This window comes from Acinetobacter sp. YQ_14, assembly GCF_043102985.1.
Lineage (GTDB): Bacteria > Pseudomonadota > Gammaproteobacteria > Pseudomonadales > Moraxellaceae > Acinetobacter > Acinetobacter venetianus.
In genome coordinates this window covers 1-57,671 of the sequence record NZ_JBICJJ010000022.1, presented here as the reverse complement: position 1 = coordinate 57,671, position 57,671 = coordinate 1, and the positions used below count along the sequence as shown (strand labels likewise).

Sequence of the window (57,671 nt, the reverse complement as noted above, 5' to 3'; positions counted from 1 at the left end):
AAGTATGATGCAAACATTATTGCTATCCTCACTTTCGGTAGCACGAGAAAGAGAACAAGGAACTTTTGACCAGCTATTAGTAACGCCTTATACACCGATTCATATCATGGTCGGTAAGGCTTTGCCGCCTATTTTTGTTGGGTTGATGCAATCAACTATTATTCTTTGCATCATTTTATTTTGGTTTCAAATTCCAATGAATGGCTCCTTAACTCTGCTTTATTTTGGCTTATTGTTTTTTAATATTGCTGTTGTTGGAGTTGGACTGTCCATTTCAGCAATTTCTCTCAATATGCAACAAGCAATGTTATTTACATTCTTTATTATCATGCCATTAATGTTGTTATCTGGTTTGTTGACACCAGTTCAGAATATGCCACATGCGCTAGAGATTGCGACTTATGCGAACCCACTCCGTTTTGGAATTGATCTTGTACAGCGAGTGTATTTAGAGGGGGCAACGTTTTCACAAGTGAAGTGGGATTTTGTACCGATGTTTGTACTCGCGATAATCACATTACCTTTAGCTGCATGGCTGTTTAGAAATCGATTGTCTTAGGTCTTTTGAAAAATGATTGGCTGTCTGTTATAGCTTTTTAATCAGATTCTGTACCTACAGGTTGGAGATTGAAATGGGCACAATAAACATAAGCTAGTTTTATGTTGAGGTGTGAAGGTGAGCTTTTTAAGAAAGAAAAATAATGCGAGCTTTGTTTTTATTATTATTACACTCTATGCCTTTTTGGGTTTTGGTGTGGGTTATATCATTTGGGAGTTTTTTCTCTGATTTATAATGGTTAGTTTCTCATTGAAAAATCGTAGGCGGCTTTAAAAAGCGTAAGATATTAAACGTGTCGTTAAGAAATGTGTGCGAAAAGACAGTGAGCTTGAGTGCTAAAAATATCGTATCGATATTCTGAACATTGGATAAATTGAGTATAGATTCCAATACACAGATTGACTAAAGTATCACTCGAAAATATCTTTATCGAGTGATTTATGCGCGGTCTTTATCTCATTACCAATGATGATCCAATACAATTATTATTAGAAAAATTAGATGTTGCGTTATCGACTGGGCAGGTTGCCATTTTACAGTATCGCCGTAAAAAAATAGCAAAACTAGATCAGTCATTAGAAGTGCAACAGATCAAAGCACTTTGTGAAAAGCATCAAGTCCCGTTTGTCATTAATGATGATTTAGACTTGGCTGAACAGTTTGGTTTAGGTGTACATCTTGGACAATCTGATGGTGAAATAAGTGATGCTGCTGCGCGTTTACCGAAAGGTGTGATTATTGGTCGTACCTGCTTAAACTCACTGGAATTGGCTGAAAAGGCGATTGCTGATGGTGCAACTTATGTAGCCTTTGGTGCGGTTTATGCCACCTCAACCAAACCAGAGGCGGGTAATGTCGGCGTCGAAGTCATTAAACAAGCTAAACAAAAATTCGCTGTACCAATTTGTGCGATTGGTGGTTTGACCGTTGAAAATTCTCAAGTGGTGATTGAGGCAGGTGCAAGCCTTTGTGCGGTAATTAGTGATATATTAGGGCGATCAACAGCCGAAATTCCTGCTCGTGTAAATGCATGGGCAACGTTATTTGACTAATTATATGTATCCGTTTTGCGGAACTTTTATTGTTTCTCGGAACGGCAACGTTCCTCGTCCTCGATTTTAGGTTGAGTCTTTTATGAGCTTATCTCCAAAGCAAGAACAGCTATTTAAACAAGCAAATAAACATATTCCAGGTGGTGTAAATTCACCTGTACGTGCATTTAACGGTGTTGGTGGTACGCCTGTCTTTATTGAAAAGGCAAAAGGTGCGTATTTATGGGATGTTGATGGTAAGCGCTATGTGGACTATGTCGGTTCATGGGGGCCAATGATTTTGGGTCACGCGCATCCAGATATTATTCAAGCAGTACAAATTGCTGCGGAAGATGGCTTAAGCTTTGGTGCGCCAACGGTATACGAAACCACTTTAGCAGATACCATCTGCGAGATCATGCCTTCAATCGAATTGGTGCGTATGACCAGTTCGGGTACAGAAGCGACCATGACGGCGATTCGTCTGGCACGTGGTTATACGGGTCGTGACAAGATTGTAAAGTTTGAAGGCTGCTACCACGGTCATTCGGATTCATTATTAGTGAAAGCAGGTTCAGGCTTATTGACTTTAGGGGAAGGAGAACCAACCTCAAAAGGTGTGCCAGCTGATTTTGCAAAACATACCTTAACGCTGCCGTATAATAATATCGAAGCATTGAAAGAATGCTTTAGTAAATTTGGTCATGAAATTGCAGGCGTGATCATTGAGCCTGTTGCAGGCAACATGAACTTGGTAACGCCAATCGATGGTTTCTTGCAAGCGATCCGTGATGTCTGTGATGAATACAAATCAGTCTTTATCATTGATGAAGTGATGACCGGTTTCCGTGTCGCTTTAGGTGGTGCTCAATCGGTCTATAACGTTAAACCTGACTTGACCACGTTGGGTAAAATCATTGGTGCAGGCTTACCTGTCGGTGCTTTTGGTGGTAAACGTGAAATTATGGAATGCATCGCACCTTTAGGTGGTGTTTATCAAGCAGGTACATTGTCAGGCAACCCATTGGCTATGCGCGCGGGTATTGCAATGTTTAAACATTTACGTGAACCAGAGTTTTATGACAAGCTCGCTGCTCAGTTAGCAAAATTACTTGCAGGTTTGCAGACGGCCGCAGACGAAGCAGGGATTCCATTCAAGACCCAGCAAGTGGGTGGCATGTTTGGTTTGTATTTTACAGATCAAGATGACATTACTAGCTTTGATTCAATGTTGGCTTGTGATGTTGAAGCCTTTAAGAAATTCTTCCATGGCATGTTAAAGCGTGGTGTCTATCTCGCACCATCTGCATTTGAAGCTGGATTTATTTCATCAATGCATTCAGATCAAGATATTGCAGACACTATTCAGGCAGCAAAAGAAACTTTTGCGGAAATGAAATAATGCTATGATGCATACAGAAGCCCGATTCATTCGGGCTTTTTTTATGGATGTATTTTAATTGAGCTGAATAGAGAGCTTAACAGGTTTAAAAATAATGCTTGATCGCAACGGAATCTTACTGAAGTCTCATTTATTTGTACGATAAAACTAAGCTAAGAATAGCAATAAATATAAAGAATCTTTACTGTACCATTGAGTAAAATATGCTTGAATAATCCACTATATTGTGTTTGCCCTTGGCTACTCCTAAGCGTGGATATATGGGCTTAGGCAGGCTGTAAGATAGTGCTGATAATATAATTTTAAACAAACTTTTTATAAGAAACTCATAGGAATGGAGTAACGGATGAAAACTAAACATTATTTAACTGCTGCGGATGTAGAAATTCTGGTTGATGCAGCATCACAATATGCAACAGAACATAGCTTTAATGTCAGTATTGCAGTGGTTGATGAAGGTGGAACGCTGCTGATGATGAAGCGTATGGATGGTGCATCCGTATTATCGACCGAAATTTGTCAAGAAAAAGCAAAATCAGCTGCTGTTAGCCGTAGAGCAACCAAAGTATCAGAAGATATGATCCGTGATGGTAAAATTGGCTTTTTAACCATAAATGCTGCAAACGGCATGTTAGAAGGTGGTGAGCCGATTGTTTATCAAGGGCAGGTGGTAGGGGCTGTTGGTATTTCAGGTGTACAATCTTTTCAAGATGCAGAAATTGCTCAGCATGCGATTCAACAATTCCTAGAGCAACAGACCTAAATCATCATTTAAATTCAATTCTGGATGAAATATCGAGAGAAACACGAAAAAAAAGAGTAAAAATACGTGTCATGCATTGTAATTCAGCGCCAAGCTTTTTATGATTGCCCGCTTGTTTTCATCCAGTCGTTGGAAGGCTACCTTGAGTGATTTTCTAAGTGAACATTTGATTCATCGTGATGAAGATTTTATGGTCATCCATAAACCAGCAGGCTTACTGACCGTGCCAGGGAAAACACCTGATTTACAAGATTGTTTGATCAATCGCTTATTAGAACTAGAACAAAAAACTTTACTGATTCATCGTTTAGATCGTGATACCTCTGGCATCTTAGTGTTTGGTTTGTCTAAATTTGGACAGAGTAATATTTCACGCCAATTCCAAGATCGTCAAACCTCAAAAATTTATCAAGCTTTGGTTGCAGGACATTTAGAAGGTCAGGACACTGTAGATATGCCTGTGATTTATGACCCAAGTCGCCCGCCATTACATATCGTTGATGCATCTCATCACAAACCTGCATTAACCGAATGGCAAGTGATCGAACATCTAGAAATTCAAGGACAAGCTGTAACTCGAGTCAAATTGATTCCGATTACAGGACGTTCACATCAGCTTCGTGTGCATATGCAGTATCTAGGTCATCCGATTCTTGGTGATACCCTATATGCCACATCTGAACAGCAGCAGCTTTACGATCGATTGTGTTTACATGCAACACAATTGAGTTTCGCTCATCCTAAAACTAGTGCACAACTTAGCTTTGATTGTGCAGTGCCGTTTTAGTCTAAAACTTTTTTATGAAACACGATGTGATGCACGCTATTTGATCGTGCTTTGTGTCAAAATACATTGTTGAAAACTACATAAAATGCCTTAAATTTAATCTGATTTAAGGAATACAATATGTGGGCTAACTTGAGATAAAGGTGGAAAAATTGCAGCAGTTTGCTATTGGTCAACGTTGGTTATCAGATACAGAAACTGAACTTGGTTTAGGTGTTCTTATTGATGTCGATGAACGTTCTATCAGCATTTTATTCCCTAAAAGTGATGAAACTCGTGTCTATGCACGAAACAATGCGCCTTTATCTCGCATCATCTTTAACGTTAATGATGAAGTACAAGACCAAGAAGGCATCAAGTGGACTGTTGAGTCGATTGAAGACCGTCATGGTGTCCTCCGTTATGATGTAGTTCGTACACTGGAAAATGGCGAACAAGAACGCAAGTCACTGAACGAAACCCGTATCGGTGCGCAAATCCAGCTGTCAAAACCTTTAGAGCGTTTGTTAGCTAGCCAAGTCGATTATAAAGAGTGGTATGACCTCCGCATTGAAGCAATGTTGTTGCAAGCGCAAATGCATACGAGTCCTTTACGTGGATTCCTTGGTGCACGTGTCGGTTTAATTCCGCATCAGCTTTATATTGCACATGAAGTCGGTAAGCGTTTTGCTCCGCGTGTTTTACTGGCTGATGAAGTTGGCTTGGGTAAAACCATTGAAGCGGGTTTAATTATCCACCAGCAACTCAAAACAGGCCGTTCAGAACGTATTCTAATTTTAGTGCCTGATTCACTGCAATATCAGTGGATGATTGAAATGCGTCGCCGTTTCAATTTGCAATTCTCTCTATTTGATTTAACCCGTACTGCTTCGATCAAAGAACATGATCCTGATTTGAATCCGTTCTTGACTGAACAATGCATTATTGCCAGCGTCGACCTGATGGTTGACCATGATGACTTGCGTGAGCAGGCGATGGAAGCTGGTTTTGATCTATTAGTTGTCGATGAAGCACATCATTTGATGTGGAGTGAAGAAGAAGGCGGCAATGATCGTTATGATCTAGTCGAAGAACTTGCAGAGCAAACTGCGGGTGTTTTATTACTCACTGCAACACCTGAACAGTTAGGTGTAGAAAGTCATTTTGCACGTTTACGTTTACTCGATCCGCAACGTTTTAGTAGCTTAGATCGTTTCCTCGACGAAGAAGAACAATATCAACAAACAGCAAAAGTTGCTGAAGTGTTGATGTCTGATGATCCATTAACAGAAGAGCATCTTACTGCATTGGATGGCTTATTGGGTCATCGTATTGAAGATCAGCCTGAACAGCGTATGCGTGCGATTCACGAATTATTGGATCGTCATGGTACAGGTCGTATTTTGTTCCGTAATACCCGTGAAGCGATTCAAGGCTTCCCAGGTCGTGATTGCCAACCTGCACCTTTGCCTGCACCAGATGACTGGTCGTTTGATGGCAAAATGCGTGAGCAAATGTGGCCAGAAGAAGGTCAACTTGATGGCGCGTGGATGGAAAATGATCCGCGTGTGCCTTGGTTGATGGAGGTTTTGCGTAAAGATTTAAAACATAAAAAAGTGTTGTTGATTGCGCGTAGTGGGCCAGTGGTTGAAGCATTAGAAAATGTTTTGCGTTTACATGCGGGCATTCGTACCGCGATGTTCCACGAAGGCATGAGCTTATTAGAGCGTGACCAAGCTGCAGCATATTTTGCAGAAGACAGCTATGGCGCACAGATTCTTCTTTGTTCGGAAATTGGTTCTGAAGGACGTAACTTCCAGTTTGCCAGTGATTTGATTTTATTTGATTTGCCTGCAAACCCTGATGTACTTGAACAGCGTATTGGTCGTTTAGATCGTATCGGTCAAGAAAACCGTATTCAAATTCACGTGCCTTATCTCATGGGTACAGCGCAAGAGCGTATGTTCCGTTGGTATAACGAAGCACTTAATATTTTCAGCAATATTTCTCCTACGGCACAAACGCTACAAGAAAACTTTATTGTTGAACTGAAAGACTGCTTATTGGCGGATCAAGGTCAGACTTTTGAAGATTTACTTGAAGAAGTGAATGTACAACGTCAAGCATTGGAAGCTGAATTACAAGCAGGTCGTGACCGTTTGCTTGAGTACAACTCTTGCCGTCCTGTTGTAGCGCAGGGCATTGTTCAAGCGCTTGAAGATTATGATGACAACACCACTTTGCCGATGTTTGTGAAGCGTTTTATGTCATCAACCAATATCGATTTTGATGAGCAAAGTAACGGTACAGTGATCATTAAACCAACGGATCAAATGCAAGTTCAAGGTTTGACTTTGGATGAAGAAGGCATGACGGCGACCTTCTATCGTGATCAGGCACAGATTCGTGAAGATGCTCAGTATTTGACTTTGGAACACCCATTTATTGAAAGTGTGATGGAAATGATCCGTACACAGTCATTTGGTAGTACCAATGTTGCGTTGCTGAAATCAAATGCATTGAAGCAGGGTTCAGTCTTACTTGAGGTTTGGTTTAAGGTTGATGTAGTTGCACCAAAAGCTTTGAATTTACCAGCAAGTTTGCCAAAGCAATTGATCCGTGTATTACTTAGTGAAAATGGTCAAGACTTGTCTGCGAAGATTGATCCAAGCATTTTGCGTCCATATTTACATCATTTAGATGGTAATAGCTGTCGTCAAGTGGTGAAAGCACGCCGTGAAGTGATTGAATCACGTTATGCACAGGCGCTGGATATTGCCAAAGAATCATTACCAGAGTTGATGCAACAAGCGAAAGAGCATTACAGCTGTAAATGGCAATATGAAATTGACCGTTTAGCTTACCTAAAGCAATTTAACCCAAGTATTCGCCAAGATGAAATCGAGCGTTTACAGAAGTTCCAAAAAGAAGGGTTAGGCTTACTTGATAGTTTGTCTGTGGCACCAGAAGCAATTCAAGTCTTAGTTGTAGTTAAACCTTAACTGAGATAGAAACAAAAAAAGAGGACAATTGAGTCCTCTTTTTTATTTGCTAAAAAATAATTAGCTTTGCTCAATATTGGCTTCCAAGAACCATAAATATTGATCAAGGTCTTCTAAAGCTGCATGAATAATATCTTCCGAAATTGGATCTTTAATTTCATCAATCGTATCGCGTAAATGATTCGCAACGACACCATAACGATCAGCAAGCTCTTTCAGATGATCTTGAACTGCATGAATTGCCACAGGATATGGCTTTAAATGCGACGTTTCAGATACTGTCTGGGTTGTACCCAAAGCTGTACCACCGATTTGTACTGCACGTTCAGCGACATTATCTAAGTGGGTAATAATTGAAGTACGGAACATATCTAACATTTCATGCACTGCGATGAAATTACTACCACGCATGTTCCAATGCGCTTGCTTGGTTAATAATGATAAATCGATAAGATTGGCAAGAATTTGATTTAATATTTTTACAGTCGCTTCTTTAATCGAATCATCTAAATTATTACGTGTATAAACTTTTAAATTTTTCGCTGCTGAAGAATTCATAGTTACCTCATTCAGTTATCGTTTGTGAAACACAGTGAATAAAAACTATTTATTTCATATTTAGAGTAAGCCGTGAGCGGCCAGATGAGTGTTCGAATTGTTAAGCCTTTTGTAAATTATAGTGAGTTTAAATACCTTTTTTGAAGTGATTACAGCATCTTAGGTTAAAGTAGACTGATCTAAGATAAATGTTAAATAGCACCGATAAAATCGGTAGCCAATTTGACTTTCAAATGAAGAGATAGAACAAATGGAAAATGAAAAAGATAAAGCAACCATTGTTATTAATGATCATCCAGAACAAGAGAAGATTGAGGTTTTAAAAGAAAAGTTACGCTATAAGCAAGCGTTACGTGAAAATTCTAAAAAGATAGATCATAAGCTCGTTCGTCTCAATATTCAGGCAGATGCATTACCCACCAAAACATTTTTTATTATGAATGCTTTGGCTGCTGTAATCGCAGGTTATGGTCTACTCGCTGATTCTTCTGCTGTGGTGATTGGTGCGATGCTTGTGGCAATGATGCTTGGTCCGATTTCAGGGATTGCGCTATCTTTTATTGATAATCGTTGGATCTTATTCGTCACGGCATTAAAGACCTTAGCACTTGGCGTGGCAATGATTTTTGGAATAGGGGTAATATTGGGGCTTATTAATTTTAATATGCCGCTAACACATGAAATTCTATCCCGTACTCAACCGAATGTGATCGATCTAATGATTGCACTGGCAGGGGGAGCTGCTGGGGCATTTGCATCAGTTTCGCCACGATTATCGGTTGCTGTTGTTGGGGTTGCCGTTGCTACAGCACTTGTTCCACCTTTGGTTGCAAGTGGTATTCTACTTGCACATTGGGATTTACGTCTCTCTGCGAATGCTTTGTTATTGGCGTTTACCAATATTATCGCAATTCAAATTAGTTCTTCTTTGGTGTTATGGATCGCAGGTTTTAGACGCGGATCAGACGAGGAGGTACAAAGTAATGTAATAGAATTTATTAAACGAAACTTTGTGAGCTTACTGTTTTTACTGGTTCTCGGTGTGTATTTAACTGCAAACTTTTTGCATATGATTCAAAAGCAAATTTACGAAACCAAAGCACGTACCGCAATCATTTCGACGTTAAATAAGAATAATAATATTATCGATAAAATACAGTTCGATGCTCAAAGTGAATATACCTTAGCCCGTGTGGTGGTCGAGGGCGATACAGTACCAAGTTCGATGGAAATTCAAAAATTAAATGAGGTTTTGCCGAAAGACACCAAAAAGAAACCCACTATTGTTCAGGTTCGATTTGTACCTGTGCAAATTATTCAGGCAGGGGATAAGCAAACATTGAATTTGAGTGATCGAGCTGCTAAGCGCTTAATCACTCAATAATGAATGAAAGAATATTGAGAAGACTTAACGAATACTTGCTTCATCTAAATGACGAGCGCCTTCTAAGATCATGCGAATCATAATCATGGTTTGTTCCGCAACTTCCATGCGTTGCTCAGAAGGAATATCAATAACGCGTGCGCCCATGTTGAATACGAGTTGCGTAATTGCTTTGGCTACAAGGTCAGCATGGCTGATTTTGCTATCATTCATTTGTTCTAAACGAATTAAATCTTCTTGGAGTTCTTGTTGAAAGAAATTAAGCTGACGATCAACCGCAGCTTTGTACGAGGTTGAACCTGTGTAGCCTTCACGAAGCAATAAACTTAAATTTCCTTCATCCGCATCAAGTTGTTGAATAAATACTTCAACTGAGCTGCGGATAATACTGTGCTGCATTGATGCCTGTAAGCGTGCTTCACGAATAATTTTACGTAGCACTAAACCAGAACGATCAATCAAAGCAATGGCTAGTTCATCAATATCTTTGAAATGACGATAAAAGCTATTTGGAGCAATACCAGCTTCACGCGCTATTTCACGTAAGCTCAATGAAGCAATGCTTTTTTGCGGGCCAATTAGATTCAAAGTTGCTTGGAATAACTCTTCTTTCGTAATTGTTGCTTTTCTGCCAACTGAACGTACTGGTGTTTTCATCGCGATGACATCTTGTTCATTTAATGTGTCTGAGCCGAGCGGTAAAAAAGAAGAATGAACCATTGTTTTCAAAATATAAGTAAGCTAGTCGGGATTATAGCTGTAGTCGATGAACTTGTGAAATGTAAATTTTTATACGAGTGTATATACAAATATATATACATATGTATAATAATTAAAAAACGATCAGAGTTATCGCTCATGCAAGCAGTCGAAAAGAGAATTTCTCTATTCAATTCATTAGCTCAAAGCGTAATGAATAGTCATGACACCAATTTTTGGTTACAGAAAATTAATCCTTTATGGTCTGTAAATCAGCCACTTGCCAAAATCGTAAAAAAACAAATTGTGGCAAAAGATACGGTTAGTCTTATTTTGCAATGCAATCAGCATGTTAAACATGGCGTAGCAGGGCAACATCATCCTGTCACTGTAGAGATTGCTGGTCGCCATTATGAGCGCACCTATAGCATGATGCAATTAGATCATGATCATCTGTGTTTAACTGTGAAAAAAGTAGACCAAGGTGTAGTCAGTTCATGGTTGGTCGAGCAGAGTCAAGTTGGAAATATTTTACGTTTGGGTCAACCTTACGGGGATATGCAACAACATATTCAAACCCCTCATTTGTTATTGCTTGCAGCGGGAAGTGGTATTACACCGATGTTGAGTTTAGTTGAAGGTTTGAGCCAGTCAAAGCAACTTAAAACAACAACGGTCAAACTCATGTACTGGGTTAAAACCAATGAAGATGCTGCTTATGTTGATTATTTGACTGAAATTAAAGAAAATTTTCCTAATTTTAGCTATCAGGTTTTCTATACCCAAGCTCAAGATCAACGTTTGAATCAATCGCATGTAGATCAACTTGAAAACTTAGATAACACAACTGTTTATGCATGTGGCCCATCAGGGTTTGCGGCAACAGCTGAAGCATTATTGAGCCATGCTGCTGCGATTCAAACAGAAGCCTTTAGTTTGAGCCAGTTCGATGCTGATTTAACTGATACAGGTTTTATTAACGTCACATTGACGAAATCGAATAAAACAGTTGCGATTCCGAAAGGACAGTCGATTTTATCAAGTTTAGAACAGCAAGGTATCAAGCCAAATCATGGTTGCCGTATGGGTATTTGTAATAAATGTGCATGTAATAAAGCTCAAGGTGCGACACGAAATTTATTGAATGGTGCTGCCAATCAAGAACCTACTCAGTTATTAAAAATTTGTGTGAATTCAGCTCAATCAGATCTTGTGATTGATCTATAAGAGAGAAATTAACAATGAATATGCCTGTTAAAATTGAATTTTTTAAAAATCCAAAAAATCGTGATTTAACTGCCGCAGAGTTAGATGCTTTCGCTCGTGAATTAGATCAGATCAAGCAAGATGTTTTAGATGACTTGGGTGAAAAAGATGCAAAATACATCCGCCGTGTCTACTCTACGATCCGTTATAGCAGCTTTTTAGGCCGTGCTTTGCTATTTGCTGGATGGTTCCCACCAGCATGGTTATTAGGTACGGGGTTATTAGGTTTCGCCAAAATTATGGAAAACATGGAGTTAGGTCATAATGTCATGCACGGTCAGTATGATTGGATGAATGATCCAAAGTTTAATGGTCAAACCTATGAATGGGATACCGTTGGAACTTCTGACAACTGGAGACAAACGCATAACTTTAAGCATCATACTTATACCAATGTAAAGGGTATGGATGATGATGTGGGTTATGGGGTATTTCGTCTATTTCCAGAACAGCGTTGGAACAAATTTACTTTAATCCAACCGATGTATATCGTACCGTTCAGTTTGCTCTTCCAATGGGGTGTTGCCATTCAAAATCTTGAATTGGGTAAAGTGCTGTATAAACGCAAAACGATGGCGCAATTTAAGCGTGAATGGCAGCCAGCCCAAAAGAAAATAGCGAAGCAACTTTTTAAAGATTATGTATTTTTCCCATTGATCGCTGGACCTTCGGCGCTTCCTGTATTGACAGGTAATTTAGTGGCGAATGGCATTCGTAATGTATGGACTTTCAGCATCATTTTCTGTGGTCACTTTACCAAAGAAGTTGAAGTATTCCCGAAATCGGTCATACAAGATGAAAGCCGTGGACATTGGTATATGCGTCAAATTCGAGGTTCATCGAATTTGACGGGTTCGGAAGCGTTTCATATTTTGACAGGGCATTTAAGCCATCAAATAGAACATCATTTATTTCCTGATATTCCTGCGCGTCGCTATCGCCAAGTCGCGCCTAAAGTGCAAGCTGTCTGTGAAAAATATGGTTTGCATTATAATAATGCTAGTTTTGTAAAACAGTTCGGTGAAGTTGTCGGGCGTATTTTTAAATATGCATTACCATTTAAAAAGTAAAAACAGAATAATAAAAAGCCCTGACTTAATGTTCGGGGCTTTTTATTATTTTTTCTTAGAAATCCACATTGTGATTGTCGCGTGGAAAACCTTTTCATTGTGTTGATCAAGTACATCGACATTCACCAGATATTCTCCAGCCTTATCCCAGTCATAATGACTTTCAACAGGTGTTGCTACTGCAATTAAGTCTGTTTCTGCTTTCTTTAAATATTCAACGGTCATCCCTTTCGGAATCCAGCGATGAGTTGCAGGCACAGTCACTTCTGTCATTGTTCCACCTGCGAGTTCTGCCATATTGCACATTGCAATCGCATGAATTGTGCCGATGTGATTGAGCACTGAGCGCTTTTTCTTAATCGATATTTTACAAGAGTTTGGTTTTAGCTCTTCAAATAATGGGGAAATGCTACTGAAATAAGGTGCTTTTAAGCAGAGCATTCGAGTGAACGTCCACTTTCCAGCAGGTAATGCTGATACTTTATTCCATAATTCTAAAGTTGAAGCCATTGAATTTCTCACTAACAGAATTAAATTCTAATACAGAATATAATTCTGTTTACAAATAATGGTCAAGTCATACACAATAGTTCCGACGGTTGGCTATTTAAAATTTACTATGCATATGGCTCAGCAATTATTAGAACGTTTATATCCTCAACGCAGATCATTGCTCAAAAGGAAAATTTTGTCAGATGCATTGTCATGTTTTCTTGAGTTCGGTTTGGATACCACCAGTATTGAGATGATTCGGGACAAATCGGAAAGTAGTGTAGGTGCGATTTATCATCATTTTAAAAATAAAGAAGGCATCATTGCAGCATTGGTATTCGCTGCTTTAGATGATCAAGCTTGTTTACGCGAGCAATATTTAGAGGAGGCGCAATCATTACAAGATGTGATTTCTGCATTGATTTATAGCTATGTTGATTGGGTATCTGATCAACCGCAATTCGCAAAGTTTTTATTATTAGCTCATTTCAGTGTCATGCAAAGTGAGTATAAACAGGTATTAAGCGAAAAAAACAAAACAAGAAATCAAAATATTATGGCTCATGTTTCACGCTATTCAGATTTTGAATCATTTAAAAATATACCGATTGAACTTATGATGTCTTTGGTGATTGGGGCAACTGAAAGTTATTGTCGTGCTTGGTTGTCTAAAAAAGTGGTTGCTGATCCGAAAGCGTATCGGGAGATGTTGGCACAAGCAGCGTGGGATTCTTTGCAGGGTTTAAGCAATCAATATAAAACGATTGAGAAACATCATTCGGGTGAAACGTTATGACAGCATTAGAGCAAAAGCAACTATTTAATGGCGTTTGTCTATGTGGGGCAATCAAATTTCAATTTCATATCCCTAAAATTAAAACGATTTGTCGTTGTTATTGTAGTTTATGCCGTAAGCAGAGTGGAGCAGCCTCGAACACGGCGACCTTCATCTTGTCAGAACAGTTTGGTTGGCAACAAGGTCAGCAATTCATTCGGACGTATGTCAAAGCAACAGGCTTTACCAGTTCGTTTTGTACAGAATGTGGTTCGCCTGTACCTAATGCATTAGGCTGTAATCCAAAAATTATGTGGATTCCTTTAGGTTTGATTGAACAAGATTTTATCCCCGAGAAAGAATTGAATTTTTGTATGAACTCACAAGCGAATTGGAGTAAAAATCATACCGTATCGTTTGAATTTGATGAACTGCCAATGGGTGCGGAGTTCCAAGGTTACTTTGAGTTGAATAAATAAAAAGCAGAAGACAACAGTCTTCTGCTTTTTAGATAAATTATTGTATTTATTTGAATTGAATAGAACCATTCGCATTCACAGTGATTTTTGATTCACCAGCTGCCATATCTTGTGCAGGTGCTGCCTCAGCCATTGCAAATTTAGCGACACCACCACGCATCATGGGTTGTGGGAAATAATTACTCGTATTTAAATTAAGGCTGACCAAATTGTATTGTGCTTTATTCCAAGCCTGAGTAATGGCTTGCGCGCGTTGTTGAAAGTTTTTTGAAGCTTCAATCATCAATTCATTTTCAACTTTCTTTCGCTGTTCGTCAGATACAGTAAAGTTGATGGATTGGGTCTGGAAGTTCTGTTGCAATTCGCTGACCAATTGGCTTGCAGCTTTGAAATCTTTACTTTCAAGTTGAATTTCTGCACGAGCACGCCATTCTTTTAGCTTTCTACTGTCATTGTCATAAATTGGATATGTGCTTTGAGCACCTGTTTCCACCTTAACTTGAGGATATTTACGAGCAATCGCTTGTGCTTGGTTCATCAGCTGATTGATCTGATTTGAAAGTTCAGCAGGTTGTTTATTACTTTTCTCAATATATAAAACAGCTTGCATTTCATCGTTGGCAACTTGGCGCGAAGCATCTGCCTGAATATTTACAACGTTATAGTTCAAATCGTTGGTCTCTTGAGCAAAAAGTTGTGGGCTAAGGGTCGCGCCAATCATCAACGTCGCGAGTGCTAAATTACGCATAAAATTTTCCTTAGAATTTCTATTAAAAAAATTATTTTTACAGCTTTGATCCTAAAATGAACTGATGGGGAACTTCTGCATATTTTGTGGTTTCTTTGTAAGAGATTATCTATGTTTTGCAACATAAAATTAAAATAAAAAACATTAATAATTATATGGTTATATTTATTTATTTGACCATTTATCTAAAAACCAAGACCCAGATAAAAAAAGCTTACTTTCTTAAGCTTGTCACATAGTATGATGATAATTCATCATAGTTCATTGAAAGAAACATTTTTTCAATAATATTAGATGAATGTGGGGCATAAAAAGTGTTTATTTTCTTTAAAAATTAGGTATCATCTCGCACCTAGTTAAAAGATATAAAACATTGTGTCTGTACTAGAATCTAAAAAGCACCGAGTCAAACGACCACAAGTCACCAGACTTATTTCTTTTACCCATATCAGAGATGGTAATTCGATATGAGCGTTACTTCCGTAAACCCTGCCGCAAATGCAACTAACGAATATTATTTGACTCGCCAAAGTCAGATGGAATCAAATGTTCGTAGTTATCCACGTAAATTACCGTTAGCGATAGCGAAAGCACAAGGCTGCTGGGTTACTGATGTTGAAGGTACACAGTACCTTGATTGTTTAGCTGGGGCAGGGACATTGGCTTTAGGTCATAATCATCCTGCGGTGATTCAAAGTATTCAAGATACATTGGCAAGTGGTTTGCCTCTACATACTTTAGACTTAACGACACCTTTAAAAGATGCGTTTACTGAAGCGCTTTTGGCTTATTTGCCAGGCGGTAAAGAAGAGTATTGCTTACAATTCTGTGGCCCAACAGGTGCAGATGGTACAGAAGCAGCAATTAAACTTGCAAAAACATATACTGGCCGTAGTTCAGTAATCAGTTTTTCTGGTGGTTACCATGGTATGACCCATGGCGCTTTGTCTATGACAGGCAACCTTAACGCAAAAAATGCGGTAAATGGCTTAATGCCAGGCGTACAGTTTATGCCTTACCCGCATGAATACCGTTGCCCACTTGGTTTAGGTGGTGAAGCTGGTGTTGATGCTTTAACTTACTTCTTTGAAAACTTCATCGAAGATGTTGAAAGCGGTGTAACAAAACCTGCTGCTGTAATCCTTGAGGCAATTCAAGGTGAAGGTGGTGTTGTTACTGCGCCTGTTAAATGGTTGAAGAAAATCCGTGAAGTGACTGAAAAGCACAACATCGTTTTAATTTTGGACGAAGTTCAAGCTGGTTTCGCGCGTTCAGGTAAAATGTTTGCCTTTGAACATGCAGGGATCGAGCCTGATGTTGTAGTGATGTCAAAAGCGGTTGGCGGTAGCTTACCATTGGCAGTATTAGGTATTAAACGTAAGTTTGATGCATGGCAGCCAGGTACACATTCAGGTACATTCCGCGGTAACCAATTAGCAATGGGTACAGGCTTAGCTTCATTGCAAGTGATCAAAGAACAAAACCTTGCTCAAAATGCACAAGAGCGTGGTGATTTCTTACAAGCTGAGTTGAAAAAACTTGCTCAAGAATTCCCATGTATTGGTAATGTTCGTGGTCGCGGTTTAATGATCGGTATTGAGATCATTGATGAGCGTAAACCTGCTGATCATATGGGGTCTCATCCTGCTGATGCTCAGTTAGCAGCAGCAATTCAGGCAGCATGTTTCAACAATAAATTATTGCTTGAGAAAGGTGGTCGTAACGGTACAGTAATTCGTTTACTTTGCCCGTTAATCATCAATCAAGACGAATGTGTTGAAGTCATTGCTCGCTTTAAGAAAGCGATTGCTGAAGCATTAAAAGCAGTACGAGGCTAAACCATGGTTGATTTTGCAGAACATCGTAAAGCGTTACTCTGCAATGATGCTCAATCTATTGCTGACTATCAGTCAGCAATGGGCGAGGCGGTGAATGCCGTTTCAGCATGGTTGCAAAATGACAAAATGTACACGGGCGGAAGCATTAAAGATTTGCGAGCAGCAATTTCTTTTAATCCTTCAAAAGAAGGTCTGGGCGTACAGCAATCATTACAACGTATGGTTGAGCTTTTTCTCAACAAAAGCTTAAAAGTACATCATCCACATTCACTCGCACATTTACACTGCCCAACTATGGTGATGAGCCAAATCGCGGAAGTGTTAATCAATGCGACTAACCAATCAATGGATTCTTGGGACCAAAGTCCTGCTGGATCATTGATGGAAGTTCAACTCATCGATTGGCTTCGTCAAAAAGTGGGTTATGGTGCAGGTCAAGCAGGTGTATTCACCTCTGGCGGTACGCAGTCGAACTTAATGGGTGTGTTACTTGCTCGTGACTGGTGCATCTCGAAAAACTGGAAAGACGAAAATGGTAAACCATGGTCTGTTCAGCGTGATGGTGTTCCAGCTGAAGCAATGAGAAACGTCAAAGTCATTTGTTCTGAAAATGCACATTTCTCTGTGCAAAAGAACATGGCGATGATGGGCATGGGCTTCCAGTCAGTAGTTACAGTACCTGTAAACGAAAATGCTCAAATGGATGTTGATGCGCTAGAAAAAACCATGGCTCATCTTCAATCTGAAGGCAAAATTGTTGCTTGTGTCGTTGCGACCGCAGGTACAACAGATGCTGGCGCGATTGATCCACTCAAGAAAATCCGTGAAATTACCAATAAATATGGTTCATGGATGCACATTGATGCAGCTTGGGGCGGTGCACTGATTCTTTCAAATGATCATCGTGCAATGCTAGATGGTATTGAGTTATCTGATTCGATTACACTGGATTTCCATAAGCATTATTTCCAAAGCATTAGCTGTGGCGCTTTCTTATTGAAAGATGAGGCAAACTATCGCTTTATGCATTATGAAGCAGAATATCTTAACTCTGCTTATGATGAAGAACACGGGGTTCCAAACCTAGTTTCTAAATCATTGCAAACGACTCGTCGTTTTGATGCATTGAAATTGTGGATGACTGTAGAAGCATTAGGCGAAGAGCTTTATGGTTCAATGATCGATCACGGTGTGAAGTTAACGCGTGAAGTTGCTGATTATATCAAAGCAACTGCCGGTCTTGAGTTGTTGATCGAACCACAATTCGCTTCAGTGTTGTTCCGTGTGGTGCCAGAAGGTTATCCTACAGAGTTTATTGATAGCTTGAACCAAAACGTTGCAGATGAATTATTTGCACGTGGTGAAGCAAATATCGGTGTAACAAAAGTGGGTAATGTTCAATCATTGAAGATGACCACTTTAAGCCCAGTTGCGACACTTGAAAATGTACAAAATCTGCTTGCGCTTGTGCTTGCAGAAGCAGATCGTATTAAAGATGCAATTGTTGCTGGTACTTATGTTCCTGCGATTGATTAATTGCAATTTAATTTGATATGCCAATAAAAAAAGAGGTCTTTGAAAGACCTCTTTTTTTATTTATAAATTTTTAGAAAATCATATTAGGCTGCAAAAATGGGACTGAATCCCATTTTTCGCAATAGTTTTCGATACATGCTTGAACTGCGATCTGCTGGAAAATGAGCTTCCATGGATAAGTCTAATGGTAAATATTCAGGTTTTTGTGTTTCAACAATCAGTCGGTCTTCTTCAAAAATTTCTAGATTAAATTTATAAACATCCTCAATTGGTAAATCCTTATCATAATTACGACAGATCGGCGCAAACAGACGTGTTTGTCGGGCAGATACTGGAGACGCGGCATTCATAATTACTTGTTTAGTCTCGTTAGGAAAATGAATTGTCAGCGTGGCTGTAAAAGGTAGGCTGATCTCGAAATGTCTCAACCATTGAAAGCCGTCTTTGCCACGTTGATCTGTACCTATTGGATAACGCCCGACGCTACTAATGTAATCAGCTTCAAAACCATATGTTGTTTCAGTTGTCGTGTAATCAGGTACTTCGACGTTCTCTGGATCCCCAAAAGTATCAGGATGTACCCATGCAAAATGTGCGACATCAATGAATCCTTCAAGTTGTCGACCTGCAAAACAATTTAGATCAACAGATGGACAGACCAATTGTTGAAAATCAGCATGTTCCCAGTAAGGCATTTCGGGAATATTTGCTAAAGCATTATATGCGGCTGTGAGATTGCACCAGATCAGCCCATATTTTTCTAGCGCAGCATAAGTTTTTAAATGAAAGCGTTCAGAGATCTTGTGTTGAGGGTGGGCTGGAATACGGTTGCATTTTCCATTTTCACCAAAGCGTAAACCATGATAGCGACAAACAATACCATTACCATCATTATGGCCTAAACTCAGAGGAACTCCACGATGCGGACAAGCATCTTTGGCGACAACCAGTTGATCGGCCATTTTATAGATGACCAGCGGCATATCGAGCAACATTGCGGCAGTAGGTTGTTCTGAAATATCACGGGCTAATGCAATTGGATACCAGTGTTGAGCGAGCAAGTGCCAATCATGCTCTGAAAATGTCATGTGAACGGGCAAATCTGGATTAAATGTTGCGATGGTTTTTGTGTTCATGATCTGATCTTTCTATCTATTTAAATCAAATATAGATCAATCATCTGTTCTAAGAAATTTCAATAAACTGAATGAAGTATCGATATTTTTAGAACACAATTCAAAAAACTTAAATGATATATCTTTGATAAAAAGCTAGTTTTTCATACTCTTGTATTCTTCTTTTAAATACCCAAATCATCTAAAAAAAGATGTTACGTGAGGATGGATGTTCATTTTAATAAATATGTCATACTATGTGTTGATGGAAAAATCATCAGTATTCCACTCACTATAATTTTTTATCATCAAAGATGAGTTTTTCTGTAAAAAATCAAATGTAAGCTGTAATAATTCTAATAAATATTGCAATTTCAATAGTGATTGCAGGATTTTGAAGAATATTTTCATTCATCTTACATATTGATATTTATTAATATTTAATTAAATTTGATGCAGTATATCAATTATCATCAAAGCGTCACAAAGTTGTAACTTATTTGTCATATTATCTAATCAAAATGCAGTTAACCAAAGTACAACACTTGAATTTAAAAGAGTTGTAAATCAAATTGTATAAATGAGAGAAAACAGAATGCGCTTAAATCCACGTAATCTCGCAATTGCATTAGCTGTAACTGGGGCAACTGTAGCTACGACTGCAAACGCAGCTCGTGATACGATCCAAATTGCTGGTTCTTCAACTGTATTACCATACGCAAGTATTGTTGCAGAAGAGTTTGGTAATACTTTCCCACAATTCAAAGCACCAGTTGTTGGTTCTGGCGGTTCTTCAGGTGGTTTGAAGCAATTCTGTCAAGGTGTTGGCGATAACACAATCGATATCGCAAACGCATCTCGTCCAATTAAATCAACAGAAATTGATGCTTGTAAAAAAGCTGGCGTAAACCAAATCCAAGAAATCAAAATAGGTTACGACGGTATCGTTTTCGCATCTAACGTGAAAAAAGCTGCTTATAAATTAAAGCCATATCACGTATTTACAGCTTTAGCTGCTGAATTACCATCAAACGGTAAAATGGTTCCAAACCCATATACAACTTGGAACCAAATTGACAAAGCTTTACCAAACGAACCAATTACTTTAGTAATTCCTGCTTCTAACCATGGTACTCGTGAAGTATTCCAAGAGAAAATGGTTGATGCTGGTTGTGAAGCTTATGACTACATCAAAGGTTTAGACAAAGACGCTCAGAAAAAAGCATGTTCTAACTTCCGTAAAGATGGTCGTGTAATTGAAATCGCTGGTGACTATACTGAAACACTTGCTCGTTTAAAAACATCTCCAAGTGCAGTTGGCGTATTCGGTCTAGGTTTCTATGATGTTAACCGTGACAAATTACGTGTTGCGACTGTAAACGGTGTAGTACCTTCTGAAAAGACTATCTTGAGCGGTCAATACCCAGTTTCTCGTCCATTGTTCTTCTACGTGAAAGGCGAGCACTTAAAATCAATTAAAGGTTTACCACAATACGTAGAATACTTCTTGAACAAGAAAGTATCTGGTAAAGGTTCTAAATTAGAAAAAGCTGGTTTGATTGCAATGAACGACAAAGAGCGTGCAAAAATCCTAGCTGATTTCAAAGCTGGTAAATCAGTTAAATAAGTTTATTTGAAAACGGAGGCTGGTGAGACATGTGTTCATCAGCCTTTTTGTCTAGCTAAGTTTTTTCAAATGATGAAAATTGAGAAAACAGTGGAGATTACATGAATCTGCTACTTATCGGTGTGTTGTTAGCCCTTGTGGCAATTGCATATCAAATCGGGCTGAGTAAAAGCCGTAACCTAGCAGGTAAGGGAAATAACTCAGTAACACTACATTCGCGTCCAGTGTATTACGGGGCGTTAGTTGCTTTGTGGTGTGGTATTCCTGCTTTTTTAATTTTGATGATTTGGAACTTGGTTGAACCGAGTGTTTTACACCATATTATTTTTAACAATATACCAGCATCAATTAGCGCAAATTTAGATGAAGCTGGTCGTGATGTTTTAATTGATCGTGTTCAAGCGATTGCTTCTGGGTTTGGGGTAACTGATCAACCAGCAGCGTATGAAGTTGCAGCAGCGCAACAACTTGCAAAATTCCAAACGATCGGATCATTTGCAAAATTTGCAGTAGTTGTGAGTGTTGCTTTAGCTGGTTTGGTTTGGGCAAAACGTCATGTGAGCCAGCAATACCGTGCACGTAATCAAGTAGAAAAAGCAATTAATGTTGGTCTGATTCTTTGTTCAGGCGTTGCGATCCTTACAACGATCGGTATTGTTCTTTCAATGTTGAGCGAAGCATTACACTTTTTCAAATTTGTAAGTCCAGTTGACTTCTTCTTTGGAACTGAGTGGGATCCAGGTTTTAGTACGACAGGAAGTGCAGAGGGAAGCTACGGCATCCTACCATTAATTTGGGGGACTTTAATGGTAAGTGGTATCGCACTACTTGTAGCTGTACCAGTTGGATTAATGATTGCAATTTATTTAGCAGAATATGCATCTCCTCGTTTACGTTCTTGGGCGAAACCAACAATTGAAGTACTCGCGGGTATTCCTACAATCGTTTATGGTGTTTTTGCCTTAATGATCATCGGGCCATTCTTTAAAATGGTGGGTGAAACGGTTGGTGTAAATATCAATGCAACCAGTGCATTAACTGCTGGTTTCGTGATGGGTATTATGATTATCCCATTCGTATCTTCATTATCAGATGACATCATTACACAGGTTCCGCGTGCTTTACGTGATGGTTCATTAGGTTTAGGTGCAACAAAATCTGAAACGATCCGTCAGGTTGTCATTCCAGCAGCGTTACCGGGGATTGTGGGTGCATTCTTATTGGCGGCTTCTCGTGCGATCGGTGAGACGATGATCGTGGTACTCGCAGCGGGTAACAGTCCATTACTCCACGCAAATCCATTAGAAGCTGTGTCAACTGTGACAGTAACGATCGTTAAGCAATTAACAGGTGATACTGACTTTGCCAGCCCTCAAGCGTTGGTTGCATTTGCCCTAGGTTTAACGCTGTTTGTCATTACTTTGGGTTTAAACATTATTGCACTGTACATCGTGCGCAAATATCGTGAGCAATACGAATGAGTTCATCAAAGACATCTCCTTTGGATCAAAATTCGTTTGATCCTCAAGTTGCTGCTGAACAACGTGAACAGCGCAAAAGTAAGATTCAAAGTTCTTTGGCAAAGCGTCATCGCAAAGAAAAAGCATTCCGTTTTGCTGGCTTTTCAGCAGTTATGATTGGCCTTGCATTTGTAGCATTGTTGTTTGGAAGTATTTTATCGAAAGGCTTGCCGGCTTTTTGGCAGAGCAGTATCACGGTTCCCGTTTATTTCGATCCAACAATTATTGATGTAGGCGCGAAACCTAAACAAACCGCAGGTGAGACTCCAGCGCATTTTGAAGAGCGTATGATCGCTTGGCAAACTGAAATGGGTATGGTTGATTGGGATGCGTTGATCGTAAATGGCATTGTTTCAAAAGACAAAGCATTAGAGTCTCAACGTGACTATCTCAGCGGCTTGTACACTAGCTCAGAGTCATATCGTCTACGTGATATGGTATTGGCTGATCCATCACTAATTGGTACTAAAAAAGATATTAAGTTCTTGGCTGATGCAAATGTCGATGTATGGTTAGCGGGCAATATTGATCGTTCATTACCTGATGATCAACAGCAGTTAGATCCAGAAGTTCGTCAGATTGCAGATCAATTGAAAGCAGAAGGCATTATCAACAATACCTTCAATACCAACTTATTCGTAAGTCCAGACTCTCGTAGTTCACCTGCGATTAGTGGTTTGGCTGGTGCTTTCATGGGTTCATTGTTCATGATGCTCATCGTGATCATCATTTCGATTCCAATCGGTGTTGCAAGTGCGATTTATCTTGAAGAATTTGCAGCAAAGAACGTGATGACGGATATTATTGAAGTCAATATTAACAACTTGGCTGCTGTTCCTTCGATTGTATTTGGTTTGTTGGGTGCGGCGATCTTTATTGGTTGGATGCAGTTACCACTTTCAGCACCTTTAGTCGGTGGTCTGGTATTAAGCTTAATGACCTTACCAACTGTGATTATTACGACACGTGCTGCATTAAAAGCTGTACCACCTTCGATTCGTCAGGCTGCTTTAGGTCTTGGTGCATCAAAAGTACAAACCGTTTTCCACCATGTTTTACCTTTAGCTTTACCGGGTATTTTAACGGGTGCAATTATTGGTGTTGCTCAAGCATTAGGTGAAACTGCACCATTGCTTTTGATCGGTATGAGTGCTTTCGTTGCAAGTGTTCCAACGACACCACTTGATCAAGCAACAGCATTACCTGTACAAGTGTATTTATGGCAAGGTAATGAATTGCGTAACTTCTTTGAAGGGCGTACCGCAGCTGCGATTATTGTGTTACTTGCGTTAATGATTGGTTTAAACAGCCTTGCAATTTGGCTTCGTAAGAAATTTGAAGTGCGTTGGTAATAGAGGAGAGTACAATGAATACGATTGATATTATGAACGCCGTAGAAAAGGATAAGTCAGTGAATCCACAGCAAACAGAATTTACCTCATCTGAAGCGCAAGTTCAGCAATCTAATACTGCATTTGTCTCTCAGTTTGAAACGGCTTCATCAAACAAAAAGCCTAAAACAAATGAAGTAAAAATTAGCACTCAAGATGTTCATGTTTACTACGGTGAAACTGAGGCAATCAAAGGGATTGACCTTGATATTTACCAGAATGAAGTTATTGCATTTATCGGGCCGTCAGGTTGTGGTAAATCTACATTCTTGCGTACCTTGAACCGTATGAATGACACGATTGATATTTGTCGTGTGACGGGTAAAGTAACTTTAGATAATCAAGACATCTATGATCCAAGCCTAGACGTTGTATTGTTACGTGCTCAAGTGGGCATGGTGTTCCAAAAGCCAAACCCATTCCCTAAATCAATTTTTGATAACGTTGCGTATGGCCCTAAACTTCATGGTCTAGCACGTGACAAATATGATTTAGAAGAAATCGTAGAAAACAGTCTGCGTAAAGCTGGTCTTTGGGAAGAAGTGAAAGATCGTCTAAGTCAGCCGGGTACAGGTCTTTCAGGTGGTCAACAGCAACGTTTGTGTATTGCGCGTACCATCGCTGTAAGTCCTGAAGTGATTTTGATGGATGAGCCATGTTCAGCGCTTGATCCAATTGCAACAGCTAAGATTGAAGAGTTAATTTCTGAACTATCTGAGCAATATACGATTGCAATCGTCACGCACTCAATGCAACAAGCAGCTCGTGTATCTGATCGTACCGCTTATTTCCATTTAGGTGATTTGATCGAAGTGAACTCAACTGAGAAAGTATTTACTCAGCCAGATCATCAGTTAACTGAAGCGTATATTACAGGTCGTTTTGGCTAAGATTATTTCAGTGATAAGAAGAGCCTTCGGGCTCTTTTTTTATTGTATAAATGAAAATGAATCTATTTTTCAAAATCTCTATTGAATTTTTCTTGAGCAGACCACATCTTAGACGAATAAAGCCGAACTTATAGAGCACTTACTTTATGTTATTCCATTTACCTAAATTTCCTGCTGAGATTCGTATTAGCCATTTAAATGCGCGTGTGAATGAACAAAGAAAAAGAATCGCGCAAACAACAGCATCTCGTTTGGAACTATTACAGCTTGTTCAGCAGCTTGCGAAAGAAGCAAAAATTCGTAAAAAAAATGATCAAAAAATCTATGTTCTCGATTTTAAAGGTGATGTTCAAGCTTCCGCTGTAGATACGATTCGTGAGGAAATTACCTTAATTTTAGCGACAGCAAAAGCAGGGCATGACCGGGTTGTGGTTCGTTTAGAAAGTCCTGGTGGAATGGTACATGGCTATGGTTTAGCAGCTGCTCAGTTAGTTCGTCTACGCGATGCAGGCTTTAATGTCACGATCTGCGTAGACAAAGTTGCTGCAAGCGGTGGCTATATGATGGCTTGTATTGCAAATGAAATCATTTCTGCGCCATTTGCTGTTGTTGGTTCGATTGGCGTCGTGGCTCAGGTTCCAAATTTCAATCGTTTATTGAAACAGCATAATGTTGACTTTGAACTTTATACTGCTGGCGAATATAAGCGTACAGTCACCATGTTTGGTGAAAATACACCTGAAGGTAAAGCGAAATTTGAAGAAGAGTTACAACAAACGCATTCTTTATTTAAGCACTTCGTTGAAAAATACCGTCCACAGTTAGAAGTAGCAAAAGTTGCAACAGGTGAGCATTGGTATGGTGAAGATGCACGCGAACTCAACTTGGTTGATAAATTACAAACTTCGGATGAATACATACTTAGCTTGCTACCAAAACATGATGTTTATGTGATTAATACGCGTAAGCGTCCGACATTTGGTGAGAAATTAGGTTTACAAGCTGCGCAAATGGCTGAGAATTTAATTCCAGCAGTGTTGGGGAAAATTACAGATGGATTGACCAAAGCAAATAGCAGTTTGGTTCAGCTACGTGATCCAAAACTATAATTCATCGTATGTTATTTAAAACCAGTCATATGACTGGTTTTTTTTATTTCGATAATTAAAGTATTTGAACAAATAGTAAATTAAATAAAGCTAACAAAATTGCGATGAACTGGATTGTCGTCCTATCTATCATTTGCTATTTTAATCGCGAGATTAAATACTTATATTTTCCATTAATTGAAAAATATCTAAAACTATAATTGATATGTGAGCATAATAATGACAAGAGTTGTCGTTTCATCGAAGAAAAATTTTACTGTTTTACAAGATGGACAAATGCAAGGTGTGATACTGAATCAACCATCCATTGTTCAAATCGGAGTTGCGCAAGGCGATATAAAATCGATCATCAAGCAAGGTAATGATCTTGTCATTACACTGAAAAATGGTGAGAAAATTATTATTAATGATTTCTTTAATGAAATGAACAATACGGAACATACGCTCGCAATTCCCCGAGAAGATGGTTCTTATGCAATTGCTGAATTTGACGCTGCAGGAAAATTTGTTCGCTATTCTCCTGCCACAGAATTAACGCAATTTGCTTCAGCCGAAGTTCCACCTCAAGCTGCTGAGCATTCAGATAGCAGTGATGATTTTGGTGTGAGTAAATCACAGTTAGTAAAAGCAGGTTTGGTGGCTTTAGCTGCTGAAGGTATTTATCTCTGGGCGGTGAAGGATGATGATAACGATAAAAGTGATAATGATAAATCGACAGATATTACTGCACCAGCAACCCCGACCGCTGTATTAGATGCCGATACACAAACCATTACAGGTAAAACAGAAGCGAAAGCTAAAGTAGAGATCAAAGATACCACAGGGAAAGTGATTGCGAGTGGTTACGCGGATAATGAGGGTAACTATAGTATTAAACTAGATAGTCCTTTGGTGAATGGAAATAAAGTCGCAGTTATCGCGATTGATAGTGCAGGTAATACATCTAAAGCAACAGTTGTTACGGGAACAAAAGATACGATCGCGCCCGATGCACCAAGTGCACAATTAAATGCAGATGGTACGATTGTCTCAGGCAAGGCCGAAGCGAATGCTAAAATATCAGTTTACGATGCAGATGGAAAATTATTAGGCTCTGTTAATGCAAATAGTTCGGGACTTTATTCAATTAAGGTATCACCGCCATTAACGAGCGATAAAGGTGGAACAGTAGTAGCGGAAGATGCGGCGGGTAATAAATCTGATCCGTCCAAAGTTTTTGCTGGGAAAGATACGTTAGCCCCTGATCAGCCATTGATTGAAGTAAACCAAGCAGGTACATCAGTTTTAGGTAAAGCTGAGGCAAATGCAAAAGTGCAAATCAAAGATGCTGATGGCAATATTATTGGAAGTGGTGTTGCAGATGCACAAGGGAAATTTCAAATTACAATTTCACCTGCATTAACGGGTGATCACAAAGGCTCTCTTATCCTTGAAGATGCAGCAGGTAACCAGTCTAAACCATTAGAAATTACGGCAGGTAAAGACACGATTGCACCAGAAAAAGCTGTAGCGCAGTTAAATGCGGATGGAGATTCGATCACTGGAACAGCCGAAGCAAATAGTAAAATTGAAATTCGCTCAGCAGATGGAAAAACTGTGCTTGGTTCAGGAACAGCAGGCGCAGATGGAAAATTTACAATCGACTTATCTGCTGCATTAACGGATAAGACCGTTGGGAAAGTATATGTGATTGATGCGTCAGGTAATCGTTCTGAATCTACGGATGTGTTAGGAACGAAAGATACCATTGCACCGAACAAGCCTATTTTGCAGACCGTAACGGATGATATTGGAGATGTTAAAGGGAATATCTCGGCTGGCGGCTCAACCGATGATAGTAAACCTAGCTTGACTGGTCTAGGTGAGGCGAAAGCGACACTAACAATCTATGACAATGGACAGCCAATCGGAACAGTCACAGTGGGTGACAATGGAAAATGGAGTTTTAATATCACCCATGATTTAGCATTAGGCAGTCATACGTTGACTTTTACTCAGACTGATTTATCAGGAAATACCAGTGAGATCAGTAACTCATTTAGTTTTAATGTGATTGCACCGACGACAATGAGTTCATTGCTGAGTAATGAAATGGATGCTGGAACTGAAAGTGCACAACAAATGAGTTTGGTTGATCATGTAGATCTCAATGCATTGCTGAGTCCACAACATGAAGCTACGCCGACACAGACAACTCAAGCAGTTACTGTCGATGAGTTATTAACTTCTTCGACTTCTAATACGAATGAAATCGAAGACTTACTTAATCAGTTGGTTTCTATTGAACCCTCGACTCCTCAAACTGATGGTAATATAAATACTAATTTGATGAATTTCGAGCCAACTCAAGTGGTGCAATCAGATCCTTGGGATGACCTGATGCTGTTACAGCATTCAATTGTCTAACTAAGTCAAAACGCTTATTTCTGAATAAGCGTTTTTTCTTTGCTGAGTTGGATGAAACCAATCAGGGCTGCTCCAACTGTTGCAAGGAACATATCTTTGTGGGCATCCCACATGTCGCCTTGTTGACCATTATAATTTTCCGCATCTTCAGGCGATAATCCCATCGCAATCCACCATTCAATGAACTCATATATTAAGCTTGTTGCCATAACAAATTGTATGACCAAGAACAATAGAGCTGCTGGTCTAGCTGCGGGAAACCAAACTTGAAAACAACGATAGAATAAGGGATAGAGTAAAAATCCATATGCAAAATGGACAAAACGATCATACATATTTCTAGTCCATCCCATACTTTGATTTAAGTCAAAATGAAAAAGGGAATTGAACCATTCATTGTAGGGAACATAAGAGTAGAGGTAGTGTGCGCCAACAATATGAATAAACAAAAAGAGCAGGTATAAGCAAAAGCTATAAAAGTTAATGCCAATTTTTCGCATGATGACAAGCAAAGCAATCAGCATGAAAACTGTACCTGCTTGATGCAATAAATATGAAGCGAATTCTAAAGGATTAATACTTGCGATTATTGCCGTAACTAAAATGAGGATAAGAGCAATATAATGTTTTAAGCTCAATTTTTTTTCTATCATTTAATGTCCTAGATAGAGTTTGTCACTCTATTTATTTTCGTCAGACGCACCTATAACAATTTGTTCTTTAGCAGATGCGACTCCGCCAAGTGCCTGACAAGCTTGTTTATATAATTGATATTTTTGTTGTACTACTTCATCCAATGGGATGTCAAAGAGATCTTCACCATTTTTATATTGTTCAATATATGTCGCGGCCTTTTCTTTATTCACAGCAAGGGCTTGTTGGTGAAAATTGGTGATCGAAGACGTGGCTAACTGATTTGATTCGATATTGTTGCACTGAAAATTTTGTAAAATTTTCTCAGCACGTTTGACCTCACTAGATTGACCAAAAATACACGCTGTTAGGCTGAGGCATGTGACCAATAGGAGTAAAACTTTCATGGGGAATTATGTTGAGTTTGTAGATCGGCTCATTGTATCTAAAATCCTGCTATAAATTAAGTATTTATGTCTAACAGAACAACAATTGAAAACTTAATAGTACGTTAAGCTATATGCCCAAAATCTAAACAGTGTTTGTAAAGGGATAATAATAGCGTCTTTATTAGATTATAATCTTCTATTAGTGTTTGAAATATATCATTAATTTATTGAAGCAAAATGAGTTTTAGAGTTATGCTAATCATCAAGATTGTCAATAAACGCCATTATGCGATTTAAACACATTTTCTTTTTTTGTTTACTGTCCTGTCTAACAACGTTTGCAAATGCGGAGAACTATAATTTCTTTGCTGGATTTGAAGATGATTCTGAGGAAATGTTTGATGCTGCATATCCTGAAATGAAAACAGATTATTCAGTTTTGCATAATCAGCTTTTTCAAGATGAGCGGTGGCGCGTATACAACTATACTGCATACCAGACCAATCAATTCAACCATAAGATGTTAACAGGTGATACTTCAAATCTAAGTTTGGATGATTTCTCGATCTCACTCGGCTACGGTATTGTCTATCAGCTTAACTCAACCAACCGAATCGGCTATGAGTATTTGTCGAGCTTTCCGTTTGATCGAGGGCAACTCATTAGACTGTTTTGGCTAAGAATTTTCTAAGTAATTTTTTGGTATAAGCCTGCTCGAACTACACCTGCTTTAGTTTCTTTAATTTTTTGCCAAGATGCTGGTAGTTTGAGCTGTGATAATTCTCGATCTGCTTCAACGTAAATGAAGGCTTGGTTTGCAATCATCGGATCTGATAACTCAGCAAGTTCTTGCCATAAGTCTAAACTATAGGGTGGATCAAGAAAGACAACGTCGAAACTAAGATTCAGTTTCTTGAGCGCTTGTTGTGCTGTTGTTAGGTGTAGCTGACAATTCTCTGCTTTTAATAAAGCAATATTCTCTTTTAAAAATTTTGCTTGAGTTGTATTGGGTTCAATCATTACGACTTTGGCAGCTCCACGAGAAAGCGCCTCAAATCCTAACGCACCTGAGCCAGTGCAAAGGTCTAAAACCTGTGCATTTTGAATATCCCACATGAGCCAATTAAATAATGTCTCACGTACACGGTCAGGCGTTGGACGTAAACCGTCTACATTCGCAAAAGGTAAAGTACGACGCTTCCATTCCCCGCCAATGATCCGTAATTGATTTTTCATTATTCAGTGACCTCATCAGCAGGTAAAGGAGCTGAGGTTGTTGATTGTGCTTGTACTGTAGATGCTGCTCCACCGCTAGGTAATTCACCCGGCTTAATACCCGCGGTCATCAGGCCGCCACTGACTTGATGATTTGCTGGACGAATCGGATTTTTCTTACGAGTAACAAGCCAGTAATCAAAAATTGGACGTGCGAGTTGAGCTGCTGAACCACCATGTTTACCATTTTCCCATACGACTGCGATTGCAATTTCTGGGTTATCTGCTGGAGCAAATCCAACAAATAGACCATGATCCCATTGTCTTGAAGAAAGTGCTGCTTCGTTATAGCGTTTTCCTTGGGCAATACTTTTAACTTGTGCCGTACCAGTTTTACCAGCAATTGAATATTGCAAACCGCCTTTAATTCCACGACCTGTACCAGATTGAATGACATCAACCATGGCATCGTGCATATTCATCCAATCTTGTGCGGTTCCATTAAATTGGATTTTTCCATCTGGTGCATTATGCACAGTGAATTGTTTTGCACCTTTGGTATCTCGTAATACATGCGGTGTGACATGTGATCCTTTGTTCGCGGTGATTGCAGTTGCCATAGCGAGCTGTAATGGTGTTGCTGTAAATGCACCCTGTCCAATACTGACGGAAATTGTTTCACCTTTTAGCCATTTGCTTTTACGAGTACGCATTTTCCATTGTGGACTTGGGTATAAGCCTGAACTTTCACTAGGTAGATCAACCCCCGTTTTCTCACCGAAACCAAATTGGCGCATCCACTCATTCATTTTTTCTATGCCCATACGATAGGACAAGATATAGAAATAAGTATCGCAAGAGACGACTTGAGCTTTATGTAAGTTGACTGAACCATGTCCTGATTTTTTCCAGTCACGGAATTTATGTGAATCCCCAGGAAGAGAGAAATAGCCGGGATCAGAAATGGCGGTATTCCAATCGACGAGTCCATAATGAATCCCTCCCAGACCGAACATTGGCTTAATCGTAGAACCTGGTGGATAAGAACCTTGAACTGCACGGTTATAAAGCGGCTGATCTAAGTTATCACGCAGAGCACTATAGTCTTTGGTACTGATCCCCGTTACGAATAAATTGGGATTAAAACTTGGACTAGAAACCAGTGCTAAAATTTCTCCAGTGCGGGGATCTATCGCAACAATCGCGCCGCGACGATCAGCTAATTGTTTAGCCGCAATGGTTTGTAAGCCATAATCTATCGATAAATAGAGATCATTACCGCGAACAGGATCTTGACGTCCTAAGTTTCTGAGCACATTACCATGTGCGTCGGCTTCGACAGATTCATAGCCCGGTGTGCCGTGCAGTAAATCCTCATAACTTTTTTCTGCACCAATTTTGCCGATAAGGTTAGTTCCAGCATATAAATCCTTATCGATCTTTTTAAGTTCTCTATCGTTAATTCGACCAACATAACCGATGACATGCGCAAATAACTCACCGTGAGGGTAGTAGCGAGTCATCTGTGTTTCGATTTTGACTCCAGGAAAGGCATATTTAACTTCACTGAACTTTGCGATGTCATTTTCAGTTAGGTTGAGCTTGATCGCTATACGCTCAGTTTTTCGAGCAGTTTTAACACGGCTGTTAAAACGATCAACGTCTTCTTGTGTCAGACTTAATACTGGAATTAGACGAGAGAGTGTTCCATCAATATCGGTGACATCTGCACGGCTTAATGTTGCACTAAAAACAGGATAATTATCTGCAAGTAAAATACCATTACGATCGTAAATATAACCACGGGCAGGCGGAAGAGGTTGTAAGCGAATTCTGTTCTTATCTGATGCCGTTGTAAAATCATCGTAATGAACAATCTGTAAATATGCATAACGACAGATCAATAAAAGAAGAAACGTCATCACTAGAAAAATTGCAAAAAAGATTCGACCCCTATAAATGCGCTTTTCTTGTTGCATGTTTTTTAAAGGAAAGTGCTGTTTCATACTGAGTCGACTTAAATTACAAGATTGAAAGAGGGTATGGGTGACTTATTTTAACGTAAGTTGCATGATCATACTGTAGATTTTTCAATACTTCATATAAATGAAGCTGCGACAGTTTTTGACTTTGCAGACATTAAATTTGTAGGGTCTTGTATACTAGAAGCAAAATAATTCTGTTAAAGTCACAAACGGTTTGAAATAGGATTGTCCAATACGCACTCTTAAGGAAAATGGAGAGAATAATGAGAAAACTTTACCTTTTGCTAGCGGTTTTAACATGTAATGGTTTGGTGCATGCGGATGAAAATCCATATATGCCAGAGCCAAAATTAAAAGATGCTAATGTTTCGACTTGGAATATTGGTGCAGGTTTTACAAAAAAATTACTACATGCCAATTTAGAATGGGTTAATCCTTATGGTATTGCTTATGCAAAAGCTGGTGCATTTTTAAATGATGATAATGAACCAGGTGCACAAGTTGGATTTCGTTATCCATATTATTTAACAGGCACTGATAAAAATGGTTATTACGTTGGTGTCTACGCGGGACATTTAGACAGTAAAAACTTTGGAGGTAAACAAAAAGGCAATCTCGGTGTAGGTGCTGATCTTTCTTATGTTTGGCTGAATAGCGAACGTATCAGCACATTCAGTGTAGGCGCTGGTATACGAGAAAAAATTGAAGATGGAAGTGGCAATACTGTGAAAAAATCGGAACCAGTTTTTCAGTTTTCTTACACTTTAAGTTTTGGTCTATAGGAGATATTTGCTCTTTGTCCTGTTAGCCATAATGTATTAATAATTTTGAGAGTCATGCATGTTTGATTACGTCAATGAATTGTGGCAGATTTTTTTAAATCGACCAGACCATCTGGCGGTCTTAAGTATTATTCCTGTGACAGCCTTTGTAACTTGGGCTCACGTGTGGATGGCTTTAAAAATGGTGTTTTACCCAATTAACTTTTGGGGATTCCATTTAGGACCATTACCTGTAGGTTGGCAAGGGATTGTTCCACGTAAAGCTGGACGTATTTCAGGCATCATTACTGATAATACATTAACTAAACTTGGTTCATTGCGTGAGTTCTTAGAAGCAATGGACCCAGAAGATATGGCCATGATCATTGGTGAACAAGTTGGTTTTGAACTTGAACACTTAATTGATGAAGTCATGATCGACCGTAATGCAGTGCTATGGGAAAATTTACCCTATTCGATTAAACGCCGTATTTATGCTCAAGCACATAAACAACTCCCAAATACATTAAGAGAACTTGTGACTGAGCTGACCATGAACGTCGAGTCACTTGTTGATATGCGTGAAATGGTTGTTCGCCAAATGGAAGGTGATCGCCGTTTGATGGTGCGGATGTTCCTCAAAGTTGGACAAAAAGAAATTAATTTTATTTGGCATATCAGTGCATTGATTGGGATGTTCTTTGGTGTTTTCCAAATGATTGTTTGGTTCGTAGTGCCTTGGCATTGGACCGTTCCATTTTGGGCATCGATTTGGGGTTTCTTGACCAACTGGATTGCAATTTGGATGGTATTTAACCCAATCGAGCCGCATTATATCCGTTATCCACAAATATTCCGCTTAACCAAAGACCGTAAATTCCCTTGGATTGTACCTGTTCTAAAGATCGGTACTTACAATGTACAAGGCGCTTTTATGAAGCGTCAGGAAGAGGTTTCAGATGTATTCGCGAGTGTGGTAACAGAGGACTTAATCACATTGAAGTCGATTATGACTGAGATGATGTACGGCAGCAAAAAAGATAAAACCCGTCGTATTGTCAAGCGCCATATTAATGAAATTATGGAAACTCCACTGGTTAGAACATCATTGCAGCTATCATTGGGTCCTAGAGAATATGCTAGACTCAAGACCGACTTGATTGATCGTTCAATTGAAATTACTATGGGGCCAGTATGTGACCCAGCCTTGAATGCTAGTCGTGCGCAAAAGATCTTTCAAATGTTTAGAGACCGTATCCGTGAACTGACACCGAAAGAGTTCCAAAATCTATTACGACCAGCGTTCCAAGAGGATGAGTGGATTTTAATTGTACTAGGTGGGGTAACTGGCTTTTTTGCAGGTTTAATCCACTTATTTGTAGCTTTCTTATAATTAATTTGATGTTGGTTGGGCAATAAGTCTGTATGATATTGCTCAATTAAAGATTTATTGTTTTTAAATGAGGATGTTCTTTATGCGCATTATTTTACTCGGACCACCTGGGGCAGGCAAAGGTACTCAAGCTCAGTTGATCTGTAAGCGCTACAATATCCCACAAATTTCAACCGGTGATATGCTCCGTGCTGCAATTCGTGAAGGTACTGATCTTGGCTTAAAAGCGAAAAGCGTTATGGAGTCAGGTGGTTTAGTATCAGACGAATTAATTATCGGTTTGGTAAAAGAGCGTATTGCTCAACCAGACTGCGTAAACGGTTGTATCTTTGACGGTTTCCCTCGTACGATTCCACAAGCTGAAGCATTAGAATCAGCTGGTATTTCAATTGATCACGTGATTGAAATTGATGTTCCTGATGAAGAGATCGTTCAACGTTTGTCTGGTCGTCGTCAACATCCAGCATCTGGTCGCGTATATCACATCGTTTATAATCCACCAAAAGTGGAAGGTAAAGATGACGAGACTGGTGAAGAGCTTGTACAACGTCCTGATGATCAAGAAGAAACAATCCGTAAGCGTTTAGGTTCTTATCATAGCGAAACTGAGCAACTTGTTGGATTCTACCAAGGTCGTGCTGCTTCTGGTGAAAATGCGCCAACTTACGATAAGTTAAATGGCTTACGTGCAATCGACGAAGTTCAAAAAGATTTATTTGCAATTTTAGATAAATAATCTAAGTTGTAGATTAATAAGGAGCTCTGACAAGGGCTCTTTTTATTTTGGAGAAAGCAAATGTTAAAAATCGTATTGATCATTGCGGTGATTTTAAGTTTTATTTTGCTGTTATTTTTATTATACCAAAGCCAAAAAATGCTGCGTCATGTGCAAAAACAGCAAGCATTAGAAAATAAGAAGTATGGTAAAGCTCGCCAACTCCATCCTAAGTTACAACAGCAAAAAAAACCTCAGGACTAACTGAGGTTTTTTGTTTTAATCATTTTAGCCGCACCAAACTCAAAACGATCTGGCCAATTACAGACATCTGAGACAATACATTCGCCACATTTTGGTTTACGTGCGATACAGCAATAGCGTCCATGCAAGATTAGCCAATGATGTGAATCAATAATAAATTCTTTGGGAATCACTTTAACTAAACGATGTTCAACTTCGAGAACATTTTTTCCTACTGCTAAACCTGTGCGATTACCAACACGGAAAATATGCGTATCCACTGCCATGGTCGGCTGGCCAAATGCAGTATTGAGCACAACATTGGCAGTTTTTCGCCCCACACCCGGCAATGCTTCAAGTTCTTTACGTGTTTCAGGCACTTGTCCTTGATACTGTTCAACCAAGATACGGCAAGTCTTAATCACATTTTCCGCTTTGGAGTTATATAAACCAATGGTTTTTATATATTCTTTTAAGCCATCCACACCCAAATTGAGAATACTTTGTGCCGTATTGGCAATCGGGTATAGTTTATCGGTGGCTTTATTGACACTGACATCTGTTGCCTGAGCAGAAAGCATCACTGCGATGAGCAATTCAAATGGAGATGTGTAGTTTAATTCTGTTTGAGGATTTGGTCGTTGTTCACGCAACCGTTCAAAAAAGATTTGAATTTGCTTTTTGGTCATATTTTTAGTTGACATGTTAACCCTCCAGCAATTCGTTTAAGCGCTGTTGTAATTCAATCAGTTGCAGTTGTTTTTTCTCATCTGCACGTACGCTGAGCTGCTTTTCCAACTTTTTGATCTGTGTACGCAGTTTTGCTAACTCAATCGTGGTCTTTGCATCCAAAGCTGGAGTTTCAGCCACTTTTTCAGTCAAGGTAATTGCTGGGACATTATTGAGTTCTTGGGAGAATTTCGCAAAAAATGCAGCATCAATTTCAGCACGTACAATCGGGCCTTTACGATGAATTCGATGTTTTTCTTCGCGTTGAATATGTGCATAGTAGCGATGTCTGAGATCATCTTGTACTTTGATCCGCTGCTCGTCGTTAGCAACTGGAGCTGTATCCTCAACTAGATCAATACAGTCAACAGGACATGGTGGAATGCAAAGTTCACAACCTGTACACAGGTCGGTCAAAATGGTATGCATGAGCTTACCACTGCCAATAATTGCATCAACAGGGCAGGCACTAATACATTTAGTACAGCCAATGCATTCATCTTCACGGATTACCGCTTTCATTTGCTGCGGACGTCCATCTGATTGAATATCCCAAACACTTGGTTCAGCGATCAATACAGGGCGTTTTAAAAGTGTTGCCAATGCATCAGCCACAGGTTGTCCACCCGGAACACATTTATTCGCTTCCTCGCCTTCAGCAATCGATTTTGCATACGGCAAGCATCCATCACGGTGCCCGCACAAACCACATTGTGTTTGCGGAAGTAATGCATCAATTTCACGAATGAGTGCGATAGAGGCGTCCATAGAACCAACAACTTGTTAAAACGACAGCGATGATGAAGAAAAAACAGCATAGGGTCAAGATAACTTTCTCAGTTGATTAGATTTGATTTCTGTACAGCTTTTAAGATTTCTTGATTAGAATGGAATTGAATAATATTTAAGTGCCGTAAAGCGGATTTTTATGCCAATCGTAACAATAATTTGGGGTGCGTTAGCCATACTTGTGGTATGGGGGCTGTCTCATCCAAAAATAAGAAATAAACCTGTGTGGCGTGCAACAGTAACGCCATTGGCATCAATCATTGGTAGTGGTTTTCTGATCGCAGCACCTTTATTGAATGATTTAAGTGGTCATTATGCAATTTATGTGATGGTGACTTTATGCGTATTTGCGTACTCAATTGGTCAAATTATTCGTTGGAATATTCAGCACGTTGAACCTAACTTGGCTGCTCAACAAGATCGTCACTTATTACAGATTGAGCGTTTAAGCGACATTGCGTTAACCGCAGCGTATGTACTTTCAGTCACCTATTATTTGTATTTGTTTTCATCATTTATTGTCAGAATTTTTTCCATTCAATTTTCAGGAACAACACAGATCATCACGACAGTGGTTCTACTATTAATGGCATTCTTTGGTTATTTCCGAGGATTTAAAATACTCGAAAAAATTGAGATCTTTGCTGTAAATATTAAGTTGAGCATCATTACTGTTTTTCTGTGTGCTTTGTTGTTTTTCAATTTAGATCATCAAGCTCCCAGTCATGTACCTTATAGCTTTGATATGAAGCATATTCCAATCATTATGGGTTTACTCATTATGATTCAGGGCTTTGAAACCAGTCGTTATTTAGGAAAAGAGTATTCAGCAGAAATTAGAGTGAAAAGTATGCGTAATGCGCAGTTATTGAGTACAGGCATTTATATCATTTTCATTCTATTGTTTAGTCTGGTTTTTCAATTACATCCGCTTAGTGGCGAAATCTCAGATACATCTGTGATTGATATTGCAAAGTATGTGTTTTGGGGTGCACCTATTTTCCTATTTATTGCTGCGGTAACGAGTCAACTCAGTGCTGCATTAGCAGATTTTGCTGGAAATGGGGGGCTAGTTAATGAAGTTTCGCAACAAAGAGTATCTGTAAAAGTTGCTTATGTTTTCATAGCCGCTGCGTGCATTGTTTTAGTTTGGTCATTCGATATTTTTGAAATTATTAGCTTTGCATCTAAAGGTTTTGCACTGTATTACTTTTTTCAATGTTTGAGTTCAATGTGGGTACATTTCCGAATAGCTAAAGCCAAGTTTGTGTTTTCACTGTGCGTTGGAATCCTGTGTTTATTGGTTGTATTGTTTGGGCAGCCTTTTGAAAGCTAAAGTGAGAAGTAATTAAAACAGAGACATTGTTTTGAAAATGCTAGGCAAAATTCCTTAAGCTATTGAGCCTAGAATTGTCATTCATCCTTTCTTTTTTGATTAATAATAGTGCTATTTTTGGTTGTTTTTGGTGCTATTTAATAATTTTATTTGAATTTTATAGTTTTTAATTTGGTATTTATAATATAAATAATGAATATTTATTTAAATATTTTATTGATAAATATAAATAAATTTTAAAAATTAGAAAAACTATACTCATGCCTAATAGCAAAGTATCGCCAATTTGTGAGATATTCTTTTTGGTGCATTTTTAGCACCATAATGAATCATTGTGTCGGGGGTGAGTGTTGAAATACAGCAGTTTAAGTGACTTCTTTGCTTATGTTGAAGCAAGAGATCCACATCAACCTGAATTTCTACAAGCTGTTGAAGAAGTAATGACAAGCTTGTGGCCATTTATACAGAAAAATCCAAAATATGCTGAACATGGTCTTTTAGAACGACTGATTGAACCCGAACGAGTGATTCAGTTCCGCGTATCTTGGATGGATGATCAAGGGCAAGTGCATGTCAATCGTGGATTCCGCGTGCAATATAACTCAGCAATTGGCCCATATAAAGGTGGTATGCGTTTTCATCCATCTGTGAATTTATCAATTCTAAAATTTTTAGGTTTTGAGCAAACCTTCAAAAATGCGTTAACTACTTTGCCGATGGGTGGTGGTAAAGGCGGTTCTGACTTTGATCCAAAGGGTAAGTCTGAAGCTGAGATCATGCGTTTTTGCCAAGCATTGATGTTCGAGTTATATCGTCATTTGGGTTCAAATACGGATATTCCAGCAGGAGATATTGGTGTTGGTGGACGCGAAGTCGGTTATATGACGGGCATGATGAAAAAACTAAGCAATGACACTTCGTGTGTGTTTACAGGTAAAGGTATTTCATTTGGTGGTTCTCTCGCTCGTCCTGAAGCAACGGGTTATGGTACGGTTTATTTCGCTGAAGAAATGTTGAAAACGCGTGGTGATAATTTCGTAGGTAAAATAGTTTCAGTTTCTGGCTCAGGAAATGTGGCGCAGTTCGCAGCAGAAAAAGCGATGTTCCTCGGTGCAAAAGTTGTGACTCTCTCTGACTCAAATGGTACTGTGTATTTGAAAAATGGCTTCAGTAAAGAACTTTTAGATGAGGTGATGGAGCTGAAAAATGTCAAACGTGGACGTATTTCAGAGTTTGCTTCGAAACACGGATTTGAATATTTCGAAGGACAAACACCGTGGCATATTCCTGTTGATATTGCTTTGCCATGTGCCACTCAGAATGAATTAAATGGTGAGGATGCAGCAGCATTACTTGCTAACGGTGTGATTTGTGTAGCGGAAGGGGCAAACATGCCATCTACACTTGAAGCCGTTGAAAAATTCGTTGAGGCGAAGATTTTATATGCACCAGGTAAAGCATCAAATGCAGGTGGTGTCGCGACATCTGGTTTGGAGATGTCTCAAAATGCGAATCGCTTAGGTTGGTCTTTTGAGCAGGTCGATGAGCGTTTGCATGCGATTATGAAAGAGATTCATCGAAACTGTGTCAAGTATGGTACGCAGGAAGATGGCACAATTAACTATGTTGATGGTGCGAACATAGCTGGTTTTGTGAAAGTTGCAGATGCGATATTGGGGCAGGGCATTTATTAAGAACCCCTCTCAAACCCTGTTTAATAAATAAGGCTTTCCATAAAAAATCCGATGCTAAAGCATCGGATTTTTTATTACTAGAATACGATTATGGTTTTTTCACAATTTCTTGTTCAACAACCATATCTAATACATCTGCAATGCTAGATTGATCAGCAGCAGGATTTTTAATATCAAAACGTTTAACACGAACGATTACACGTTGATTTGGATTGTGCTCAAAACCTTCGATTTGGCCGTAATACAATGACCAGTTTTTATCTGCATAAGTTTTGATGCCTTTGTCGTCATATTTTACTTCACGTACTTGCATACAAGTTTGTGGAGCAACACCTACACATGATTTAGTTTCTGGTGCGATTTCCAAGAAAACAGTCTTACCTTCAGATTGGTATTTAGTTTCAGGGGTCATTTTACCAACAAAAGTATATTCTTGACCTTTTGTATCTGTCAGTGTCATGCTTGGTGCGTGTAAATCAGTTGTATTCACTTCGAAAGGAATTTTTCCTTTTGTTAATAATTCACCAGCAAATTGCTCTTGTTTCATTAATGCAGGATCACATGCCATTAATGTTGATGCACCATCACCAGTAATGATTTGACCATTTTCAACTTTCCAAGAGGTATTAAGGCGGTTACAACCTGTATCTACAGAGAGACGGTCATTTGCCAAGAAATTCAATACGATTGGACGTTTTGTCTCAGCTGGCTGATATGACCAAGTATAATTTGTTAATACGTTATTACTTTCCACTTTAGTACCTGCAAATACGTGTTTTTGACCTTTACTATCAGTTACAGTCAAGATCGCTTCACCATTTAAAGTGCTGATTGCAAATGGTACTTTTTTCTCGCTGAAAATATTAGAAGATAGGCGTTCTTGTTGCATTAAGTCATCTGCACAAGCCATCATTGTCGATACAAGTGGCGAAACAACAATGCTGTTGCCTTCAACTTTCCACGTACCACCTTGATTATTACAGCCAGTTTGGATTGAAAGTTTTTGATCTTGGCTAAAAGATAGCACTAAAGGTTTAGATGCTTTAGAACTTTGATATGTCCAATTATATTCAGTTAAGTTTTTCGCAGCATTCGTGTTAATTTGATTAATTACGTTATCACTAACGTTTTGTACTGTTTGACAAGCCATTAATGAAAGCGGAAGCAAAGCGAGAACCAAATATTTAATTTTCATATTTAAAAAACAACAGTTAAAAATAAACAGTAATAAGCTTAAATCATTCTTAAAAAAAGAAAATGCAATCCATTTATGGATTAAGTGTGTTAAATGTATTTATTTGTAAGTTTAAGATAAATAAAGGAGATTTGTAGGTTTGCTCTATTTAAAGCAAACCTATTTTAGAGTGGTTGATAAAATAATCAATTTAATCGAAACGATAAATATCCATACCCAGAGAACCCATCGAAAAGCTGCTATGTACAATACTAAATCGAACACCTGTCCCCATAGCAAAGAACAATGGTGCGAAGTGCTCAAGCGTTGGATGATTACGTTGAACATAGGGCAGCTCTGGCCAATTAAGTACTGCATCATAATCTTGATGGCTGAGTTTACTCACAACAGTATTACGGAAATTACTTGCCCAAAAAGGAACGTCTGCATCTGCATGCCATGAGAGTTCTGCTAAGTTGTGTGTGATACTGCCTGAACCAATTAATAAAATTTGTTGTTCCCTTAATGGTGCTAATACTTGCCCAATTTTGTAAATCTCGTCTGCAGTCATTTTGATTGGAAGGGAGATTTCAATGACAGGAATATCTGCATCAGGGTACATATGCAGTAATGGCATCCATACACCATGATCGCGTGGTCGTGTGCTGTTAGCATGTGCAGCAATACCAGCATCAGCAAATAAACTCAGTATTTTTTCTGCTAAAGTCGCTGAACCAGCCGCAGGATAACGAATTTCATATAACTCAGGTGGGAAGCCACGGAAATCATGCCACGTTTGTGGTCTGGAAGAAGTACTGACTTCCAATGCCTGACTTTCCCAATGTGCTGACATCACGATAATGGCTTGGGGTTTTGGTAGGTTGATGCTTAAGCGATATAAAGCAGGGCCTACTTGTTCTGGATCAAGTGCAAGCATGGGTGAACCATGAGAAATAAATAATCCGGGTAAAGTCTGGAAATTCATAAATAAGCACCTGATTGGAATTACATCACTATCGTGACAAAATCAGCGGGAGAATGACAGCCGTTAAACTTCAACAGATTGTTCTATAATCAGAACAATTTGGCTTAAGTCATGCACGGTGATAAGGGTGATTATGGTTAATACTCATTGCCCGATAAAGTTGCTCAATCAACAAAATACGCACCATTGGGTGAGGCATGGTTAGTTTTGATAAAGACCAATGCCAAGCCGCAGCTTTACGAACGGCATCTGAATGACCATCAGGTCCGCCGATTGCAAGCGCAACGTCATTGCCTTCAAGCATCCATTGTTTCATGGTGTCGGCGAGTTTTTCCGTACTCAGCTCGCGTCCACCGACTTCAAGTGCAATGAGTGTTTCATTAGGTTTTAGTGCATTTAAGATACTTTCACCTTCGATTTGGCAGTATTTTAAAATATCTGCTTCAGAATCATTTTTACCTCTTTTAGCCATAGGCAATTCAATGACCTGTGTTTGTACAAAAGGTTGGATACGTTTGAAGTAATCTTCAAATCCAGTAAGTACCCATGCAGGCATTTTTTGACCAATGGTGAGAATTCGAATTTTCATAAAAAAAGTAATGTGGAAAATATAGAGACATTATAAACATTCAACTTGTTTCATGGCGGTTTAATTGAATGTTTACTTGTCATAAAAACTTCAGAATCATGGTTTATGCTTCCACATAAAAAACGCAGCTCAAAATGTGTATGAGCTGCGATTAAAGTGTTATCCGTCTGGAGTTCAGATAACACTAAAATTAGTTTAAGAGTCAGAATTTAGCCTTTCTTTTTATTGACTCTATTTTATTATGCAATAAATTGATCATTTTTCAACCTGATTATGTAACAAAAAAAGAGAGCCTAAGCTCTCTTTTTTATATAGTACTGATTTTTAGTGACGCGCTGCTTTTGCATCTTCTACTGGTTTTACAATAGGTGTTTTTGGCAAAGGCTTTGGCGTGTCTGTTAATGCTAAAGGTAAGATTTCATCAATGCTCTTCACCGCTTTGATTTCTAAGCCTTCTTTGACATTGTCAGGAATTTCAGCCAAATCACGTACGTTATCTTGCGGGATAAATACGAGCTTAATGCCACCACGGTGTGCTGCAAGAAGTTTCTCTTTTAAACCACCGATACGCATTGCACGACCGCCAAGACTTGTTTCACCTGTCATTGCAATATCTGGACGAATTGGAATGCCAGTAAATGCTGATACAAGGGCAGTGGTCAGGGCTAAACCAGCAGATGGACCATCTTTTGGTGTTGCACCTTCAGGTAAATGCACATGTACATCGGTCTCATCAAAACGAGAAGCTTCGATACCTAGATCATCAGCGCGGGTACGTACCACAGTCATTGCAGTGGTAATCGACTCTTTCATTACATCACCGAGAGAACCCGTCGTAATGAATTTACCTTTACCTTTTACCGCAGCAACTTCAATCGTAAGTAATTCACCACCTACAGAAGTCCAAGCTAAACCATTTACACGACCAACTTGTGCTTCATCTTCTGCCATACCAAAGTCAAACTTATGTGGACCTAGGTATTCTGGAAGATTTGCAGAAGTCACATCAACTTGTAAGTTTTTAGACTTCTTGCTCACCGCTTCTTTAACAACTTTACGTGCAATTTTCGATACTTCACGCTCTAGGCTACGAACACCTGCTTCGCGTGTATAACGTTGTACGATGTCACGAATTGCTTCTTCATGAACAGTCAATTCTTTGGCACGTAGACCATTATTCTTGATTGCTTTTGGAACAAGATAGCGCTCAGCAATATTTACTTTTTCATCTTCGGTATAACCCGGTAGACGAATCACTTCCATACGGTCCAATAAAGCTTCAGGAATATTCATACTGTTTGCAGTACAGATGAACATCACTTCTGACAGATCAAGATCAAGGTCTAAATAGTGATCATTGAATTTACTGTTCTGTGATGGATCGAGCACTTCAAGTAATGCAGAAGCAGGATCACCACGGTAGTCTTGCGCCATCTTGTCGATTTCGTCGAGTAAGAACAGTGGGTTCTTTACACCAACTTTTGTCAAAGATTGCACAATTTTACCCGGCATCGCACCGATATAGGTACGACGATGACCACGGATTTCAGCTTCATCACGGACACCACCAAGTGCCATACGAACAAACTCACGGCCTGTTGCTTTGGCAACTGACTCACCAAGTGATGTTTTACCCACGCCTGGAGGACCAACTAAGCAAAGGATAGGACCTTTCAGTTTCTTCACACGAGACTGAACTGCAAGATATTCAACAATACGATCTTTAACGTCATCTAAGCCGTAATGATCCGTATCTAGAATTTCTTGAGCTTTCGCCAAGTTGATACTAACTTTGCTCGCCTTATTCCAAGGAGTATCTAGAATGACTTCTAAATAGTTGCGAACAACAGCAGCCTCACTTGAAGCGGGTTGCATCGCTTTGAGCTTACGGAATTCAGCATCAGCTTTTTTGCGTACATGCTCAGGTAGATCAGCTTCTGCAAGACGTTTTTCAATCTCAGCTACATCATCCTCAGCACCGCCATTCATATCGGAAAGTTCACGTTGAATGACTTTCATTTTCTCATTTAGAAAGTATTCACGTTGGTTCTTTTCCATTTGACGTTTTACGCTGTCATGTAACGTTTGTTCAATTTGCTGTTCAGCAGATTGATTCATCAAATAATTCATCAACTCTTGTAGATGAGCTTCAAATTCGTCGTGTTCTAAAAACTTTTGTTTCACTTCAATATTTAAAGGCACACGAGTCGCCACGAAGAACATAAGTTGTAATAAGTCTTCGATTTTATTTGCAGCTGCAACAAGTTCACGCGCATTACGTAATTTTGCTTCTGCATATTGAGCAAATAGAGTACGTAATTCATTTAAGCGAGTCTCTTGTGCTTCTTTATCCAATGGAACATTCATTGGGCTTAAATGATGCTCTGCTGTCAGATATTCTTCGCCATCGATAATGCGCTCTAACTTAGAACGGTGTAAGCCTTCGATCAGCACTTTAATACAGTTTTCATCATTTTCATGATTCACAACTTGTACGATTTTAGCCACGGTTCCATATTGATAGAGATTATCGTGATCAATTTCTTCTGTAAGCGAATCTTTTTGCGCAACTACAAATACTAAATTGTCACTGTTACGAGCCACATCCACTGCATTGATCGATTTTTCACGACCCACGAATAGCGCGATTTGCATGTGTGGATACACCACAACATCACGTAACGCTAATAGTGGTAATACACTTGGAACCTGCGGCTCTAAGCTTGTTTCATTATTCATAATATATTCAGACATGGGCACTCCTAATGAGTGACAACGGTGTTGCCATGTTTTTTATAGTGATGTGCATTTCAAAAATTACAAGGGTTTTACAAGAGAAATTATAAAAAAAAGACTAAATTGGTCGACTTTCGCCTACAAATTCATAGAAATTAGAGACTAAGACTTGAAGTAATAAATTTTTTCAGGAGTCAGTAAGGCATTTAGCGGCTGATCCCATTTCTGTCTAAATAAAGGTTCATTTATATATTGAAATGAATGCGCGAGACCCAGTCGAAAAGGCTGATGTGGTGCTGTTGCCAAAGTACGATCATAAAAACCACCTCCCATACCGATTCTTGTTCCGAAATGATCACATGCTAATAGCGGCATCACCAGTAAATCTAATTTAGATATATGTTGTCCGCGCGTTGCCATAGGCTCTTTCATACCAAGCGGATGGTGAGAGAAACGCTTATTGAGATATTGATTTGCACTGATTTTTACCCAAACAAGGTTTTGGTTCATCGAGCAAATCATCGGTAAATATACTTGCTTCTTTTGTTTAAAGCATAGCCCAATTATTTTTCGTGTATGTATTTCACCAAAAGCGTGTAAATACAATCCGATTTTTTTAGATGATTTAAATTGAGGACAGTATCTCAATTGATTTAATACTTGTTGTTCGATTTGTTTATGTTGAATAGGCGTAATCAGTTTTCTTTTTAAGCGAAGTTGTTTTCTTAGTAATTTTAAACTGCTGTTCATACGGGTTCAAACATCATTTACTCCTCTAAATCATACTCGATTTGTTCCAAAATATTTAAAACAAAATGATGATTTTTATGTGTGGAATTAATCTTTTGGTCTGTGATGTTTTGTTAATTTATTTTACCATTTGATTTATTTAATATTTTGTTTTATATGTAAAAATTATTAATTTATTAGAGTTATTATTCTATTTGTTGTGTCATTCATGAAATAAAAACAAAAGAAAACAATTTGAAACATTTTGGTTTTTTATTAATTTAAATCAATGATTTATATTTTTATTTATTTTTAGAATATGAGAAATGTGTCTCACATTTAAATTATATACATTTGTATATTCTTTACCAGATTACTCGGTTTGATTAGCATCCGCCGCTCTTTTTTTAGCGGCGACACTAAAAATGCAGTTTCGCATTTTTAGACCATCAATAACTGTAGTAATTATCTGAGAATTTTTATGAATAAAGTATATAAAGTGGTTTGGAATGCTTCTCTTGGAGCGTGGGTTGCAACTTCTGAACTTGCAAAAAGTAAAACAAAAACCAAATCAAAAATTCTCAATTTATCAGCTGCGGTTTTGGTTGGTGCAATTAGTTTTTCTCCTACTGCATTTGCTGCTACAAATATTGGAGGCGGCTCAGGTTCAGGAACATCAATTTCTGGAGACAGATGTGGTGAGGGTACAGCGAATACTTCTGGTAGCCGAGATATTGCAATTGGTTGTGGGGCGCAGACTCAAGGAACTGGTATCTCAAATATCGCAAATCGTCAAAATCCATATAATAATTCAACTGGTGCATTTGCAGGTGCACAAAAACAAGGTGGTTCAATTAGTTTAGGCACTGGCGCGACCACTCAAAATAATTTTGGTACAGCGATTGGTTCTTATGCTACTACGACTGATATTGCAGGTGTAGCAATTGGTACGGCAGCTTTGTCAAAAGGAAATACGTCTCTTGCGATTGGTCGTCAGTCGGCAGCTACGGCTGATTTTGCTCAAGCGATTGGTAACGTAGCCGCTGCTACTGGTAAAGGTTCTTTGGCAATTGGTCACTCAGCAACGGCTGAAGGCTATCGTTCAATTGCAATAGGTTCTCCTGATATTGAAAATGCTGGTTCTGTTGCTGGACAAGCAGGTGCTTCATATCAACCTAACATGGCAACGAAAGCAACGGGTAAAGACTCGATTGCATTTGGTGGCGGTGCGGTTGCAACTCAAGAAAATTCATTAGCGATTGGGGCATTTTCAGCTTCTACGGGGAAAAAGTCAGTTGCGATTGGTACTGGTGCAAAAGCAAACAAAGACAATGCCGTTGTGATTGGTGATCAAGCTGAAGCAGCTCACGAAGGTGGTGTTGCAATTGGTAAGGGTGCGCGTTCAGATGCTGAGAATAGTATTGCACTTGGTAAAGACTCAAAAGCAACTCAAGCAACAGGTGAAAGCTTTTTAACAAAGCAAGCAGCGCCAACGGGTGTTTTATCAGTAGGTGGTGTTGGTGCGGAACGTCGTATCCAAAATGTTGCAGATGGTGCTGCTGATTCCGATGCTGCTACTGTGGGGCAATTAAAAGCCGCACGTTCTCATTATGTCAGTATCAATGATAGAGGGACTCAAGGTGGTAATTTTGAAAATGATGGTGCTACAGGGCGCAATGCGATTGCGGTTGGAGTAAATGCAACTGCGGCAGGGCGTGATGCAACAGCGGTCGGAAGTGCAGCGAATGCGACGGACTGGAATTCGGTTGCACTTGGTGCAAATGCTAAAGCAGCTGGAACTGGTGCTATTTCAATGGGTGCAAGTTCAAATACTGTTGGTCAAGGTGATATTGCAATAGGTCGTAATGCGTCAACACAAGGTGCTTCAGGCTTGCGTCCAGGATATAGCAACCAATCAATTGCAATTGGCGATCAAACAAAAGCAATTGGTGATCAATCTATCGCAATTGGCGCTGATGTTATTGCACGTGGTAATTCTTCTGTTGCGATTGGTGGCGATGATGTTGATAAAATTGCACAAGATGCAGAACTTAGCAAAACCTATACTGATATTACAGGTGGCGTATTAAAAGCGGGCCGTTATCCAACAACTGAAGCAAATCATGGCTCAACTGCGGTCGGCACTCAGGCGGTAGCTACTGGTGCATTCTCATCTGCATTTGGTATGACTTCAAAAGCAACAGGTGATGCTTCATCAGCTTTTGGCGTAATGGCTAATGCATCTGGTAAAGGCGCTGCTGCATTTGGTGCAGTTTCACAAGCAACAGGTGATGGTGCTGCTGCAATGGGGATTAACTCATTGGCATTAGGTAAAAACTCCACTGCGATAGGTTCAGGTAATAAACCAGGTGAAGGTGCGAAAGCGACTGGAAATGGTGCAGCTGCGATTGGTAGTGGTGCTCAGGCAACTGGTGATAATGCGGCTGCAATTGGTAAAGATACGGAAGCAAGTAATAAAAATGCTGCAGCTGTAGGCGGTGGTGCGAAAGCAACAGGTAAAAATTCAGCGGCGATTGGCGGGGGATCAATTGCCGATCAAGAAAATGCGGTTGCTGTAGGTCAAGGTGCTCAATCACTGGTTGTAGGTGGTGTGGCTTTAGGTGCGCGTAGCCGTGTTGATGCAGAAAATAGTGTGGCATTAGGACAAGATGCTATCGCAACAGAAGCAACAGGAAGTTCTTTCCTAACCAATCGTGATGCTTCAATGTCAAATGGTGTTATCTCAGTTGGTTCTGCTGGTAAAGAGCGCCGTATTACGAATGTTGAAGATGGTTCTGCTGATTCTGATGCGGTTACTGTACGTCAGCTTAAAAATGTTGATACGCGTGTCAGTCAAAATACGCAAAACATTACGAACTTGAATCAGAAAATTGATAGCACCAAAAAAGATCTAGGTAATCAGATTGTCGATACCAATAAAAAATTGGATGACACAAAGCAAGACTTGGGTAACCAAATTAAGGATACCAACAACAAGTTGAATGATACTAAAGATCAATTAACCACTCAGATCTTAGATACCAAGACTGAGTTAAACAACACGATCAATAACACTAAAACCGAACTCAATACCAAGATTGACAACACCACGACAGAATTGGAAAACAAAGGTCTCAATTTTGCAGGCAATACGGGTGCAGATGTTCATCGTAAGTTGGGTGATAAATTAAATATCGTGGGTGGAGTAGATGCAGCAACAGCAGAAGACAAAACCAGCGGTGAAAATGTTATTACCCGTACCACAGCAGATGGTATCCAAATCGAATTGTTAAAAGATGCGAAATTTGACAGTATCACGACAGGTGACAGCGTATTAAATAATAATGGTTTAACCATTAAAGATGGTGCAAGCATTACCAAAGACGGTATCAATGCAGGTAATAAAGTCATCAGCAATGTTGCGGATGGTGTGAACGGTAAAGATGCAGTGAATGTTGACCAACTGACCAAAGTTAAAGATGGTTTAGATGGCAAGATTACTGATACCAATAGCAAGTTAGACGATGCGAAAAAAGATCTAGGTAATCAGATTGTTGATACCAATAAAAAATTGGATGACACAAAGCAAAACTTGGGTAACCAAATCACGGATACCAACAACAAGTTGAATGATACTAAAGATCAGTTAACCACTCAGATTACAGATACCAAGACTGAGTTAAACAACACGATCAATAACACTAAAACTGAACTGAATAGCAAGATTGATAGCACCAAGACAGAGTTAGAGAATAAAGGTCTCAATTTTGCAGGTAATACGGGTGCAGATGTTCATCGTAAGTTGGGTGATAAATTAAATATCGTGGGTGGAGCAGATGCAGCAACGCCTGCGGATAAAACTAGCGGTGAAAATGTCATTACGCGTACTACAACAGATGGTATTCAAATCGAATTATTGAAAGATGCGAAATTTGATAGCATCACAACAGGTGATAGTGTACTTAATAACAACGGTTTAACCATTAAAGATGGTGCAAGCATTACCAAAGATGGTATCAATGCAGCTAATAAGGTCATCAGCAATGTTGCGGATGGCGCAATTACCAACGGTTCGAAAGATGCAGTGAATGGTAGTCAAGTTAAAAATATTTCTGACAGCATCAAAAACAGCATCGGTGGCAACACGACTGTTAATACAGACGGTAGCATCACAACGAATAACATTGGTGGCACTGGCAAAAATAACATCCATGATGCGATTAAATCTGTAGATGACAAAGTAACCAATGGTGTTAACGATTTAACTGATAAAGGTTTGAGTTTTGCAGGCAATGCAGGTGCAGATGTTCATCGTAAGTTGGGTGATAAATTAAATATCGTGGGTGGAGCAGATGCAGCAACGCCTGCGGATAAGACCAGCGGTGAAAATGTCATTACGCGCACCACAAAAGATGGTATTCAAATCGAATTATTGAAAGATGCGAAATTTGATAGCATCACAACAGGCGACAGCGTATTAAACAATAATGGCTTAACCATCAAAGATGGTGCAAGCATTACCAAAGACGGTATCAATGCAGGTAATAAAGTCATTACTAATGTTGCGGATGGTGTGAATGGTAAAGATGCAGTGAATGTTGACCAACTGACCAAAGTTAAAGATGGTTTAGATGGCAAGATTACTGATACCAATAGCAAGTTAGACGATGCGAAAAAAGATCTAGGTAATCAGATTGTCGATACCAATAAAAAATTGGATGACACAAAGCAAGACTTGGGTAACCAAATTAAGGATACCAACAACAAGTTGAATGATACTAAAGATCAGTTAACCACTCAGATTACAGATACCAAGACTGAGTTAAACAACACGATCAATAACGCTAAAACTGAACTGAATAGCAAGATTGATAGCACCAAGACAGAGTTAGAGAATAAAGGTCTCAATTTTGCAGGCAATACGGGTTCAGATGTTCATCGTAAGTTGGGTGATAAATTAAATATCGTGGGTGGAGTAGATGCAGCAACGCCTACGGATAAAACCAGCGGTGAAAATGTCATTACGCGTACTACAAAAGATGGTATTCAAATCGAATTATTGAAAGATGCGAAATTTGATAGCATCACAACAGGTGATAGTGTACTTAATAATAATGGTTTAACCATTAAAGATGGTGCAAGTATTACCAAAGATGGCATCAACGCAGGTAACAAAGCCATTACTAATGTTGCCGATGGTGTAAATGGTAAAGACGCAGTAAATAAAGGTCAACTAGATGAACTTGCTGCGAAGCAAAAAGATAGCGATGATTCAGCTGTAAAATACGACGATCCAAAATCTAAAGATAAAGTGACGTTGCAAGGTAAGGATGGAACCACTTTAGATAACGTTAAAGATGGTCACATCTCAGCGGGCTCAAAAGAAGCTGTAAATGGCGGTCAGATTCATAATATTGCTGATAGCATCAAGAACAGTATCGGTGGTAATACTACGGTTAATCCTGACGGTAGTATTACAACCAACAACATTGGTGGTACGGGTAAGCATAATATCAATGATGCGATTGCTGAAGTGAAAGACTCTGCAATCAAAGCCAAAACAACGGTGACTGAAGGCGACAATATTGTTGTTAAAGAGACCACCAATAAAGATGGTAGTGCTAACTATGAGGTTTCGACCAAGAAAGACTTAATTTTAGACAGCATCACGACGGGTGATAGCGTTCTTAATAACAATGGTTTAACCATTAAAGACGGTGCAAGTATCACCAAAGATGGCATCAATGCAGGTAATAAGAAAATTACTAATGTTGCTGATGGTGCAATCGCGAATGGTTCAAAAGACGCTGTTAATGGTGGTCAGATTCAGAATATTTCTGAGAGCATCAAAAACAGCATTGGTGGCAACACGACTGTTAATCCAGACGGTAGTATTACGACCAATAACATTGGTGGTACTGGTAAAAATAACATCAATGACGCGATTAAATCTGTGGATGATAAAGTAACCAATGGCGTCAATGATCTGACTAACAAAGGTTTAAACTTTGGTGCAAATGATCAAAAAGCATCAGGTGGAAAATCAGTACATCGTAAGCTCGGCGATACATTGAATATCGTTGGTGGTGCAGACGCTGATACTGCTGAAGACAAAACTAGCGGTGAAAATATCATTACTCGTACCACTGAAGATGGCGTGAAAATTGAGCTATTAAAAGATGCTAAATTTGACAGCATTACAACAGGTAATACAGTACTCAACAATAATGGTTTAACCATTAAAGGTGGGCCAAGTATCACGATCAATGGTATCGATGCAGGTACTAAGAAAATTACCAATGTTGCTGATGGCGTTGATGCAAAAGATGCAGTTAACAAAGGTCAGCTTGATAAGCAAATCAGTGATGTTAAAGATCAAATAGGTAAACAGATCGGTGATTTGTCTGATCATGCTGTGAAGTACGATAAAGACAAAGACGGCAATGTAGATAAAAACTCAGTGACTTTAGATGGTGGTGATAAAGGTACAAACCTGAAAAATGTTGCTGACGGTAAGGTTGTTGAAGGTTCTAAAGATGCGGTGAATGGCGGTCAATTGTGGAATGTGCAGAAGCAAGTTGACCAAAACTCGAATGATATTCAGAACATTCAAAACAACATTGAAAACATTAACAATGGTAAGTCTGGTCTGGTTCAGCAGCAAAAGCCAAATGGTGAAATCACAGTGGGTAAAGATACGGGCGGTACAGGTATCAATATGGCTGGAAAAGATGGTAACCGTGTCATTCAAGGCGTAAAAGACGGTGAAATCAAAGCAGGTTCTAACCATGCTGTGAATGGTGGTCAAATTCATAACATTTCAGAAAGCATCAAAAATAGTATTGGTGGTAATACATCAATCAATGCTGATGGCTCAATCACGACTAAAGATATTGGTGGTACAGGTAAAAACAATATTAATGATGCAATCGGTGCATTGAATCAGTCTAATCAAGATCTCGGGAACAAGATCAATAACCTTGGCGATCAATTACAGCAAGTTTTCTACGATACGAATAAACGTATTGATAATTTAGAAGACAAAATGTCTGCTGGTATTGCTGCAACAGCTGCATTGGAACAAGCTCCTTTTGTACCAGGCAAATTAACAATGGCTGTTGGTGCTGCTTACTATAATGATCAAAATGCTGTTGGTGTAACGTTCAGACGTACTGCAGACAATGGACGTTGGTCACTTACAACTGGTGCTGCGCTAGGAAGTCAGGGAAGCCCATTAGTACGTATTGGTGTAAGTACAATTATTGACTAATTGCTTCAAATAAGGAGAGCTGCCAGCTCTCCTTAGCTAACAGATATGATGAGTAAAGAAATGAACAAAAACATTCAAATTTTGATGATGGCAACATTCGTTGGTTTAAGCACAACAGTTGCAGTTGCACAAGAAGATGCCGTAAATCAGCAACAAGAGATTAAATTTCCTACATTTGAAAAAAGCTATTTAAAACAAGTGCAACGTTACGAATACGACAATGTAGCACGCTTAGATACAGGTTTAACTAAAGATCAAATTCGATATATTTTGGGCAATCCTCAATTTAGCGAAGGCGTATTTTTTGTAAAAACGTGGAACTATGTGTTAGATATTCGCCAGCCGAATAGCCAAGATTATTTACGTTGCCAGTTACGCGTAGACTTTGACAAGAAAAATCTCTCTGAGCGCTTATCTTGGAAAGGAGAGGCTTGTGAGGGTTTAATGGCTTGGGGTGCAAACAATCAAGTACCAAATGATGCGAATTTAACTGGAGCAAGATCAGGAAGTGTGTTCTTTGCATTTGATCGTTCGAATCCAAATGCAATCGAACAAGGTTCAAGTTCTGTGGCAGCAATTGCTGAGCGAATTAAGCAAAGTAATTCAACAGGTCCGATTACAGTTGCAGGTTTTGCTGATCCATTAGGTAAATTTTCATATAACCATCAACTTTCAGCACAGCGAGCGAATACAGTAGCGAAGCTTTTGGTAAATGAAGGTATTGATGTAAATCGCATTCAAATCCAAGCCAATAGCCAAACTGAGTTATATCAGCAATGTGCTAGCAGTAAATCAAAGAGTAAGCTTGTGAATTGCTTAGCCCCAAATAGACGCGTTAATGTAAATTGGTAATTTTACCTTTTAGTTAAACTAAAGAGTCAGCCATGATGCTGGCTTTTTTTATTTCTTGATACAAACTTAAATAGAATAATTTTAAATATTAAAAGTAAAAAACTGTCAATTATCGTCATGTAATAGCAAATTTTAAATATTTCTTAAAGTAACTTAGGTGAAAAGTGCACTTTATTTTTTACTGAAAATTAAATATTAATTCATGTTTTTTATGGAAATAAATTAAAAATAACGTCTTAATAATACAAAATTATAATGTGAGTTTTGGTTATCGTATTGTGGTTAAAGTGTGATTTACATCTCATAAGAAAAACGTTATTTTACTCGATAATAAATTACATTTTTTTACTTAGTAGACCGACTTGTATACATAAGGCTACAAGTTGTAACTTCTTTTCTGCGTTTGGAAATTATTATGAATAAGGTTTATAAGGTTGTATGGAATGCCTCTTTAGGCGTATGGGTGGCGGTTTCTGAAATTGCCAAAGGGAAAACAAAAAATAGTGGAAGTGTTGGGCAGACTCTTTCGTTAGAACAAAAAGAACCACAGAGCTTAGGTAATCTTTTTTTTAATTACAAAGCTTTAACTCTTGCTATTTTTGCGGCATTTACTGCTGATTTTGCCTATGCTGGTTATGAAGCTGGAGGGGGAACTACTCGAACTAACTGTACAAGAACTTCGAATGGATTTGGTACAGAGGCTGCCGCAATCGCTATTGCAAATGAAAATAGTACAGCCTGTGCTTCAGCAGTAGAGGCTATTGCGATTGGTGCAAATATTGCAGCTCAAGGAGAGCAATCTACTGTAATCGGAAATGACGTTATTGCTAGTACTAGCGCAATACAAGCTGTTGTTATTGGTTCAAATTTTAATGCAAATCCAGTGACGTCGAATGGGAAAGGTGGTGTCGCTATAGGTAGTGGTTTATCTACTACACATAGCAGTCCAATAGCTGATGGTCAGGGGTCATTAGCTTTAGGTTCGAGTGGTGATGGCACTACAATTAACGGAACTACTTATAACCAGCAAGGTCCTGATGCTAAGGCTGCTTATAGCGCGGCTCTTATGGCAGGATCACAAGTAGCTACTGGCGCTGACAAATCTATTGCATTTGGTGTGGATGCAAAAGTCTCTGCAAATATAAAAGATGCTATTGCATTAGGTACTGGAGCGGTTGCTAGTGTTAACAATTCTGTTGCATTAGGTGGAGGCTCAACTACAACTGCGCCTACTGGTACAGGTTACATTACCAATAGTACAGCTCCTACTTCCGTTGTTTCAGTTGGCTCATCTACAAATCTTAGACGTATTCAAAATGTTGCTGATGGTGCTGCTGACCAAGATGCGGTTACAGTGGCTCAACTTAAAGATGTAAACAATCGTGCGGTTGGAAACACTACAGCTTTAGGAGGAGGAGCAGCTTATGATCCATCAACAAATGTATATACTGCACCGACTTTTACAACTACAAAAACAGATGGAACAACAGTAAACTCGAATACTGTGTCAGGTGCTTTAACTAATCTAAATAATGAAGTTATTAAGCCAATTACTTTTAGTGGGAATACAGGTAGTTCTGCTAACAAGCTTGGTTCAACATTAAATATTACTGGAACAGGCTCAACAGCTGGAACTTATTCTGGAAATAATTTAAAAACGTCAGTAAGTGGAAATACTGTTAGTATTCAAATGGCTGATGCACCTGTATTTACAGGTACAGTTACAGCTGGAAATCTTGCAACTGGTGGCACATTAAGTGTAACGGGAGTAAGTAATTTAAATGGTGGTGCAAACCTAAATAATCAAAAGATCACAAATGTTGCAGCAGGTACAGCATCAGGTGATGCGGTTAACTTTGGTCAGTTAACTACCACGAATAACAATGTAACGACTGCGCAAAATGCAGCAAATGCTGCACAAACCACTGCGAATTCAGCATTAACAGAAGCACAAAAAGGTTTAAATTTTAGAGCAAATGCAGGTGCTACAGATAAAGTTAGCTTAGGTGAAACAGTTACTTTAGCGGATGGTACTAATACCACTGTAACTTATGATGCTGCTACGAATACGTATAAATATAGCGTAGTAGATGCACCAACATTTACAGGAACAGTCACAGCTGGAAATCTTGCAACTGGTGGCACATTGAGTGTTACGGGTGTAAGTAATCTAAATGGTGGTGCAAATTTAAATAATCAAAAGATTACAAATGTTGCAGCAGGTACAGCATCAGGTGATGCGGTTAACTTTGGTCAGTTAACTACCACGAATAATAACGTAACGACTGCGCAAAATGCAGCAAATGCGGCACAGACATCGGCAAATGCAGCTCAAACTACTGCCAATTCTGCGTTAACAGAAGCACAAAAAGGTTTGAATTTTAGAGCAAATGCAGGTGCTACAGATAAAGTTAGCTTAGGTGAAACAGTTACTTTAGCGGATGGTACCAATACCACTGTAACTTATGATGCTGCTACGAATACGTATAAATATAGCGTAGTAGATGCACCTACATTTACAGGTACAGTTACAGCAGGAAATCTTGCAACTGGTGGCACATTGAGTGTTACGGGAGTAAGTAATCTAAATGGTGGTGCAAATTTAAATAATCAAAAGATTACAAATGTTGCAGCAGGTACAGCATCAGGTGATGCGGTTAACTTTGGTCAGTTAACTACCACGAATAATAACGTAACGACTGCGCAAACTACAGCGAATTCAGCACTAGCAGAAGCACAAAAAGGCATTAATTTTGGTGATGGTAGTACCTCAAATAACTATGCGTTGGGAGAAACTATCAATGTTAAAGGTGATAGTAATATCAACAGTGTTACTACTGCAGATGGTGTGCAATTAAGTTTAGCATCGGATATTAGTGTCGACAGCGTGACCACAGGCAACAGCAAGCTCGACAACAGTGGCTTAGTGATTACAGGTGGCCCAAGCATCACGACTACAGGTATTGATGCCGCGAACACCAACATCAGCAATGTTGCGGATGCCACCACAGCAGACCAAGCGGTGAAC

General features: G+C 39.1%; 46 protein-coding genes (1 of these 46 running past the window's edge). 30 read left to right on the top strand and 16 right to left on the bottom strand.

Going from position 1 to position 57,671, the window contains the following annotated elements; translation table 11 throughout:
- The 7 genes from ACF8D3_RS11135 to rapA all read left to right on the top strand — a co-directional run.
- Positions 1–559 carry the 3' portion of an ABC transporter permease gene (locus tag ACF8D3_RS11135; protein WP_392471530.1) on the top strand. The gene continues 557 nt to the left of window position 1, outside the view, so only the last 559 of its 1,116 coding nucleotides appear in the window; its start codon lies beyond the left edge, outside the window; it ends in the stop codon at positions 557–559.
- A 117-nt stretch (positions 560–676) separates the two neighbouring features.
- Positions 677–787, top strand: a complete 111-nt coding sequence (locus ACF8D3_RS11130; protein ID WP_392471529.1) for a hypothetical protein — start codon at positions 677–679, stop codon at positions 785–787.
- Positions 788–999: 212 nt separating this feature from the next.
- A complete protein-coding gene (gene thiE, locus ACF8D3_RS11125) occupies positions 1,000–1,611 on the top strand; it encodes a thiamine phosphate synthase (RefSeq protein ID WP_392471528.1) in 612 nt (203 codons plus the stop codon).
- A gap of 82 nt (positions 1,612–1,693) precedes the next feature.
- Entirely contained in the window at positions 1,694–2,992 is a 1,299-nt protein-coding gene (gene hemL, locus ACF8D3_RS11120) for a glutamate-1-semialdehyde 2,1-aminomutase (protein ID WP_392471527.1), read from the top strand.
- A gap of 346 nt (positions 2,993–3,338) precedes the next feature.
- A complete protein-coding gene (locus tag ACF8D3_RS11115) occupies positions 3,339–3,755 on the top strand; it encodes a heme-binding protein (RefSeq protein WP_257736299.1) in 417 nt (138 codons plus the stop codon).
- 142 nt (positions 3,756–3,897) lie between these two features.
- A complete protein-coding gene (locus tag ACF8D3_RS11110; RefSeq protein WP_392471526.1) occupies positions 3,898–4,542 on the top strand; it encodes an RluA family pseudouridine synthase in 645 nt (214 codons plus the stop codon).
- Positions 4,543–4,685: 143 nt separating this feature from the next.
- The gene (rapA, locus tag ACF8D3_RS11105) at positions 4,686–7,523 is read left to right on the top strand and encodes an RNA polymerase-associated protein RapA (protein ID WP_392471524.1); all 2,838 of its coding nucleotides are present in this window, start codon (positions 4,686–4,688) and stop codon (positions 7,521–7,523) included.
- A gap of 60 nt (positions 7,524–7,583) precedes the next feature.
- Here the strand turns inward: rapA and dps are convergent, their stop codons facing one another.
- Positions 7,584–8,081 (bottom strand): DNA starvation/stationary phase protection protein Dps, encoded by a 498-nt coding sequence (gene dps / locus ACF8D3_RS11100; protein WP_004880945.1) that lies wholly within the window; start codon positions 8,079–8,081, stop codon positions 7,584–7,586.
- A 250-nt stretch (positions 8,082–8,331) separates the two neighbouring features.
- Here dps and ACF8D3_RS11095 point away from each other — a divergent pair, with 250 nt between their 5' ends.
- The gene (locus ACF8D3_RS11095; RefSeq protein WP_278396700.1) at positions 8,332–9,465 is read left to right on the top strand and encodes a DUF389 domain-containing protein; all 1,134 of its coding nucleotides are present in this window, start codon (positions 8,332–8,334) and stop codon (positions 9,463–9,465) included.
- A 24-nt stretch (positions 9,466–9,489) separates the two neighbouring features.
- On the opposite strand, the gene fabR is transcribed toward ACF8D3_RS11095, so the two are convergent.
- Positions 9,490–10,185 (bottom strand): HTH-type transcriptional repressor FabR, encoded by a 696-nt coding sequence (gene fabR / locus ACF8D3_RS11090; protein ID WP_007481339.1) that lies wholly within the window; start codon positions 10,183–10,185, stop codon positions 9,490–9,492.
- Between the two features lie 138 nt (positions 10,186–10,323).
- Between fabR and ACF8D3_RS11085 the strand changes: the two genes are divergently transcribed.
- Together ACF8D3_RS11085 and ACF8D3_RS11080 are read left to right on the top strand one after the other, a co-directional pair.
- Entirely contained in the window at positions 10,324–11,391 is a 1,068-nt protein-coding gene (locus ACF8D3_RS11085; protein ID WP_392471521.1) for a ferredoxin reductase, read from the top strand.
- A gap of 14 nt (positions 11,392–11,405) precedes the next feature.
- Positions 11,406–12,500, top strand: coding sequence for an acyl-CoA desaturase (locus ACF8D3_RS11080; protein WP_061392829.1), 1,095 nt, complete (start codon positions 11,406–11,408; stop codon positions 12,498–12,500).
- A 45-nt stretch (positions 12,501–12,545) separates the two neighbouring features.
- On the opposite strand, the gene ACF8D3_RS11075 is transcribed toward ACF8D3_RS11080, so the two are convergent.
- Complete coding sequence (locus ACF8D3_RS11075; RefSeq protein WP_392471520.1) at positions 12,546–13,010, bottom strand: hotdog fold domain-containing protein; 465 nt, start codon at positions 13,008–13,010, stop codon at positions 12,546–12,548.
- A 109-nt stretch (positions 13,011–13,119) separates the two neighbouring features.
- On the opposite strand from ACF8D3_RS11075, the gene ACF8D3_RS11070 reads away from it, so the two are divergent.
- Both ACF8D3_RS11070 and ACF8D3_RS11065 read left to right on the top strand, forming a co-directional pair.
- Positions 13,120–13,788, top strand: coding sequence for a TetR/AcrR family transcriptional regulator (locus ACF8D3_RS11070; protein ID WP_392471519.1), 669 nt, complete (start codon positions 13,120–13,122; stop codon positions 13,786–13,788).
- Positions 13,785–14,246, top strand: a complete 462-nt coding sequence (locus ACF8D3_RS11065; RefSeq protein ID WP_392471517.1) for a GFA family protein — start codon at positions 13,785–13,787, stop codon at positions 14,244–14,246. Before ACF8D3_RS11070 ends, ACF8D3_RS11065 begins: the two co-directional genes overlap by 4 nt.
- A gap of 46 nt (positions 14,247–14,292) precedes the next feature.
- Here the strand turns inward: ACF8D3_RS11065 and ACF8D3_RS11060 are convergent, their stop codons facing one another.
- A complete protein-coding gene (locus ACF8D3_RS11060; protein ID WP_061392833.1) occupies positions 14,293–14,994 on the bottom strand; it encodes an SIMPL domain-containing protein in 702 nt (233 codons plus the stop codon).
- Positions 14,995–15,461: 467 nt separating this feature from the next.
- On the opposite strand from ACF8D3_RS11060, the gene ACF8D3_RS11055 reads away from it, so the two are divergent.
- Together ACF8D3_RS11055 and ACF8D3_RS11050 are read left to right on the top strand one after the other, a co-directional pair.
- Positions 15,462–16,832: a diaminobutyrate--2-oxoglutarate transaminase gene (locus tag ACF8D3_RS11055; protein WP_004880925.1), complete on the top strand. Its 1,371-nt coding sequence runs from the start codon at positions 15,462–15,464 to the stop codon at positions 16,830–16,832.
- Between the two features lie 3 nt (positions 16,833–16,835).
- Complete coding sequence (locus ACF8D3_RS11050) at positions 16,836–18,368, top strand: aspartate aminotransferase family protein (RefSeq protein ID WP_007483647.1); 1,533 nt, start codon at positions 16,836–16,838, stop codon at positions 18,366–18,368.
- 83 nt (positions 18,369–18,451) lie between these two features.
- Here the strand turns inward: ACF8D3_RS11050 and ACF8D3_RS11045 are convergent, their stop codons facing one another.
- Complete coding sequence (locus tag ACF8D3_RS11045) at positions 18,452–19,504, bottom strand: Rieske 2Fe-2S domain-containing protein (RefSeq protein WP_392471516.1); 1,053 nt, start codon at positions 19,502–19,504, stop codon at positions 18,452–18,454.
- Positions 19,505–20,078: 574 nt separating this feature from the next.
- On the opposite strand from ACF8D3_RS11045, the gene ACF8D3_RS11040 reads away from it, so the two are divergent.
- The 6 genes from ACF8D3_RS11040 to blp2 all read left to right on the top strand — a co-directional run bounded on the left by ACF8D3_RS11040 (position 20,079) and on the right by blp2 (position 28,426).
- Positions 20,079–21,110, top strand: coding sequence for a substrate-binding domain-containing protein (locus ACF8D3_RS11040; RefSeq protein ID WP_004880919.1), 1,032 nt, complete (start codon positions 20,079–20,081; stop codon positions 21,108–21,110).
- 101 nt (positions 21,111–21,211) lie between these two features.
- Positions 21,212–22,591, top strand: a complete 1,380-nt coding sequence (gene pstC / locus ACF8D3_RS11035) for a phosphate ABC transporter permease subunit PstC (RefSeq protein WP_004880917.1) — start codon at positions 21,212–21,214, stop codon at positions 22,589–22,591.
- Entirely contained in the window at positions 22,588–23,982 is a 1,395-nt protein-coding gene (gene pstA / locus ACF8D3_RS11030; RefSeq protein WP_392471515.1) for a phosphate ABC transporter permease PstA, read from the top strand. Before pstC ends, pstA begins: the two co-directional genes overlap by 4 nt.
- Before the next feature lie 14 nt (positions 23,983–23,996).
- Complete coding sequence (gene pstB / locus ACF8D3_RS11025; RefSeq protein WP_004880914.1) at positions 23,997–24,911, top strand: phosphate ABC transporter ATP-binding protein PstB; 915 nt, start codon at positions 23,997–23,999, stop codon at positions 24,909–24,911.
- A gap of 146 nt (positions 24,912–25,057) precedes the next feature.
- Positions 25,058–26,020: a protease SohB gene (sohB, locus tag ACF8D3_RS11020; protein ID WP_004880912.1), complete on the top strand. Its 963-nt coding sequence runs from the start codon at positions 25,058–25,060 to the stop codon at positions 26,018–26,020.
- A 219-nt stretch (positions 26,021–26,239) separates the two neighbouring features.
- Positions 26,240–28,426 carry an Ig-like repeat protein Blp2 gene (gene blp2 / locus ACF8D3_RS11015; protein WP_392471512.1) on the top strand — a complete coding sequence of 729 codons (2,187 nt, stop codon included), beginning with the start codon at positions 26,240–26,242 and terminating at the stop codon, positions 28,424–28,426.
- 14 nt (positions 28,427–28,440) lie between these two features.
- Here blp2 and ACF8D3_RS11010 read toward each other — a convergent pair whose 3' ends face one another.
- Positions 28,441–29,079 carry a DUF2238 domain-containing protein gene (locus ACF8D3_RS11010; protein WP_392471511.1) on the bottom strand — a complete coding sequence of 213 codons (639 nt, stop codon included), beginning with the start codon at positions 29,077–29,079 and terminating at the stop codon, positions 28,441–28,443.
- A 27-nt stretch (positions 29,080–29,106) separates the two neighbouring features.
- On the bottom strand, positions 29,107–29,466 hold the full coding sequence (locus ACF8D3_RS11005; RefSeq protein WP_007483658.1) for a hypothetical protein: 360 nt from the start codon (positions 29,464–29,466) through the stop codon (positions 29,107–29,109).
- Between the two features lie 268 nt (positions 29,467–29,734).
- Between ACF8D3_RS11005 and ACF8D3_RS11000 the strand changes: the two genes are divergently transcribed.
- Positions 29,735–30,139 carry a hypothetical protein gene (locus ACF8D3_RS11000; RefSeq protein ID WP_392471509.1) on the top strand — a complete coding sequence of 135 codons (405 nt, stop codon included), beginning with the start codon at positions 29,735–29,737 and terminating at the stop codon, positions 30,137–30,139.
- Here ACF8D3_RS11000 and rsmD read toward each other — a convergent pair.
- Complete coding sequence (gene rsmD, locus ACF8D3_RS10995; RefSeq protein ID WP_007483661.1) at positions 30,136–30,684, bottom strand: 16S rRNA (guanine(966)-N(2))-methyltransferase RsmD; 549 nt, start codon at positions 30,682–30,684, stop codon at positions 30,136–30,138. The genes ACF8D3_RS11000 and rsmD overlap by 4 nt on opposite strands.
- Positions 30,684–32,669 carry a penicillin-binding protein 2 gene (gene mrdA, locus ACF8D3_RS10990; protein ID WP_392471506.1) on the bottom strand — a complete coding sequence of 662 codons (1,986 nt, stop codon included), beginning with the start codon at positions 32,667–32,669 and terminating at the stop codon, positions 30,684–30,686. Before mrdA ends, rsmD begins: the two co-directional genes overlap by 1 nt.
- A gap of 242 nt (positions 32,670–32,911) precedes the next feature.
- On the opposite strand from mrdA, the gene ACF8D3_RS10985 reads away from it, so the two are divergent.
- From ACF8D3_RS10985 to ACF8D3_RS10970, 4 genes are all read left to right on the top strand, one after another.
- Positions 32,912–33,430: a hypothetical protein gene (locus tag ACF8D3_RS10985; protein ID WP_004880896.1), complete on the top strand. Its 519-nt coding sequence runs from the start codon at positions 32,912–32,914 to the stop codon at positions 33,428–33,430.
- Positions 33,431–33,488: 58 nt separating this feature from the next.
- Complete coding sequence (locus tag ACF8D3_RS10980) at positions 33,489–34,802, top strand: hypothetical protein (protein WP_004880894.1); 1,314 nt, start codon at positions 33,489–33,491, stop codon at positions 34,800–34,802.
- An 82-nt stretch (positions 34,803–34,884) separates the two neighbouring features.
- Entirely contained in the window at positions 34,885–35,538 is a 654-nt protein-coding gene (gene adk, locus ACF8D3_RS10975; protein WP_004880892.1) for an adenylate kinase, read from the top strand.
- A gap of 60 nt (positions 35,539–35,598) precedes the next feature.
- Complete coding sequence (locus ACF8D3_RS10970) at positions 35,599–35,781, top strand: hypothetical protein (RefSeq protein ID WP_392471503.1); 183 nt, start codon at positions 35,599–35,601, stop codon at positions 35,779–35,781.
- On the opposite strand, the gene nth is transcribed toward ACF8D3_RS10970, so the two are convergent.
- Positions 35,778–36,464 carry an endonuclease III gene (gene nth / locus ACF8D3_RS10965; protein WP_004880878.1) on the bottom strand — a complete coding sequence of 229 codons (687 nt, stop codon included), beginning with the start codon at positions 36,462–36,464 and terminating at the stop codon, positions 35,778–35,780. The genes ACF8D3_RS10970 and nth overlap by 4 nt on opposite strands.
- A gap of 1 nt (position 36,465) precedes the next feature.
- Complete coding sequence (locus tag ACF8D3_RS10960; RefSeq protein WP_023014016.1) at positions 36,466–37,257, bottom strand: RnfABCDGE type electron transport complex subunit B; 792 nt, start codon at positions 37,255–37,257, stop codon at positions 36,466–36,468.
- A gap of 160 nt (positions 37,258–37,417) precedes the next feature.
- Here ACF8D3_RS10960 and ACF8D3_RS10955 point away from each other — a divergent pair, with 160 nt between their 5' ends.
- Both ACF8D3_RS10955 and gdhA read left to right on the top strand, forming a co-directional pair.
- A complete protein-coding gene (locus ACF8D3_RS10955; protein ID WP_392471501.1) occupies positions 37,418–38,614 on the top strand; it encodes a hypothetical protein in 1,197 nt (398 codons plus the stop codon).
- A gap of 347 nt (positions 38,615–38,961) precedes the next feature.
- Positions 38,962–40,308: an NADP-specific glutamate dehydrogenase gene (gene gdhA / locus ACF8D3_RS10950; protein ID WP_392471500.1), complete on the top strand. Its 1,347-nt coding sequence runs from the start codon at positions 38,962–38,964 to the stop codon at positions 40,306–40,308.
- An 88-nt stretch (positions 40,309–40,396) separates the two neighbouring features.
- On the opposite strand, the gene ACF8D3_RS10945 is transcribed toward gdhA, so the two are convergent.
- From ACF8D3_RS10945 to ACF8D3_RS10925, 5 genes are all read right to left on the bottom strand, one after another.
- Positions 40,397–41,503 (bottom strand): META domain-containing protein, encoded by a 1,107-nt coding sequence (locus tag ACF8D3_RS10945; protein WP_392471499.1) that lies wholly within the window; start codon positions 41,501–41,503, stop codon positions 40,397–40,399.
- Between the two features lie 190 nt (positions 41,504–41,693).
- Positions 41,694–42,467, bottom strand: coding sequence for a class III extradiol ring-cleavage dioxygenase (locus tag ACF8D3_RS10940; protein WP_061392844.1), 774 nt, complete (start codon positions 42,465–42,467; stop codon positions 41,694–41,696).
- A 109-nt stretch (positions 42,468–42,576) separates the two neighbouring features.
- Positions 42,577–43,056 (bottom strand): 23S rRNA (pseudouridine(1915)-N(3))-methyltransferase RlmH, encoded by a 480-nt coding sequence (gene rlmH, locus ACF8D3_RS10935; protein ID WP_007483624.1) that lies wholly within the window; start codon positions 43,054–43,056, stop codon positions 42,577–42,579.
- Between the two features lie 324 nt (positions 43,057–43,380).
- Positions 43,381–45,810 (bottom strand): endopeptidase La, encoded by a 2,430-nt coding sequence (lon, locus tag ACF8D3_RS10930; RefSeq protein WP_392471496.1) that lies wholly within the window; start codon positions 45,808–45,810, stop codon positions 43,381–43,383.
- A 144-nt stretch (positions 45,811–45,954) separates the two neighbouring features.
- Positions 45,955–46,542 carry a 5-formyltetrahydrofolate cyclo-ligase gene (locus ACF8D3_RS10925; RefSeq protein ID WP_007483622.1) on the bottom strand — a complete coding sequence of 196 codons (588 nt, stop codon included), beginning with the start codon at positions 46,540–46,542 and terminating at the stop codon, positions 45,955–45,957.
- Between the two features lie 460 nt (positions 46,543–47,002).
- Here ACF8D3_RS10925 and ata point away from each other — a divergent pair, with 460 nt between their 5' ends.
- The 3 genes from ata to ACF8D3_RS10910 all read left to right on the top strand — a co-directional run.
- Entirely contained in the window at positions 47,003–53,791 is a 6,789-nt protein-coding gene (gene ata, locus ACF8D3_RS10920) for a trimeric autotransporter adhesin Ata (protein WP_392471495.1), read from the top strand.
- 60 nt (positions 53,792–53,851) lie between these two features.
- Positions 53,852–54,643, top strand: coding sequence for an OmpA family protein (locus tag ACF8D3_RS10915; RefSeq protein WP_392471493.1), 792 nt, complete (start codon positions 53,852–53,854; stop codon positions 54,641–54,643).
- Between the two features lie 415 nt (positions 54,644–55,058).
- On the top strand, positions 55,059–57,671 hold a 2,613-nt coding region (locus tag ACF8D3_RS10910), incomplete at its 3' end, for an ESPR-type extended signal peptide-containing protein (protein ID WP_392471492.1).

What these genes read in the sequence shown, in the direction of transcription:
- thiE (WP_392471528.1), top strand. Translation starts at nt 1,000, where the DNA reads ATGCGCGGTCTTTATCTCATTACCAATGATGATCCAATACAATTATTA.
- hemL (WP_392471527.1), top strand. Translation starts at nt 1,694, where the DNA reads ATGAGCTTATCTCCAAAGCAAGAACAGCTATTTAAACAAGCAAATAAA.
- ACF8D3_RS11115 (WP_257736299.1), top strand. Translation starts at nt 3,339, where the DNA reads ATGAAAACTAAACATTATTTAACTGCTGCGGATGTAGAAATTCTGGTT.
- dps (WP_004880945.1), bottom strand. Translation starts at nt 8,081, where the DNA reads ATGAATTCTTCAGCAGCGAAAAATTTAAAAGTTTATACACGTAATAAT.
- ACF8D3_RS11095 (WP_278396700.1), top strand. Translation starts at nt 8,332, where the DNA reads ATGGAAAATGAAAAAGATAAAGCAACCATTGTTATTAATGATCATCCA.
- fabR (WP_007481339.1), bottom strand. Translation starts at nt 10,185, where the DNA reads ATGGTTCATTCTTCTTTTTTACCGCTCGGCTCAGACACATTAAATGAA.
- ACF8D3_RS11085 (WP_392471521.1), top strand. Translation starts at nt 10,324, where the DNA reads ATGCAAGCAGTCGAAAAGAGAATTTCTCTATTCAATTCATTAGCTCAA.
- ACF8D3_RS11080 (WP_061392829.1), top strand. Translation starts at nt 11,406, where the DNA reads ATGAATATGCCTGTTAAAATTGAATTTTTTAAAAATCCAAAAAATCGT.
- ACF8D3_RS11075 (WP_392471520.1), bottom strand. Translation starts at nt 13,010, where the DNA reads ATGGCTTCAACTTTAGAATTATGGAATAAAGTATCAGCATTACCTGCT.
- ACF8D3_RS11070 (WP_392471519.1), top strand. Translation starts at nt 13,120, where the DNA reads ATGCATATGGCTCAGCAATTATTAGAACGTTTATATCCTCAACGCAGA.
- ACF8D3_RS11065 (WP_392471517.1), top strand. Translation starts at nt 13,785, where the DNA reads ATGACAGCATTAGAGCAAAAGCAACTATTTAATGGCGTTTGTCTATGT.
- ACF8D3_RS11060 (WP_061392833.1), bottom strand. Translation starts at nt 14,994, where the DNA reads ATGCGTAATTTAGCACTCGCGACGTTGATGATTGGCGCGACCCTTAGC.
- ACF8D3_RS11055 (WP_004880925.1), top strand. Translation starts at nt 15,462, where the DNA reads ATGAGCGTTACTTCCGTAAACCCTGCCGCAAATGCAACTAACGAATAT.
- ACF8D3_RS11050 (WP_007483647.1), top strand. Translation starts at nt 16,836, where the DNA reads ATGGTTGATTTTGCAGAACATCGTAAAGCGTTACTCTGCAATGATGCT.
- ACF8D3_RS11045 (WP_392471516.1), bottom strand. Translation starts at nt 19,504, where the DNA reads ATGAACACAAAAACCATCGCAACATTTAATCCAGATTTGCCCGTTCAC.
- ACF8D3_RS11040 (WP_004880919.1), top strand. Translation starts at nt 20,079, where the DNA reads ATGCGCTTAAATCCACGTAATCTCGCAATTGCATTAGCTGTAACTGGG.
- pstC (WP_004880917.1), top strand. Translation starts at nt 21,212, where the DNA reads ATGAATCTGCTACTTATCGGTGTGTTGTTAGCCCTTGTGGCAATTGCA.
- pstA (WP_392471515.1), top strand. Translation starts at nt 22,588, where the DNA reads ATGAGTTCATCAAAGACATCTCCTTTGGATCAAAATTCGTTTGATCCT.
- pstB (WP_004880914.1), top strand. Translation starts at nt 23,997, where the DNA reads ATGAATACGATTGATATTATGAACGCCGTAGAAAAGGATAAGTCAGTG.
- sohB (WP_004880912.1), top strand. Translation starts at nt 25,058, where the DNA reads ATGTTATTCCATTTACCTAAATTTCCTGCTGAGATTCGTATTAGCCAT.
- blp2 (WP_392471512.1), top strand. Translation starts at nt 26,240, where the DNA reads ATGACAAGAGTTGTCGTTTCATCGAAGAAAAATTTTACTGTTTTACAA.
- ACF8D3_RS11010 (WP_392471511.1), bottom strand. Translation starts at nt 29,079, where the DNA reads ATGATAGAAAAAAAATTGAGCTTAAAACATTATATTGCTCTTATCCTC.
- ACF8D3_RS11005 (WP_007483658.1), bottom strand. Translation starts at nt 29,466, where the DNA reads ATGAAAGTTTTACTCCTATTGGTCACATGCCTCAGCCTAACAGCGTGT.
- ACF8D3_RS11000 (WP_392471509.1), top strand. Translation starts at nt 29,735, where the DNA reads ATGCGATTTAAACACATTTTCTTTTTTTGTTTACTGTCCTGTCTAACA.
- rsmD (WP_007483661.1), bottom strand. Translation starts at nt 30,684, where the DNA reads ATGAAAAATCAATTACGGATCATTGGCGGGGAATGGAAGCGTCGTACT.
- mrdA (WP_392471506.1), bottom strand. Translation starts at nt 32,669, where the DNA reads ATGAAACAGCACTTTCCTTTAAAAAACATGCAACAAGAAAAGCGCATT.
- ACF8D3_RS10985 (WP_004880896.1), top strand. Translation starts at nt 32,912, where the DNA reads ATGAGAAAACTTTACCTTTTGCTAGCGGTTTTAACATGTAATGGTTTG.
- ACF8D3_RS10980 (WP_004880894.1), top strand. Translation starts at nt 33,489, where the DNA reads ATGTTTGATTACGTCAATGAATTGTGGCAGATTTTTTTAAATCGACCA.
- adk (WP_004880892.1), top strand. Translation starts at nt 34,885, where the DNA reads ATGCGCATTATTTTACTCGGACCACCTGGGGCAGGCAAAGGTACTCAA.
- ACF8D3_RS10970 (WP_392471503.1), top strand. Translation starts at nt 35,599, where the DNA reads ATGTTAAAAATCGTATTGATCATTGCGGTGATTTTAAGTTTTATTTTG.
- nth (WP_004880878.1), bottom strand. Translation starts at nt 36,464, where the DNA reads ATGTCAACTAAAAATATGACCAAAAAGCAAATTCAAATCTTTTTTGAA.
- ACF8D3_RS10960 (WP_023014016.1), bottom strand. Translation starts at nt 37,257, where the DNA reads ATGGACGCCTCTATCGCACTCATTCGTGAAATTGATGCATTACTTCCG.
- ACF8D3_RS10955 (WP_392471501.1), top strand. Translation starts at nt 37,418, where the DNA reads ATGCCAATCGTAACAATAATTTGGGGTGCGTTAGCCATACTTGTGGTA.
- ACF8D3_RS10945 (WP_392471499.1), bottom strand. Translation starts at nt 41,503, where the DNA reads ATGAAAATTAAATATTTGGTTCTCGCTTTGCTTCCGCTTTCATTAATG.
- ACF8D3_RS10940 (WP_061392844.1), bottom strand. Translation starts at nt 42,467, where the DNA reads ATGAATTTCCAGACTTTACCCGGATTATTTATTTCTCATGGTTCACCC.
- rlmH (WP_007483624.1), bottom strand. Translation starts at nt 43,056, where the DNA reads ATGAAAATTCGAATTCTCACCATTGGTCAAAAAATGCCTGCATGGGTA.
- lon (WP_392471496.1), bottom strand. Translation starts at nt 45,810, where the DNA reads ATGTCTGAATATATTATGAATAATGAAACAAGCTTAGAGCCGCAGGTT.
- ACF8D3_RS10925 (WP_007483622.1), bottom strand. Translation starts at nt 46,542, where the DNA reads ATGAACAGCAGTTTAAAATTACTAAGAAAACAACTTCGCTTAAAAAGA.
- ata (WP_392471495.1), top strand. Translation starts at nt 47,003, where the DNA reads ATGAATAAAGTATATAAAGTGGTTTGGAATGCTTCTCTTGGAGCGTGG.
- ACF8D3_RS10915 (WP_392471493.1), top strand. Translation starts at nt 53,852, where the DNA reads ATGAACAAAAACATTCAAATTTTGATGATGGCAACATTCGTTGGTTTA.